This is a genomic window from Tissierella praeacuta DSM 18095 (assembly GCF_900128955.1).
In the GTDB taxonomy this organism is placed as follows: Bacteria; Bacillota; Clostridia; order Tissierellales; family Tissierellaceae; genus Tissierella; species Tissierella praeacuta.
The window spans coordinates 1-57,671 of sequence record NZ_FQTY01000001.1; the positions used below are offsets into that span (position 1 = coordinate 1).

General features: G+C 28.1%; 61 protein-coding genes (1 of these 61 running past the window's edge). 52 read left to right on the plus strand and 9 right to left on the minus strand.

Annotated features, from left to right (window positions below):
- From BUB33_RS00005 to BUB33_RS00095, 19 genes are all read left to right on the plus strand, one after another.
- On the plus strand, positions 1-258 hold a 258-nt coding region (locus tag BUB33_RS00005; protein WP_084725007.1), incomplete at its 5' end, for a hypothetical protein.
- A gap of 165 nt (positions 259-423) precedes the next feature.
- Positions 424-1,173 (plus strand): peptidylprolyl isomerase, encoded by a 750-nt coding sequence (locus BUB33_RS00010; protein ID WP_072971324.1) that lies wholly within the window; start codon positions 424-426, stop codon positions 1,171-1,173.
- Between the two features lie 154 nt (positions 1,174-1,327).
- Positions 1,328-2,308, plus strand: coding sequence for an RnfABCDGE type electron transport complex subunit D (locus BUB33_RS00015; protein WP_234949953.1), 981 nt, complete (start codon positions 1,328-1,330; stop codon positions 2,306-2,308).
- Positions 2,305-2,910: an RnfABCDGE type electron transport complex subunit G gene (locus BUB33_RS00020; protein WP_072971326.1), complete on the plus strand. Its 606-nt coding sequence runs from the start codon at positions 2,305-2,307 to the stop codon at positions 2,908-2,910. Before BUB33_RS00015 ends, BUB33_RS00020 begins: the two co-directional genes overlap by 4 nt.
- 3 nt (positions 2,911-2,913) lie before the next feature.
- Positions 2,914-3,552, plus strand: coding sequence for an NADH:ubiquinone reductase (Na(+)-transporting) subunit D (locus BUB33_RS00025; protein WP_072971328.1), 639 nt, complete (start codon positions 2,914-2,916; stop codon positions 3,550-3,552).
- Positions 3,549-4,139, plus strand: coding sequence for an NADH:ubiquinone reductase (Na(+)-transporting) subunit E (locus BUB33_RS00030; RefSeq protein ID WP_072971330.1), 591 nt, complete (start codon positions 3,549-3,551; stop codon positions 4,137-4,139). The genes BUB33_RS00025 and BUB33_RS00030 overlap by 4 nt, the downstream gene beginning before the upstream one ends.
- A gap of 13 nt (positions 4,140-4,152) precedes the next feature.
- Positions 4,153-5,256: an NADH:ubiquinone reductase (Na(+)-transporting) subunit F gene (locus BUB33_RS00035; RefSeq protein ID WP_072971332.1), complete on the plus strand. Its 1,104-nt coding sequence runs from the start codon at positions 4,153-4,155 to the stop codon at positions 5,254-5,256.
- 107 nt (positions 5,257-5,363) lie between these two features.
- Positions 5,364-6,710 (plus strand): GTP pyrophosphokinase, encoded by a 1,347-nt coding sequence (locus tag BUB33_RS00040; RefSeq protein WP_072971334.1) that lies wholly within the window; start codon positions 5,364-5,366, stop codon positions 6,708-6,710.
- A 74-nt stretch (positions 6,711-6,784) separates the two neighbouring features.
- On the plus strand, positions 6,785-8,545 hold the full coding sequence (locus BUB33_RS00045; RefSeq protein WP_072971343.1) for a DUF4153 domain-containing protein: 1,761 nt from the start codon (positions 6,785-6,787) through the stop codon (positions 8,543-8,545).
- A 77-nt stretch (positions 8,546-8,622) separates the two neighbouring features.
- Positions 8,623-9,099, plus strand: a complete 477-nt coding sequence (gene msrA / locus BUB33_RS00050; RefSeq protein ID WP_072971350.1) for a peptide-methionine (S)-S-oxide reductase MsrA — start codon at positions 8,623-8,625, stop codon at positions 9,097-9,099.
- 46 nt (positions 9,100-9,145) lie between these two features.
- The gene (locus BUB33_RS00055) at positions 9,146-10,021 is read left to right on the plus strand and encodes a radical SAM/SPASM domain-containing protein (protein WP_072972830.1); all 876 of its coding nucleotides are present in this window, start codon (positions 9,146-9,148) and stop codon (positions 10,019-10,021) included.
- A 113-nt stretch (positions 10,022-10,134) separates the two neighbouring features.
- Positions 10,135-12,456, plus strand: coding sequence for an anaerobic ribonucleoside triphosphate reductase (locus tag BUB33_RS00060; RefSeq protein WP_072971353.1), 2,322 nt, complete (start codon positions 10,135-10,137; stop codon positions 12,454-12,456).
- An 11-nt stretch (positions 12,457-12,467) separates the two neighbouring features.
- Positions 12,468-12,938, plus strand: coding sequence for an anaerobic ribonucleoside-triphosphate reductase activating protein (gene nrdG, locus BUB33_RS00065; protein ID WP_072971356.1), 471 nt, complete (start codon positions 12,468-12,470; stop codon positions 12,936-12,938).
- A 73-nt stretch (positions 12,939-13,011) separates the two neighbouring features.
- Entirely contained in the window at positions 13,012-13,509 is a 498-nt protein-coding gene (locus tag BUB33_RS00070; protein WP_072971359.1) for a GAF domain-containing protein, read from the plus strand.
- Between the two features lie 114 nt (positions 13,510-13,623).
- Complete coding sequence (locus tag BUB33_RS00075) at positions 13,624-15,087, plus strand: aminoacyl-histidine dipeptidase (protein ID WP_200778078.1); 1,464 nt, start codon at positions 13,624-13,626, stop codon at positions 15,085-15,087.
- 88 nt (positions 15,088-15,175) lie between these two features.
- On the plus strand, positions 15,176-15,580 hold the full coding sequence (locus BUB33_RS00080) for a DUF1292 domain-containing protein (RefSeq protein WP_072971365.1): 405 nt from the start codon (positions 15,176-15,178) through the stop codon (positions 15,578-15,580).
- A gap of 64 nt (positions 15,581-15,644) precedes the next feature.
- The gene (locus tag BUB33_RS00085; protein WP_072971368.1) at positions 15,645-16,466 is read left to right on the plus strand and encodes a Cof-type HAD-IIB family hydrolase; all 822 of its coding nucleotides are present in this window, start codon (positions 15,645-15,647) and stop codon (positions 16,464-16,466) included.
- Positions 16,467-16,481: 15 nt separating this feature from the next.
- Positions 16,482-17,435, plus strand: coding sequence for a tRNA modification radical SAM protein MnmL/YtqA (gene mnmL / locus BUB33_RS00090; protein ID WP_234949954.1), 954 nt, complete (start codon positions 16,482-16,484; stop codon positions 17,433-17,435).
- Positions 17,436-17,516: 81 nt separating this feature from the next.
- A complete protein-coding gene (locus BUB33_RS00095; RefSeq protein WP_072971372.1) occupies positions 17,517-17,951 on the plus strand; it encodes a hypothetical protein in 435 nt (144 codons plus the stop codon).
- A gap of 52 nt (positions 17,952-18,003) precedes the next feature.
- On the opposite strand, the gene BUB33_RS00100 is transcribed toward BUB33_RS00095, so the two are convergent.
- Positions 18,004-18,171, minus strand: coding sequence for a DUF1540 domain-containing protein (locus BUB33_RS00100; RefSeq protein ID WP_072971376.1), 168 nt, complete (start codon positions 18,169-18,171; stop codon positions 18,004-18,006).
- Positions 18,172-18,299: 128 nt separating this feature from the next.
- On the opposite strand from BUB33_RS00100, the gene BUB33_RS00105 reads away from it, so the two are divergent.
- On the plus strand, positions 18,300-19,034 hold the full coding sequence (locus BUB33_RS00105; RefSeq protein ID WP_072971380.1) for a pseudouridine synthase: 735 nt from the start codon (positions 18,300-18,302) through the stop codon (positions 19,032-19,034).
- A 26-nt stretch (positions 19,035-19,060) separates the two neighbouring features.
- Positions 19,061-19,621 (plus strand): DUF6648 family protein, encoded by a 561-nt coding sequence (locus BUB33_RS00110; RefSeq protein WP_312667154.1) that lies wholly within the window; start codon positions 19,061-19,063, stop codon positions 19,619-19,621.
- A 28-nt stretch (positions 19,622-19,649) separates the two neighbouring features.
- Here BUB33_RS00110 and BUB33_RS00115 read toward each other — a convergent pair whose 3' ends face one another.
- Positions 19,650-20,201 (minus strand): MltG/YceG/YrrL family protein, encoded by a 552-nt coding sequence (locus tag BUB33_RS00115; RefSeq protein WP_072971386.1) that lies wholly within the window; start codon positions 20,199-20,201, stop codon positions 19,650-19,652.
- Between the two features lie 102 nt (positions 20,202-20,303).
- Between BUB33_RS00115 and BUB33_RS00120 the strand changes: the two genes are divergently transcribed.
- The 6 genes from BUB33_RS00120 to BUB33_RS00145 all read left to right on the plus strand — a co-directional run bounded on the left by BUB33_RS00120 (position 20,304) and on the right by BUB33_RS00145 (position 27,246).
- The gene (locus BUB33_RS00120; protein ID WP_072971389.1) at positions 20,304-21,272 is read left to right on the plus strand and encodes an RluA family pseudouridine synthase; all 969 of its coding nucleotides are present in this window, start codon (positions 20,304-20,306) and stop codon (positions 21,270-21,272) included.
- Between the two features lie 17 nt (positions 21,273-21,289).
- A complete protein-coding gene (locus BUB33_RS00125) occupies positions 21,290-22,954 on the plus strand; it encodes a nucleoside kinase (RefSeq protein WP_200778079.1) in 1,665 nt (554 codons plus the stop codon).
- A 14-nt stretch (positions 22,955-22,968) separates the two neighbouring features.
- The gene (gene glsA, locus BUB33_RS00130) at positions 22,969-23,883 is read left to right on the plus strand and encodes a glutaminase A (RefSeq protein WP_072971392.1); all 915 of its coding nucleotides are present in this window, start codon (positions 22,969-22,971) and stop codon (positions 23,881-23,883) included.
- 94 nt (positions 23,884-23,977) lie between these two features.
- Positions 23,978-25,192, plus strand: a complete 1,215-nt coding sequence (gene nagZ, locus BUB33_RS00135; protein WP_072971395.1) for a beta-N-acetylhexosaminidase — start codon at positions 23,978-23,980, stop codon at positions 25,190-25,192.
- 29 nt (positions 25,193-25,221) lie between these two features.
- Positions 25,222-25,425 carry a hypothetical protein gene (locus BUB33_RS00140; RefSeq protein ID WP_072971398.1) on the plus strand — a complete coding sequence of 68 codons (204 nt, stop codon included), beginning with the start codon at positions 25,222-25,224 and terminating at the stop codon, positions 25,423-25,425.
- A gap of 12 nt (positions 25,426-25,437) precedes the next feature.
- Entirely contained in the window at positions 25,438-27,246 is a 1,809-nt protein-coding gene (locus BUB33_RS00145; protein ID WP_072971401.1) for a hypothetical protein, read from the plus strand.
- Positions 27,247-27,249: 3 nt separating this feature from the next.
- Here the strand turns inward: BUB33_RS00145 and BUB33_RS00150 are convergent, their stop codons facing one another.
- A complete protein-coding gene (locus BUB33_RS00150; RefSeq protein ID WP_072971405.1) occupies positions 27,250-28,392 on the minus strand; it encodes an MFS transporter in 1,143 nt (380 codons plus the stop codon).
- Positions 28,393-28,516: 124 nt separating this feature from the next.
- Here BUB33_RS00150 and BUB33_RS00155 point away from each other — a divergent pair, with 124 nt between their 5' ends.
- The 7 genes from BUB33_RS00155 to BUB33_RS00185 all read left to right on the plus strand — a co-directional run bounded on the left by BUB33_RS00155 (position 28,517) and on the right by BUB33_RS00185 (position 35,633).
- Positions 28,517-30,247 (plus strand): ABC transporter ATP-binding protein, encoded by a 1,731-nt coding sequence (locus BUB33_RS00155; protein WP_072971408.1) that lies wholly within the window; start codon positions 28,517-28,519, stop codon positions 30,245-30,247.
- Between the two features lie 59 nt (positions 30,248-30,306).
- Positions 30,307-30,624 carry a hypothetical protein gene (locus BUB33_RS00160; RefSeq protein WP_072971411.1) on the plus strand — a complete coding sequence of 106 codons (318 nt, stop codon included), beginning with the start codon at positions 30,307-30,309 and terminating at the stop codon, positions 30,622-30,624.
- A 181-nt stretch (positions 30,625-30,805) separates the two neighbouring features.
- Positions 30,806-31,654 (plus strand): polysaccharide deacetylase family protein, encoded by an 849-nt coding sequence (locus BUB33_RS00165; RefSeq protein ID WP_072971414.1) that lies wholly within the window; start codon positions 30,806-30,808, stop codon positions 31,652-31,654.
- Between the two features lie 19 nt (positions 31,655-31,673).
- A complete protein-coding gene (locus BUB33_RS00170) occupies positions 31,674-32,369 on the plus strand; it encodes a response regulator transcription factor (protein ID WP_072971417.1) in 696 nt (231 codons plus the stop codon).
- A gap of 45 nt (positions 32,370-32,414) precedes the next feature.
- The gene (locus tag BUB33_RS00175) at positions 32,415-33,815 is read left to right on the plus strand and encodes a sensor histidine kinase (protein ID WP_072971421.1); all 1,401 of its coding nucleotides are present in this window, start codon (positions 32,415-32,417) and stop codon (positions 33,813-33,815) included.
- Positions 33,812-35,317, plus strand: coding sequence for a hypothetical protein (locus tag BUB33_RS00180; RefSeq protein ID WP_072971424.1), 1,506 nt, complete (start codon positions 33,812-33,814; stop codon positions 35,315-35,317). Before BUB33_RS00175 ends, BUB33_RS00180 begins: the two co-directional genes overlap by 4 nt.
- 19 nt (positions 35,318-35,336) lie before the next feature.
- Positions 35,337-35,633: a hypothetical protein gene (locus BUB33_RS00185; RefSeq protein WP_072971427.1), complete on the plus strand. Its 297-nt coding sequence runs from the start codon at positions 35,337-35,339 to the stop codon at positions 35,631-35,633.
- Between the two features lies 1 nt (position 35,634).
- On the opposite strand, the gene BUB33_RS00190 is transcribed toward BUB33_RS00185, so the two are convergent.
- From BUB33_RS00190 to BUB33_RS00205, 4 genes are read right to left on the minus strand one after another with little or no spacing between them, the layout of a single operon-like run.
- Positions 35,635-36,198 carry a glycerol-3-phosphate responsive antiterminator gene (locus BUB33_RS00190; protein ID WP_072971428.1) on the minus strand — a complete coding sequence of 188 codons (564 nt, stop codon included), beginning with the start codon at positions 36,196-36,198 and terminating at the stop codon, positions 35,635-35,637.
- Between the two features lie 27 nt (positions 36,199-36,225).
- Positions 36,226-36,471 (minus strand): GIY-YIG nuclease family protein, encoded by a 246-nt coding sequence (locus BUB33_RS00195; RefSeq protein WP_072971431.1) that lies wholly within the window; start codon positions 36,469-36,471, stop codon positions 36,226-36,228.
- A gap of 10 nt (positions 36,472-36,481) precedes the next feature.
- Positions 36,482-37,099 (minus strand): regulatory protein RecX, encoded by a 618-nt coding sequence (locus BUB33_RS00200; RefSeq protein WP_072971434.1) that lies wholly within the window; start codon positions 37,097-37,099, stop codon positions 36,482-36,484.
- 11 nt (positions 37,100-37,110) lie between these two features.
- On the minus strand, positions 37,111-37,512 hold the full coding sequence (locus BUB33_RS00205; RefSeq protein WP_072971437.1) for a PspC domain-containing protein: 402 nt from the start codon (positions 37,510-37,512) through the stop codon (positions 37,111-37,113).
- Between the two features lie 138 nt (positions 37,513-37,650).
- Between BUB33_RS00205 and BUB33_RS00210 the strand changes: the two genes are divergently transcribed.
- The 5 genes from BUB33_RS00210 to BUB33_RS00230 all read left to right on the plus strand — a co-directional run bounded on the left by BUB33_RS00210 (position 37,651) and on the right by BUB33_RS00230 (position 43,239).
- Positions 37,651-38,079: an FHA domain-containing protein gene (locus BUB33_RS00210; RefSeq protein ID WP_072971440.1), complete on the plus strand. Its 429-nt coding sequence runs from the start codon at positions 37,651-37,653 to the stop codon at positions 38,077-38,079.
- 12 nt (positions 38,080-38,091) lie between these two features.
- Positions 38,092-39,339 carry an FtsW/RodA/SpoVE family cell cycle protein gene (locus BUB33_RS00215; RefSeq protein ID WP_072971442.1) on the plus strand — a complete coding sequence of 416 codons (1,248 nt, stop codon included), beginning with the start codon at positions 38,092-38,094 and terminating at the stop codon, positions 39,337-39,339.
- Entirely contained in the window at positions 39,323-40,729 is a 1,407-nt protein-coding gene (locus tag BUB33_RS00220; RefSeq protein WP_072971445.1) for a peptidoglycan D,D-transpeptidase FtsI family protein, read from the plus strand. The genes BUB33_RS00215 and BUB33_RS00220 overlap by 17 nt, the downstream gene beginning before the upstream one ends.
- Positions 40,730-40,743: 14 nt before the next feature.
- Positions 40,744-42,546 (plus strand): oligoendopeptidase F, encoded by a 1,803-nt coding sequence (gene pepF, locus BUB33_RS00225; protein ID WP_072971448.1) that lies wholly within the window; start codon positions 40,744-40,746, stop codon positions 42,544-42,546.
- A gap of 177 nt (positions 42,547-42,723) precedes the next feature.
- A complete protein-coding gene (locus BUB33_RS00230) occupies positions 42,724-43,239 on the plus strand; it encodes a hypothetical protein (RefSeq protein ID WP_072971451.1) in 516 nt (171 codons plus the stop codon).
- A 106-nt stretch (positions 43,240-43,345) separates the two neighbouring features.
- Here BUB33_RS00230 and BUB33_RS00235 read toward each other — a convergent pair whose 3' ends face one another.
- Positions 43,346-44,149, minus strand: a complete 804-nt coding sequence (locus BUB33_RS00235; RefSeq protein WP_072972839.1) for an NAD(+)/NADH kinase — start codon at positions 44,147-44,149, stop codon at positions 43,346-43,348.
- Positions 44,150-44,261: 112 nt separating this feature from the next.
- On the opposite strand from BUB33_RS00235, the gene BUB33_RS00240 reads away from it, so the two are divergent.
- Positions 44,262-45,164: an RluA family pseudouridine synthase gene (locus BUB33_RS00240; RefSeq protein ID WP_072971455.1), complete on the plus strand. Its 903-nt coding sequence runs from the start codon at positions 44,262-44,264 to the stop codon at positions 45,162-45,164.
- Positions 45,165-45,169: 5 nt separating this feature from the next.
- Here the strand turns inward: BUB33_RS00240 and BUB33_RS00245 are convergent, their stop codons facing one another.
- Positions 45,170-45,817 carry a hypothetical protein gene (locus tag BUB33_RS00245; protein ID WP_072971458.1) on the minus strand — a complete coding sequence of 216 codons (648 nt, stop codon included), beginning with the start codon at positions 45,815-45,817 and terminating at the stop codon, positions 45,170-45,172.
- Positions 45,818-45,951: 134 nt separating this feature from the next.
- Here BUB33_RS00245 and BUB33_RS00250 point away from each other — a divergent pair, with 134 nt between their 5' ends.
- From BUB33_RS00250 to BUB33_RS00305, 12 genes are all read left to right on the plus strand, one after another.
- Positions 45,952-46,236, plus strand: a complete 285-nt coding sequence (locus BUB33_RS00250) for a hypothetical protein (RefSeq protein ID WP_072971462.1) — start codon at positions 45,952-45,954, stop codon at positions 46,234-46,236.
- 187 nt (positions 46,237-46,423) lie between these two features.
- Complete coding sequence (locus BUB33_RS00255) at positions 46,424-47,023, plus strand: HutD family protein (RefSeq protein WP_072971465.1); 600 nt, start codon at positions 46,424-46,426, stop codon at positions 47,021-47,023.
- Between the two features lie 97 nt (positions 47,024-47,120).
- Positions 47,121-48,305 (plus strand): NAD(P)/FAD-dependent oxidoreductase, encoded by a 1,185-nt coding sequence (locus BUB33_RS00260; RefSeq protein WP_072971468.1) that lies wholly within the window; start codon positions 47,121-47,123, stop codon positions 48,303-48,305.
- 34 nt (positions 48,306-48,339) lie between these two features.
- On the plus strand, positions 48,340-49,971 hold the full coding sequence (locus BUB33_RS00265) for an MBL fold metallo-hydrolase RNA specificity domain-containing protein (RefSeq protein WP_072971472.1): 1,632 nt from the start codon (positions 48,340-48,342) through the stop codon (positions 49,969-49,971).
- Between the two features lie 28 nt (positions 49,972-49,999).
- Complete coding sequence (locus tag BUB33_RS00270; protein ID WP_072971475.1) at positions 50,000-50,992, plus strand: lipoate--protein ligase; 993 nt, start codon at positions 50,000-50,002, stop codon at positions 50,990-50,992.
- Positions 50,993-51,143: 151 nt separating this feature from the next.
- Positions 51,144-52,124 carry a D-cysteine desulfhydrase family protein gene (locus tag BUB33_RS00275; RefSeq protein WP_072971478.1) on the plus strand — a complete coding sequence of 327 codons (981 nt, stop codon included), beginning with the start codon at positions 51,144-51,146 and terminating at the stop codon, positions 52,122-52,124.
- A 38-nt stretch (positions 52,125-52,162) separates the two neighbouring features.
- Positions 52,163-52,669, plus strand: a complete 507-nt coding sequence (locus BUB33_RS00280; protein WP_072971481.1) for a GNAT family N-acetyltransferase — start codon at positions 52,163-52,165, stop codon at positions 52,667-52,669.
- Between the two features lie 167 nt (positions 52,670-52,836).
- Positions 52,837-54,000 carry a baeRF6 domain-containing protein gene (locus BUB33_RS00285; protein WP_072971484.1) on the plus strand — a complete coding sequence of 388 codons (1,164 nt, stop codon included), beginning with the start codon at positions 52,837-52,839 and terminating at the stop codon, positions 53,998-54,000.
- 324 nt (positions 54,001-54,324) lie between these two features.
- Positions 54,325-55,227 carry a phosphate ABC transporter substrate-binding protein gene (locus BUB33_RS00290; protein WP_072971487.1) on the plus strand — a complete coding sequence of 301 codons (903 nt, stop codon included), beginning with the start codon at positions 54,325-54,327 and terminating at the stop codon, positions 55,225-55,227.
- Between the two features lie 41 nt (positions 55,228-55,268).
- Positions 55,269-56,129: a phosphate ABC transporter permease subunit PstC gene (pstC, locus tag BUB33_RS00295; RefSeq protein ID WP_072971490.1), complete on the plus strand. Its 861-nt coding sequence runs from the start codon at positions 55,269-55,271 to the stop codon at positions 56,127-56,129.
- A gap of 18 nt (positions 56,130-56,147) precedes the next feature.
- A complete protein-coding gene (locus BUB33_RS00300) occupies positions 56,148-56,978 on the plus strand; it encodes a PstA family ABC transporter permease (protein ID WP_072971493.1) in 831 nt (276 codons plus the stop codon).
- Positions 56,979-57,671, plus strand: partial view of a phosphate ABC transporter ATP-binding protein gene (locus tag BUB33_RS00305; protein ID WP_072971496.1) — the 5' portion only. 51 nt of this gene lie beyond the right edge of the window; 693 of the gene's 744 nt are visible here — the first part of the coding sequence; the start codon lies at positions 56,979-56,981; the stop codon falls past the right edge of the window.

A 57,671-nucleotide genomic window follows, 5' to 3' on the forward strand; every position in this document is an offset into this window, starting at 1 on the left:
ATGAAAACAATTGATGAATGGCTCAGAAGAAGAATTCGAATGATAACATGGAAAAGTTGGAAGAAGGTCAAGACGAAATTTGTTAACCTTAAGAAACTGGGAGTAGCAAGAGAAAAGGCATGGGAATGGGCAAATACAAGAAAAGGCTACTGGCATACGGCCAATAGCTGGATTCTTGCAACAACCCTAACCAATGCTAGGTTTGAAAAACAAGGTTATTTAAGTTTTCTTAAATATTACCTTGAAGTTAAAGTGTAAACTATGAAACCGCCGTATACCGAACGGTACGTACGGTGGTGAGGGAGGTCGGTAAATAAATTAATTATTTACCTCCTACCCGATTTATTGACAATAGAAAACCTATATGGTAACTTAGTAAGGATTGTGAATTATGTTTTAAAATTTTAAAAAAGGAGAATACATATGAGTGAAAAAAGAGTGCTTGCAGTAGTTAATGGTAAAGAAATAACTGAGGATACTGTACTTAAGTTTCTTAATGATTTGGGACCTCAAATGGCAATGCAGTTTCAATCGCCAGAAGGTATTAAAAGAGTAGTAGATGAATTGGTAAATCAAGAATTAATATATTTAAACGCTTTAGAAAATGAATTAGATAAGGAAGAAGGTTTTACTAAGGAATTAGAAAGACTGAAAGAAGGCTTGCTTAAACAATATGCCTTAAATAATATTTTATCTGAAGTAACAGTGACAGAAGGTGAAATATTAGAGTTTTATAATAAAAACAAGGAAAATTTTAAGAAGCCAGAAACTGTAATTGCTAGTCATATTTTGGTGGATAATGAAGATAAAGCTAAAGATATTATAAATGAAATAAATAATGGACTTTCTTTTGAAGAAGCTGCACAAAGCTATTCATCCTGTCCTTCTAAGGAACGAGGAGGAAATTTAGGCGAATTTACTAAAGGACAAATGGTTCCAGAGTTTGAAACAGCTGCTTTTAATATGGAAGTAGATACTATTTCAGAACCAGTAAAAACTCAATTTGGGTATCATATAATTAAACTATTAGCTAAAAATAAAGAATCCTTAAGTACATTTGATGAAATTAAAAAAGAGATAACTCAGCAAGTACTTGGAATGAAGCAACAACAAGTTTATTTGGATAAAACTAATCAATTAAAACAAAAATATGAAGTAGTAAATAATATGTAAGAATGAGAGGTATTATACCTCTCTTTTTTTAAACTAATAACTTTAATAAGTTTATTGTTACATTTAATTACTTAACTTACAAATGTTATTTTAGGAGAAAATTGGGAATATATCAATATAGTAGATTAATTTATCAATATATGGGGGTGTTATTTTGAGTTTGGAAAATTTTTCAAAGCATTTTATTAAGCAAAAGATGATGCGAACAGTTATTATTTCTTTAATACCAATAGTATTTGCATCTATCTATTTTTTTGGATGGAGGACACTAATACTTTTGGGAATTGTTACAATGGCAGGGGTAGCAACAGAATGGAGTTTTGAAAAAAATTACAATAAGAAGGTGTCAGAGGCAATATTTGTTAGTTGTATTTTATATACTATGACATTGCCTCCCACTACTCCCTATTGGATAGCAGTGGTGGGGATTATATTTGGCATTTTATTTGGTAAGGAGGTATTTGGAGGATTTGGAAAAAATGTATTTAATCCAGCCTTAGTTGCTAGAGCATTTGTATATGTATGTTTTCCTACACCATTAACTATAGAGTGGTCAAAGGCTTCCTTGAAATTTCCAGGTGGATTTAGTAATTATATAACAGAAGGAGTCGAGACCGTATCTCAAGCAACACCTATGCTTTTATTTAGAGATACTGGTAAAATGACATCTTTAATAGATTTACTTATAGGAAATGTATCTGGCTCTATAGGAGAGACTTCTGCTATTTTAATAATATTGGCAGGAATTTATCTAATTTATAAGAAGGTTGCTTCATGGCAGATAATGTCTGGTGTGTTAATTGGATTTACTGGATTAAGTGGCATTCTATATCTATTGGGAAATAGCCAAATTCCAAATCCTATCTTTGGTGTTTTAGCAGGTGGATTATTATTTGGTACTGTATTTATGGCAACAGACCCAATATCTGCTCCAAAAACTAAAGAGGGAAAATGGATTTATGGTATTCTTATAGGTGTAGTTACGGTAATTATTAGAGGATATGCTTTATTCGCTGGAGGCATGATGTTTGCCATACTTATTGGAAATACATTTGCACCCATAATAGATGAGGGAGTTAACTCCTATAAGCGATATAAAAAGGATAAGGCTAAAGAAAAAGAGGTGGCAATATGAAAAAATCTTTTAGTTTTCCAATAGTTTTTATGGTTATACTCACTGCTTTTTTCACTTTTATATTAGCTTTTTTAAACTACAGTACTGCTGATAGAATTGCTTTTAATCAAGAAATAGAATTAAGTAAGAAACTTCTATATATTTTTGATATTCAGCCATTATCTGAAAATCCTAATGATATTAATCAAGCTTTTATGGATAATATAGATAATATAGGATCAGAGGATGAACCAATGTATATATATTATGGAGAAAACAAAGAAGTCTTAGGATATGCTGTGCCTATAAGCGGTTCTGGTCTTTGGGGAAGCATAGAGGGGTATGTTGGTGTTTCATCAGATTATTCAACAATTCTTGGATTGGACTTTACCTCTCATAGTGAAACACCAGGACTAGGTGGTAGAATATCAGAAGATTGGTACAAAGAGCAATTTAGAGGAATTGATATAACGGAATCACAAAATGGAAATTATATTATATACAGACCATCAGCAGGAGGAAATATAGATGCTATAGCAGGTGCAACATTAACATCAAAATCTGTAAGCAAATTATTAAATGAAGATCTTGATAAATTTATTAAAGAAAGAAAGGGGGAATAGAAAGTGGCAGGAGATAGCCCTAAAAAAATATTCAAAATGGGACTTTGGGAAGATAATCCTGTATTAGTTCAAATAATAGGTATATGTTCCGCATTGGCCGTAACTAATCTTATGTTAAATTCATTAATTATGGGAGTAGGACTAATCTTTGTTACTGCATTATCATCTTTCACTGTATCTTTGATTAGAACTTTTACTCCTAAGCATATTAGAATGATGGTACAAGTACTTATAATAGCAGCATATGTAATCATAGTAGATATTTTTCTAAAGGCATATATGCCTGAAATGAGTAAGGCATTAGGACCTTATGTAGGCTTGATTATTACAAACTGTATAATAATGGGCAGAGCAGAAGCCTATGCCCAAAAAAATCCACCTATACCTTCATTTTTAGATGGGGTGGCATCAGGCTTAGGTTATACATTAGTTCTTCTAATAATAGCATTTTTTAGAGAACTATTAGGATTTGGAACGATTTTTGGTATTCAGGTTTTGGGAGACTGGTGGACACCTTGGACTATTATGATAATGCCGCCAGCAGCTTTTTTTATTCTAGCAGTTATTATTTGGGTAGCTAAAAATGTGAGAGAAAAAGAAAAGAGAGAAGATAAAAAGAAAGGTCAGGTGGTTAGCCAATGATAGAACTTAATCCTTTCGTTATATTTTTTGCGGCAATATTTACAAATAATATGATATTTAGTAATTTTCTAGGCATGTGTTCATTTATAGCCGTTTCAAGAGAAATACCTACTTCTCTTGGATTGGGGCAGGCCGTTACATTTGTTTTAGCTTGTACAACTATAATAAATTATCTTATATATCATTATGTTCTACTGCCACTACATTTAGAGTATTTAAGGTTTATAGTTTTTATTATAAGTATAGCCGCTTTTGTACAACTTTTAGAGATGATTGTTGAAAGATATCTTCCTAATCTATATTATGCACTTGGAATATTTTTACCATTAATAACTGTTAATTGTGCTATTTTAGGAGTTTCATTATTTATGATAATTCGTAACTATAATCTTCTTCAATCTATTGGTTTTAGTATTGGTTCAGGAATAGGATGGACACTAGCTATAGTTGCTTTGGCTGGTATTAGACAGAAAATGAAGAAAGCATCTGTACCTAAGGGGCTTGAAGGACCAGGGATAACACTGATTATCACTGGGTTAATGGCATTAGCATTTATAGGTTTTTCAGGCATAGTCCAAATTCAATAATGGGGGAAAAAATATGAATGAGATAATAATAACCACAGCAACTGTTACGGGCATTTCGGCCATATTTGCATTTTTACTTACTCTTGCGGATAAAACTATAGGAAATTATGGAGAAGTAAAATTAACTATAAACAATGATAAGGAATATATAGTTAATGGAGGTTCTTCTCTTTTATCCACTTTAATTGAAGAAAAGATTTTTATCCCCTCTGCTTGTGGGGGGAAGGGAACTTGTGGGTATTGTAAAGTAAAAGTTATTGATGGTGGAGGTCCTGTGTTGCCAACTGAAACTCCTTTTTTAACAGAAGATGAGTTGAAAGACAATATTAGACTCTCTTGTCAATGTAAAGTAAAAGAGAATATTAAAATTCAGATACCAGAAGAACTATTTAATGTAAAAGAATATATTGCAACAGTGGAAGAAATAGAAGATATGACTTCAGTAATCAAAAGATTGAGAATTAGATTACCAGAAGGAGAGGAAATTAAATTTAAACCAGGTCAGTTTATTCAGTTTAAAGCACCTATTTATGATGGGAATGATGAAGAAGTTTATAGAGCTTATTCTATAGCATCTTCTCCTTCAGATAAGGGATATATTGAATTATTCATAGGATATGTACCTGGTGGTAAATGTACTACCTATGTACATAAACATTTGAAAGTAGGAGATACTGTCCAAATTAATGGACCCTATGGAGATTTTTATTTTCACGATGATAATGATAGGGAAGTTATACTAGTTGCAGCTGGAACAGGAATAGCTCCTATACTTTCTATACTTAAGCATATGAAAGAGTATAATATAAATAGAAAAGCAAGGTTTTATTTTGGGGCAAAAACTCCAGATGATTTATTTTTATTAGACTATTTTAAGGAGTTAGAGGAAACTCTTTTTGATTTTAAATTTATTCCTACTTTATCAAGGGTGAGTGAGGAACATAATTGGACTGGAGAAAAAGGCAGGGTAAATAATACTATAGAAAGACATCTTGAGAGTCCTGAAAATAAAGAAGCTTATCTTTGTGGAAATCCACCAATGATAGACTCTATGGTAAAAGCCCTTGTAAATAAAGGCTTGCCAGAAGAATTAATATATTTCGATAAATTTGATTAAGAGAAATCCATTAGGTTTCTCTTTTTTTGTGGACTAATATTATATATTTTATGATATAATTAAATATGTATATAAATTATATACAAAAAATCCTAGGGGGATAGATAATGAAACTCGAATTATTCGACTTTATAGATGAAACCTTAGAGCTTATAGAAGAAAGAAAGGAAAGCATAGAAAATGTAGCAAATTCTTTAGAAAAATTTTTCACTGACAGTTTTTTTATAAAGGATCATTTTTTAAATGTTAATTATAGAATTAAATCTCCAGAAAGTCTAAGAGAAAAAATATTGCGTCATAATTTCTACATAAAATATAAGACTCCAGAGAATTTATTAAATAATCTATCAGATTTAATAGGTTTTAGAATTGAATGTAGATTTATTGAAGATGAAGAAAAAATTTATAAAGATATTATGAAATTATTTGAGATAAAATGCGAAAATGGCTTTTATACTAATCATCTTAATTCAAATATTTTATTACAATTAGATGAGAAACAACCACAGAAGCAAAAAAACGGATTTGAAATATATAAAATTGATGGTAAGTATTGTAAAGATGGAAATTGTATTAACTTTGAGTTGCAGATAAAATCTTTAGTAAATGTTTTTTGGGGAGAAATAGACCATAGGGTATTATATAAAAACTTTAACTATATGCTAACTGAAGATTTTTTTAGAGATATTATGTCTTCTATAAAAGACAATTTATCTATGATTGACAGACAACTAATGCTTGTATATAATCATTTAAATGGAATGGATGCAAGCAATTCTTTAAACAAAAAAGTTCAGTTACAAGCTTTATTGTCAAAGATTATTCATGATATCTATATAGTCAAAATAAGACAAGAAATAGGATTTGTTGTGGATTTTAAAAAGTCTACAGATGTAATTGTAAACTATATTTTTATGAAGGGTGGACCTGAAGAATCAGAAAACTATAGTGTGAATTTCCTTAGAATATTAAATAGATTAAATGAAATAGGTAAGAACGATATATCCTTTAACAGATATATAAATTTTGAAAGAGAGATTTTTTTCAATGATGACTTTACAAGAAAAATTGGTAGTAGAATTCTTGAGATAATAAATAAAGACTTTAGATGGAATTTATTTTTTAGAATAATATTTGAAATAGAAGAAGGTAACAATGCAGAAGACTTTGAAGGCTTTATGATATTTATTAGATATAGATTTTATGAGAATTTAATGCTTAAATTGGAAAATAAAGATATGGAAGAATATGAAAAAGATGAAATAATTAATTATGTAATGGAGGATATTGCTACTGCATTTTCAAAAGAGATTGATATTGATTTTTTAAGTGATTGCAGTATTAAGTCTTTAAATTATAATATAGGGAATCTCTTTGATAAAATAGATTCTTTTATGGATTGGAAAGAAAATAAAGAAAAAATATCAGAGGCAATATTAAATCATGATTTTTAAAGTATTTGAAAAAATCAAATACTTTTTTTCTTATTGGGTAAAAATATATTGTAAGGTAGAAAGGAGCTGAAAAGATGAAATTTTTTAGTAAAGTAAAAACCACGTTGTTAAGTATAAGAGAAAGTATTAAAAGATTTCCTATAACTGTAACTATGTCTACAATTTTGGCTATTTTGTTAATTTATATGAATGAAACACATTTAACTAGAGAGAGTCGAGAAATATTGGAAAAAATAAACCTAATAATAGGGCTTAGTATTCCTTTATCATTATGTATTGGATTATTAGTAGAGAAGTTTCTTTGGAAAAACAAATCAATTGAGATATTGTTATATGGTATTGGAATTGGATTTTTAGTATTATATTACTTTAATTTTATAAATGATTATAAAATGGTGCCTATGTCTAGATACTTAGGAACTATGATGTTTTTTTTATTGTCTTCTTTATATATACAGAGGATTGGAAAGAATAATAAGTATGAGTATTACTTAATGGATATATGGTCTAGTTTTACTTTAACATTTGTATATTCATTTGTTTTATATTTTGGTGTAGCAGCAATACTTTTTACTATAGAGAAGCTATTCGATGTAAATATTCATGGTGAAATTTATTATTATATGTTTTTAATAGTATCTTTAGTATTTGCAGTGTCCTTATTTTTATCTAAATTTCCATCTATGGAAGAAGAATATGATGAAGTAGAGTATACTAAGGCATTGAAGATACTTTTAATATATATAGTAATTCCTTTAATAACTATATATACAGTAATACTATATGTTTATTTTGGAAAGATACTTATAACAAGGGAATGGCCTAGAGGATTAGTGTCACATTTAGTATTATGGTACTCAACATTGGCCGTAGGAGTAATATTTTTAATAACTCCAATATTAGAAAATAGTAAAGTAGCAAAATTATTTAAGGATTTATTTCCTAAAATAATACTTCCAGTAATTTTTATGATGTTTATGTCTATTTATCAAAGAATATCTCAATATGGAATAACTGAAAATAGATATTATATAGTGACCCTTGGACTGTGGGTATTGGGAATAATGTTATATTTTTCATTTAAAAAACCTTTGAAAAATATTATTATACCTATAAGTTTATCTTTAATTATATTAAATTCAGTATATGGGCCTCTAAGTAGTTTTGTTATTTCAAAGTTTAGTCAAAATAAAAGATTTGAAAATATATTAGTTAGAAATAATATGTTAAGTAATGGTCAAATAGTTAAAAATAGTGAAATATCTTTAGATGATAAAAGGGAAATAAGCAATATAATAAGCTATTTTGATTCAAATCACGGGTTAAAGGATATAAAAGCATTGCCAAAGGATTTTGATTTAGATAGGATGGAGGACGTACTTGGATTTGAATATAAACCTTATTATTTATATGAGAAAGATAGATATTTCTACTATAGTGTAAATAACACAGAAGATGCTATTGATATAAAAGGATATGATCATTATGTACGGATGAACTCATGGAATGAAAATAAAATAGAAGTTTCTGGGCTTGATTTACAATATAATAGATTAGGAAATTCTTTGATTGTTTCTAAAGAAGATAATATTATATTTGAGCAGGATATGCTTCAGTTTGTAAATGATATATACCAAAAACAAAAAAATAAATTACAAAACGAAAATAAAAATTATATGAGTTATAAGGATATGGCATATGAAATTGTTTTTAGTGGTATTGAGGAGAATATAAATTTTAAATTTATATTTACTGATGTAAGTGGAAGGATAGAAGATGATAATAATTTAGTTATTCAAAGTATAGATTTTATTCTATTAATTGGGAATAAATAATAATATGAGTATGAATTTTATTTTATGATAAATAGTAGTATAATATCTATTTGGAATACTAGCAAAGGAGGCTTACCATGAAAGAAATATATTTAGCAGGCGGATGCTTTTGGGGAGTACAGGAATATATGTCAAGAATAAATGGAGTAGTAGAGACAAAGGTGGGCTATGCAAATGGAGTTACAAGTAACCCAAGTTATAAAGAAGTATGTATGGGTACTACTGGTCATGCAGAAACTACTTATGTAAAATATGATGAGAGTATTATTTCCCTTGAAGAACTGTTAAATAAATTTTGGAAAATAATAGATCCAACCATGTTAAATAGGCAGGGACCAGATATAGGAAATCAATATAGAACAGGAATTTATTATATAGATGATAAGGATTTGGAATTTATAAATAAAACCTTAGAGGAGCAGAAAACTAAACATACTAAACCCATAGCAACAGAGATTAAAAAATTAAAATCTTTTTATGATGCAGAAGAATATCATCAAGATTATTTAAAGAAAAATCCAGGTGGTTATTGTCATATAGATTTAAGTAAATGAATTGAATCCCTTAGGGGATTCTTTTAATGTATATGGAGTTGATAGAATGAAAAGATTTAAAAAAATATATATAGAGATAACAAATATATGTAATCTTCAATGCAGTTTTTGCCCAAGGACTAAAAGGGAGAAAAGATTTATCACTACTTCTGAATTTTCTCGTGTACTAGATGAAATAAAAGAATTTACTGATTATATTTATTTTCATGTAAAAGGAGAGCCGCTTTTACATCCAAATATAGAGGAGTTATTGAATATATCACATAATAAGGGATTTAAGGTAAATATAACCACCAATGGGACTTTAATCTCTAAGGTACAAGAAAAACTAATTGGTAGTCCATCTCTTAGACAAATTAATATTTCGTTACATAGCTTTGATGGGAATGATGAGATGGATAATAAAGAAGATTATCTAAACAATATATTTGAATTTATTAATTTAGCAAAGAAAAACAAATTCTTAATAATTTCATTAAGACTTTGGAATTTAACAGATGATAATTTGATTAATAAAAAAACACAAAAAAATAAAGAGATTCTAAGAAGAATTGAAGAAGAATTTAAACTTGAATTTCAAATTGAAGATATAATAAATCCTCATAGAGGGATTAAATTAGATGATAGAATATATTTAAATCATGATAAGGAATTTATATGGCCAGATTTAAGAAATCAAGATTTTGGTGACAAGGGATACTGTCATGGATTAAGAGACCATATAGGAATTTTAGTCGATGGTACTGTAATACCTTGTTGCTTAGACGGAGAAGGGAATATAGTTTTAGGTAATATATATCAAACAAAGCTAAGTAAAATTTTATCTAGTAATAGAGCAAAAAATATTTATGATGGATTTTCAAAAAGAATTGTTATAGAAGAAATGTGTAAGAAATGTGGATTTAGAACACGTTTCAATTAATTAATAAAGTTAAAAAAATATAATTATTTTGTAAAAGGTTGACACAACATATAGTGGTTTGCTAAAATAATATAGCAATATATAGTATTGATATAAGAAAAGGGGGAATTAGAGTGATTACTAAAATAAAAAAAAGAGATGGTAGAGAGGTACCGTTTAATATTGAAAAGATTTCTAATGCAATTTTTAAGGCAGCCCAAGCTGCTGGAGGACATGATTATAACACATCTATGGCTTTAGCAGAGAAAGTAGTAAATGTTGTAGATGATAAATTTCAAGGAAAGATACCCGATGTAGAAGATATACAAGATATTGTTGAAAAGGTTCTTATTGAATCAGGTCATGCTAAGACTGCTAAGGAATACATATTATATAGAGCTGAAAGAAATAGAGTAAGAGAAATGAATACTAGGCTTATGAAGGTATTTGAAGACCTTACATTTAAGGACGCTAAGGATGTAGATATAAAAAGAGAAAATGCAAATATAGACGGAGATACAGCCATGGGTACAATGCTTAAATATGGTTCTGAATCTGCCAAACAATTCTATGATTTATTTGTCTTAAATCCAAATCATTCAAAGGCTCATAAATCAGGAGATATTCATATACATGATTTAGACTTTCTTACATTAACTACTACTTGTTGTCAAATTGACATAGTTAAATTATTTGAGAATGGCTTTTGTACTGGACATGGTTTTTTAAGGGAACCTAAGGACATACAATCCTATTCAGCATTAGCATGTATTGCTATACAATCAAATCAGAATGATCAACATGGAGGACAATCCATACCTAATTTTGATTATGGAATGGCTTTGGGAGTTAAAAAGACTTATATTAAACAATATAGGCAAAATTTAAGAAAAGCCATTGAATTATTAGTAGAGGATGTGGATTTAGATGATAATTTAGATAATGTATTTAAAGTTTTAGAAGAATATAAGTTATTTCCTACATTAGATAATAATGAGAAATATAGAGAAAAAGAAGCTGAATATTTAAAAGAGTTATTAAATGACACTGAAGTTGTAGAGAAGATACAGAATTTTGCTGAAAGAAATAGCTATAAGGATACAGATAAAAGAACCTTTCAAGCTATGGAAGCATTAATTCATAATTTAAATACTATGCACTCTAGAGCAGGTGCACAAATTCCATTTAGTTCAATTAATTATGGTACAGATACATCTATTGAAGGTAGAATGGTAATTAAAAACTTGCTACTAACCACTGAACAAGGTTTAGGAAATGGAGAAACACCAATATTTCCAATACAAATTTTCAAAGTAAAAGAAGGGGTTAACTATAATAAAGAAGATGTAAATTATGATTTATTTAAATTAGCATGTAAAGTAAGCTCTAAAAGGTTATTTCCTAATTTTTCATTTATAGATGCACCTTTTAATCTTAAATATTATAAAAAAGGGAAACCTGAAACAGAAGTAGCTTATATGGGGTGTAGAACTAGAGTAGTGGGAAATGTCTATGATCCATCTAGGGAAATCGTAAATGGCAGAGGAAACCTAAGTTTCACTACTATAAATCTTCCAAGATTAGGTATTCAAAATCAGGGGAATATAAAAGGGTTTTATAAACAATTAGATGAAACTATAGATTTAGTTATAGAGCAATTAATAGAAAGATTTGAAATACAAGCAAGTAAAAAAGTAAGTAACTTTCCTTTCCTTATGGGACAGGGAGTTTGGATGGATTCAGAAAAATTGTCTAAAGACGATAGTATAAGAGAAGTATTGAAACATGGTACATTATCCATCGGTTTTATAGGTCTAGCAGAATGTTTAAAAGCTTTAGTGGGGAGTCACCATGGTGAGAGTAAGGAATCTCAGGAACTTGGAATAGCCATAGTTAAACATATGAGAGATAGAATGGATGATATTAGCAAACAATATAAGATGAATTTTACTTTAATTGGTACTCCAGCTGAAGGTACTGCAGGACGATTTGTTAAGATTGATAGGGAAATATTTGGCGATATAGAGGGTGTAACTACAAAAGAGTACTATACAAATAGTTTCCATATTCCAGTTTATTATAAGATTAAAGCAATAGATAAGATAAATTTAGAAGCACCATATCATGAATTGACCAATGCTGGACATATAACTTATGTAGAGTTAGATGGGGATCCATCTTATAATTTAGACGCCTTTGAAAAGATAGTTAGGGCTATGAAAGAAGCTGGTATTGGATATGGTTCAATTAATCATCCAATAGATAGAGATCCAGTATGTGGCTATACAGGAATAATAGGAGATATATGTCCACAATGCGGAAGAGAAGAAGGAAATATTAAATTTGAAAGAATTCGCCGTATAACAGGATATTTAGTAGGTACTCTTGATAGATTTAATGATGCTAAAAAAGCTGAAGAAAGAGATAGAGTAAAACATTTTTCCTGTAGTAAGTAAGGAGAAGAAAAATGAGTAAAATAAGAATAGCAGGAATAGAAGAAGAGTCTATTGTAGATGGGCCAGGTATTAGGTTAGTAGTATTTACTCAGGGATGTAATCATAATTGTATTGGATGCCATAATCCTGAAACTCATTCCTTTTACGGGGGTAAATTAGTAGACATAGATAATATAATTAATATGATAATAGAAAATCCTTTATTAGATGGAATTACTCTCAGTGGGGGAGAACCTTTTGAGCAGGCAATAGAATGTAGTATTTTAGCTAAAAGAGTTAGAAATATGGGATTAAATGTAGTTACCTATACAGGATATACCTTTGAAGAAATACTTAGAAATGATAATTTTAGAGAATTGCTATTGCAAACTGATATATTAATAGATGGTAAGTTCGATATATCTAAAAAATCCATGATGCTACAATTTCGAGGGTCAACAAATCAAAGGATAATAGATGTAAAAAAATACTTAGGTCTATAATAAAATTATTTTCATTGTTAAAGTATAATATATTTGATAATATATGGTAAAGGAGTATTCTAAGAGGTGAAATATGTTTAAGTTAGATATTATTAAAGATATGAATCAGGAACAAAGATTAAAATATATGTTAGTTCTTATTAAAGGTCAAATTAGTTCGGAGAAAGATGATCTAGCCAATATATCAAATGTGACAGGTATAATAATGTCTTGTGTTGATAGATTGAATTGGGCAGGGTTTTATATATTAAGAGATAAGGAATTAGTATTAGGACCATTTCAAGGGTTACCAGCTTGTAATAGGATTTCCATATGCAAGGGAGTATGTGGGAAGGCAGTAGAATCTAGAAATGTTCAGTTAGTTCCAGATGTTCATTTATTTCCAGGGCATATTGCTTGTGACTCTAATTCGAATTCAGAACTTGTCATCCCTATAATAAAAGATAATAAAGTTTATGGGGTATTAGATTTAGATAGCCCTATAAAAAATAGATTTACAAAGTTGGAAGAAGAATATTTTATTAAACTTGTTGAAATATTAAATGAAAAGATTAATTGGGATAATATATAAATTTTATTAATAAAGTACTATAATTAAAGTTTAAAGACTATTAATGTTGGCAAAAATTATAATATTGTATTCAAATAGGAATAATATAAAAAACAAATAATAATTACAGAGAGGATGATAAATTTGAGAGTCTTAGAAGGTCTTAAGCCAGAGAGGGTAATGTATTATTTCGAAGAAATATCTAAAATACCTCGTTGCTCCTATGATGAACAAAGAATAAGTAATTATTTAGTCAATTTAGGTAAAAACTTAGGATTAGAAGTTATTCAAGATGAAGCATTAAATGTAATTATAAAAAAACCAGCATATAAAGGATATGAAAATAGTCCTATTGTAATACTGCAAGGACATATGGATATGGTTGGTGAAAAGACTAATGACTCAAATCATAATTTTTCAAAAGATCCCATTAAGATGGAGATAGACGGAGATTATATTATTGCAAGGGAAACGACTCTTGGTGCTGATAATGGTATTGCAGTAGCTATGGCTCTAGCTATACTAGAATCAAAAGATATACCTCATCCAACATTAGAAGTACTTATTACATCAAATGAAGAATCAGGTATGAGTGGAGCAGAAGCATTGTCACCATCTAACATAGAAGGTAAAATTTTAATAAATATTGACTCTGAAGAAGAAGGGAAAATACTTGTAAGCTGTGCAGGTGGAGAGAGAAATATAATAACTATTCCAATAGAATGGAAAGAGTTGTCTGAAAAAAAGGAATTATACGAGTTAATAGTTACTGGATTAAAAGGTGGACACTCAGGCATGGAAATTAATAAATCCAGAGGAAATGCTAATAAAATAATGGGAAGGATATTAAATACACTAAATAGAAATGTAGATATAGATTTATGTTATATAGAAGGTGGTTCTAAATCCAATGCTATTCCTAGATATGCAAAAATTATTGTGGGGATTCCAAGGAGTGATATAGAAGAAACTAAAGGTATAATTTCAAATATAGAGAAAGATTTAAAATTTGAATTAAATTCTTCTGATAAGGATATTAAATTAGGAATTAATAAAATACAAAACAATAGATATAGGGCTTTTTCTAAAGATACTAAAGAGAAGATAATTGCTTCTTTAATGCTTTTACCTAATGGAGTTCATTCTATGAGTATGGACATAGAAGGATTAGTAGAGAGTTCTAATAATGTAGGCGTTATAAAGACTGTTGAAGATGAGATAGCCATTGAAATATCCATTAGGTCATCAGTAGGAACATTAAAATCATATATTTCAAATCAAATAAGGTTACTAGCAGAAATTATGGAAATAAAATGGGAAAGACTTTCTTCATATCCTGCTTGGGAATATAGTAAAGAATCTTATATAAGGGATATATTTAAAGAAACATATAAAGACATATATGGTAAAGATATAGATATTACGGCTATTCATGCCGGTCTTGAATGTGGGTTATTTAAAGAAAAATTTGGAGATATGGACATGGTATCCTTTGGACCAAATATGTATGGCGTACATGCACCTGGAGAAAAACTTAGTATTTCTTCTACTGAAAGGACATATGAATTGTTATTAAAAGTATTAGAAAGAATTAAATAAATTTTCTAAAATATATATGTACTTCTATAGTTAAATAAGGTATCATTAGCATATAATTAATTAAATATAATTGCAAAGGAGAATAAAAATGGATAATAAAAAAGATGAAACTTTTGAATACAATGACGAGCATTGTGGTGGATGCGGATGTGGCTGCGACTGTAGTGATGACCATGAATATGAAAATTTTGAATTTGAGGATATGGATGGAAATGATATAATTTATCTAACATTAGATGATGATACTGAGTTAGAGTGTAATGTTTTAGGTATATTTGAGGTTGAAAATATTGAGTATATTGCATTACTTCCTATGGGAGAAGAGGAAGTGCTACTTTATAAATATGTTGAACTTGAAGATGAAGAATTTGATTTATTACCTATAGAGAATGAAGAAGAATTTACAACTGTATCAGAAGCATTTGAAGCTCTATTTTTGGATGAAGAAGATTTTGTAGAGTATGAAAACTATGATGAATTAGACGAGGAATAATTATATAGGAGCACTTTGCCATTTTGGTAAAGTGCTTTTTGCAAACTGTAGGAGGGCAGGAAAATTGTATAAACTAATAGCAATTGATTTAGATGGAACATTGTTAGATGATAATAAAGCAATACCACAAGAAAACTTAGATATTATAAATCAATTAATTAAAAGAAATTATGAAATAGTTATTGCTACAGGACGAAGATATTGGTCCGCCAAGGAACTGACTAAGGAAATAGATGGTCACATGACAATCTTAGCTAACAATGGGAATATAGTTAGGAATTCAGATAATGATAAGGTAATATTTTCTAAGTACCTAAATATGAAGGATTTTCGTACTATTATTAAAGAGGGGAGAAGGAGGAATTTAAGCCCAATTATTCATGTAGATGGGTATGAAGATGGTATTGATATGATAGTCGAATTTTCTGGAGATTATCAGGATTATTTAGAAAAGGATAATAGATTTAAAAAGGTGAATGATTGTCTAAAAATATCAGATAATAGAATATTAGCAGTGGTTTATGGAAATTGTAAAGAAATAATTTATCCTTTTTATGAGGATATAAAGAATAAATATCCTAATATTTATAATATTCATATAATGGAGAATATCAAATTTGCAGAAACTATGCTAGAAATAATGAACCCTCTTGGAAGTAAATGGATTAGTTTGTTAGAGTATGCTAGTACATTAAATATTAAAGCTGAAGAAATAATCGCGATTGGTGATGACAATAATGATTTAGAAATGATAAAAAATGCTGGTATTGGTATTGCTATGAAAAATGCTAGTTCTTTAGTGAAATCTTCAGCAAAAATAATTTCAGATAGAGATAATAATGAAGCAGGTGTTGCTTTTCAGTTAAAAAGGGTATTAAATATTTAAGAAAGGAGGAAGAAGTTGAATCAAATAACAGTATATAATACTTACTCCAAATACTTAAATGATAAATATGGGGAAAAGGTATATAAGCTACCTATAAATCTTCCCTTAACTTGTCCAAATAGAGATGGAACTGTTGGTAAGGGAGGATGTATATTCTGTGGAGAAGAGGGGGGCTCTTTTGAAAACCTAGAATCTTCTCTATCTATAAGGGAGCAATTAGAAATAAATAAAGAGTATATTGGAGCAAGGTATAAGGCAAAGAAATTTATAGCGTATTTTCAAAATTTTACAAACACTTATTTACCTTTTGAAAAATTTAAACATTGCATAGAAGAAGCTTTAATAGATAATATAGTTGGTATATCTATATCAACTAGACCTGACTGCATCAATGATAAATATCTACAATATTTATCTAAGATAAAAGAAGAGTATAATATAGAGATAACTATAGAGTTAGGACTTCAAACGGTAAATTATTATACTTTAAAGAAGATTAATAGAGGACATACATTAGCAGAATATATAGATGCTGCATTAAGAATTAAAAAATATAAGTTAAGAAACTGTACTCATATAATCTTAAATCTTCCTTGGGATAAAGATATAGATGTAATTGAAAATGCAAAAATAGTATCATCTCTAGGTATAGAAGAAATAAAACTTCATGCCTTATATATAGTAAATGGAACTACTTTAGGAAAACTTTATAAAAAAGGGGAAATATCTTTAATATCTAAGGAAGAGTATATGGAAAGGGTAATTTTGTTTTTGGAATATTTGGATCCAAATATTATAATACAAAGAGTTATAGGCAGGGCTCCTGAGAAAAACTCATTATTTACTAATTGGAATGAGTCTTGGTGGAAGATTAGGGATGAGATAGTATCAATTATGGAGATAAGGCACTCTAAACAAGGTATTAAGTTTGATTATCTAAATGGAAAAGGAATAAAAAAATTCGAATAATCTTATAAAATAAAAGAGGAAATTCAAGATTTATGTCGAATATATAATTATAAAATAAAAGAAAGGTAGAGGTGGTTAGTCATGGTTAAGTTAATTTTAGGTGAAAAAGGTTCAGGTAAGACAAAATGGTTAATTGACAATGCTAACAAAGATATGAAAGAGGGAAATGGGAATATTGCTTTTATTGATGTGGATGACAACCATATATTTACTTTAAATTATAATGTAAGACTAATAAATGCCATGGAGTTCAATATATTAAACATTGAATCATTCTATGGCTTTTTGTGTGGGTTAATTGGTATGGATTATGATGTGGAAAAGATATATGTAGATAGTATATATAAGGTAATTAATTTAGATATACTAAGTTTAGAGAAACTTGTAGAGAATTTAAATATAATAAGTGAAAAATTTGAAATAGAATTTTTTATAAATATAGACTATACTATGGAACAAATACCGGAAAGTCTAAAGGAATATTGTATAGAGTTAGAAGTTGAATATGCAATATAAGACAGGAGGCAGAAATCTTTATGATTTCTGCCTTTTTAGATAATTATTTTCACTATCTCATACTATTTGGTTTAAATGTACCACAATCTGTTTCTTCAGATGAAGATGCATTTCTCGGCTGTATTTCTATTTTACCAGCTGTACAAAGATCTCCATTTTTATAGTAATGGCAAGTGTTTACTACACATTTTACTCCTTGGGTAATATTTTCATCATGCATGATAAAATCTCCTTTCAAAATAATTTTCAATATTAGTTTTACTAATTTCTGAATTATTATACCTATAATAGTTTAAATAAAAGAGAAAATGAGGTAGAATAATTATATTACATGAGAAAGGTGATAAAATGGTAAAAAAAGAAAGACTTGATAAGATACTTGCTAATATGGGATATGGTAGTAGAAAAAATGTAAAAAAATTTATAAAAGATGGTAAAGTAAAAGTAAATAATGTTATTATTTTAAATAATGAATTTAAGGTAAATCCATATGAAGATGAGATTTTTTTTAATAATGAAGAAGTATTATATAGAGAATATATATATATTATGTTAAATAAACCTCAAGGAATTGTATCATCTACAGATGATCCAAAAACTAGAACTGTAATAGATTTACTCGATGAAGAATATTTAATTTACAAACCATTTCCCGTAGGAAGATTAGATAAGGATACAGAGGGATTACTGATGTTAAGTAATGATGGAAAGTTAGCACATGAACTGCTATCTCCTAAAAAAGGAATAAATAAAACATACTATGTAGAAGTAGATGGATTTGTAGAGGATAAATATATTGAAGTATTTAAAGATGGTATAATTTTAGAAGATGGATATAAAACTTTACCTGCAAGTTTAGAAATAATAAATGCAAATATAATATCTAAAGTACATTTAACTATTCAAGAGGGGAAATTTCATCAAGTTAAGAGAATGTTTGAAAGTATTGGAATGAAAGTTTTATTTTTAAAAAGAATTTCTATGGGACCTTTAGCTTTAGATGAATCATTAAATCCTGGAGAATATAGAGAATTAAAAGAAGACGAAATAGAATTATTAAAAGTTCATGTAAATATGTTATAATATAATTAAAATTAAAATTAGATAGGGTGTGTAGTTTGAATTTTTATAATAAAAGGGGAAGTTTTGAAAGTTTCTTTGATAATAGGTCTTCCATAATAATTGAGTTTGAAAATGGAAATATAACTAAAAAACAATTTTTAGAATATAATTATGATTTAGTAATGAAGATGAATTTAAAACCATTTTTAAGGATAGATAGTTATGAGATGGGAATGTATAATTATCAATATTACAATGTATTAGCAAAATACTTTAATATGTTAGCAAAAGAAGTAAAAAATACTAGAAAACATCAGAAGTATTATAATTATTATCTAAATAAGGGTAATAATTATTATCATGAAAAGGATAAAGCAGCTCTAAATTTACTTAAATATTTGGAATTTAAAGGAGTAGAAGCATATTATATTAATGTCAATTCTAAGCTTTTAAATGATAAACTTTATGAGATTGTACTTCTTGATTATAAGGAGGCAATATTTCATTCCAAGGCTATTTGGTTATTGGATATACTCAAAAAAGAAGGAGTATTTCTAGAAGAAAAAAAGATATCTTTAATAGATGAATATATTAATGAAACTTACTAAATAAAAATAGAGTCTTTTTGAAGAGACTCTATTTTTTGCCTGCAATTAATTTAACTATTTCTTCTACAGAACTACCTGCTTTAATCTCATAATCTCCAGATTTAAGCTTAGTATCTAATTTTAGCTCTTGAGCTTTTTGAACAAATTCAATTTTATTAGCAAGACCATTTGATTCCAAAATACTCCCAATTTTAGAAGGGAGGGAACCAGATGGAATTGTAATTTTAATAACCTTATCACCTATAGATTCATTTGCATTATTATTTGAATTTTCTGGTGTAGTTTCAGTTTCTTGTGTTTCACTAATGTCATCCTTATTATTTAAATTGTTATTTTTGGATTCATCAGTAGGTTTCTTAGTAGTTTGTTCTTGACTATTATTTATTGTAGAAGAATCATTATCCTTATTATCTTCAATAATAATATCAGTTTTAGGTGGCATATCTAATGCATCTTTGGCAAATAGAAGGTCAAGTCTCCAACCTATTACTAAGACTACAATACCTACTATTCCAACCATTATTATGTAGTCTACAGAATCATAGAGAAAGTCTTTTATTCCTTCAAAAAAATTCTTCATGGTTTCACCTCTCTAAATAACTTTTGTAAAAGTTTAGGTTTTAATTAATTAATAGTGTATAATATAATTATAACATAAGATTTTAGAAAAGGTGATAAAACTTTGAGAGAAATAATAATAGATAAAAACGAAAATGAACAAAGGTTAGATAGATTTTTAAAGAAATATTTAAAAGAAGCACCCCAAGGCTTCGTATATAAAATGATTAGAAAAAAGAATATAAAGGTAAATGACGCTAAGGCACATCCAGAAACTACCATTTACGAAGGAGATAGAATTCAACTTTATCTTTCAGATGAAACTATAGATAAGTTTATTGCGAAAAAAGAAGAAATAAAATCAAAACTTGTACCTAATATTATATATGAAGATGCTAATATTATACTCATAAATAAACCAGTAGGGATACTATCTCATGGTGCGTCTAAGGAGTTTGAAGAAAATATAGTAGATAGTATGATTTCGTATTTAATTGAGAAGGGTGAGTTTATACCTAGAGTTCAGACAACATTTACTCCTTCCATATGTAATAGATTAGATAGAAATACTTCTGGAATAATAATTGGAGCTAAAAATTATCAAGCATTAAAAGAAATAAATGAAGCAATTAAAAATAGTAAAATAAGAAGATTTTATAAAACCATAGTTAAAGGCAGTGTAAGAAAAGAATTCACTGTAGAAGGATATCTATTAAAGAATGAAGACAAAAACAAAGTAACAATACATGAAGAAAATTTAGAGGGTTCAAAAAAAATCATAACAGTTGTAAAACCGCTTAAAAGTAAGAATGGGTATTCTTTACTTGAAATTGAGTTAATTACAGGAAGAACACATCAAATAAGAGGACATTTATCCTCCTTAGGATATCCAGTCATTGGAGATCGAAAATATGGAAGTAAGGAAATAAATAAAACATTTTATGAAGAATATTCATTAGATAATCAATGGCTTCATGGTTATAAAATAGAGTTCAATGGTTTATGTGATGAACTTAAATATCTAAATGGTAAAAGTTTTACTGGGGACTTAATGGGGCAAGCTGCAAAAATAGAAAGAAAATTATTTGGTTAATTTTGGAGGTGTTTAGTGTGGCTAATAAGATTAAGCTAAATGTAGATGGAGAGGGAGAAATATTAGTAGAAAAAGGTATGGTTTTAAAAGATGTATCTAAATTAGTATTTGAAGAAGATTATAAAAAATATTTAGGTGCTAAAATAAATAATGAAGTTTTCAATCTAAGTAAATCAGTAGAAGAAAATACAGATATAAGTTTTTTAGACATTGGTGATGTGGATGGATATAGAATATATACTAGAACTATATCTGCTGTTTTTATAATTGCATGTGGAGAATTATTTCCAGAAAGAACTGTGAGAATAGAGCATTTTTTAGGAGAAGGACTTTATGCAACTTTTGAAAAAGGATATTCCATAACTTTTAGAGAAGTTGAGAAAATACAGGAAAAAATGGAGGAAATAGTTAAAGAGGATTTTCCTATAGTTCGTGAAAAAGTGCCTAAAGAAAAGGCAATGGCACTCTTTAAGCAATATAATTATTATGACAAGATAAGACTTTTTAATACTTTAGATAGAGAAGAGATAGATGTATATAGTATAGGAGGTCATATAGATACATATCATGGCTTCTTAGCTCCATCCACAGGATACGTAGATACTTTTAAACTTAAATATTATTATCCAGGAGTTCTAATTATGTTTCCCAGTATGAATTCTAATTATCAATTACCGGAGTTTAGAGAGTTAAAGAAATTATCTAAGGTATTTAAGGAAGCAAATGATTGGGGCGATATATTAGATTTAGCATATGTAGGCTCCTTAAATGAGAAAATCATAGATGGGGGTATAGCAGAAGTAATTAGGATATCTGAAGCATTCCATGAAAAAAAGATTGCAAATATTGCTGATAAAATTTGTGAAGATGAGGATATTCACTTGATTTTAATAGCTGGGCCTTCATCCTCTGGAAAAACTACATTTTCAAAACGATTAGCAGTTCAATTAAAAGTAAATGGGAAAAGACCAATATCAATTTCAGTAGATGATTATTTTGTTGATAGGGAAAAAACTCCGCTAAATGAAGATGGAACCTATGATTTTGAGTCTATTGATGCAATAGACTTAGAGAGATTAAATAAAGACTTAGTAAGCTTATTGGAAGGAAAAGAAATTGAATTACCTAAGTTCAATTTTATTACAGGTAAGAGTGAAAAATCTGGGAAAATAGTAAAGGTAGATAAAGATCATCCAATAATAGTTGAAGGGATTCATAGTCTAAATCCTAAGATGACCAATTATATTCCTGAAAAGAATAAATATAAAATATATATATCAGCATTAACACAACTTAATATAGATGCTCATAATCGAATTCCAACGACAGATACAAGACTTATTAGAAGAATTGTAAGGGATATTAAATATAGAGGGAATGATGCTACACGTACTTTAGAAATGTGGGCTGGAGTAAGAAAAGGAGAAGAAAAAAATATATTTCCTTTCCAAGAAGAAGCAGATATAATGTTTGATTCTGCCTTAGTATATGAATTATCAGTTCTAAAAAAACATATAAAACCATTGTTAGAAGAAATAGATAGCAGTAGTATTTATTATGGCGAAGCAAAGAAATTACTTAAATTCTTAGAATATTTTAAGGATATTGAAGATGAAGGTATAATACCGCCAAATTCGATTTTGAGAGAATTTATAGGAAAAACTTATTTTGATATTCATTAAGCAAGGGGGAAAAAATGGAGGCGTTATTATCTAAAATTATTGAAGAAAATAGATATTTAATATCTAAGGGGAAAGTTGCAGACTATATACCGGCACTATCAAAGGTAAATCCTAATAATATAGGAATTTGTCTAATGGATACAGATGGAAATATTTATAAGGCAGGAGATTATAACGTAAAGTTTACTATCCAAAGTATATCTAAAATTATGAGTCTAATGCTATCTTTAATAGATAATGGTGAAGAGAGTGTATTTAAAAAAATAGATTATGAACCGACAGAGGAACCATTTAATACATTATTTAAATTAGATTTTCCCCATACTGTAAAACCTTCTAATCCCATGATAAACTCAGGTGCCATAGTTACTACCTCTTTAATTAAAGGTAAAGGACAAGAGAAATTCAGTAGGTTATTAGAATTTATTAAGATGGTAACAAAAAATCCAAATATATCTTATAATGAAGAAGTATATTTATCAGAAAAGGAAACGGGACATAAAAATAGGGCAATGGCTTATTTAATGAGAGCTAGAGGATTTATAACAGGGGATGTAGAAGAAATATTAGACGTATATTTTAAGCAATGTTCCATAGAGGTAACTACATTAGATATTGCTAAAATAGGATTGTTTATAGCCAATAGATGCAAATTGATAAATCAGGATACTCAAATATCTGGTGATAGGGTTGCATCAATAGTTACAGCTATTATGGCAACTTGTGGAATGTATAATTTTAGTGGAGAATATGCTGCAACAGTGGGAATACCATCAAAAAGTGGAGTAGGTGGAGGCATATTGGGTACAATACCATATAAAATGGGTATAGGCATATTTAGTCCAGCATTAGACCAATATGGTAATTCTATTGTAGGATATGGAATTATGAAAGATTTATCCAGAGAATTAAATTTGAATATATTTTAAATTGGAGGGAGAAATCCCTCCATTAATTTTATATTTATTGTAAATAAGGTAAAACTATAATAAAATTAATATAACATAAGAAAAAGGTGATTAAATGAAGTTATATCTAAGAATTTTTATATTATTAGTAATTACTATTTTCATTGTAGGATGCAATAATAAACAGTTAGATATGGAAAAACCTAATATTGAAGAAAATAAACAACCAACAGATAGCATAAAAGATAAGATTAGAGCCATGTCATTAGAAGAAAAAATAGGACAATTGATGATTATTGGTTTTGATGGAATTGATGTTAATGAAGAAATTAGAAGCTTTATAGAAGAATTGAAAGTTGGAGGATTTATATTATTTTCAAGAAATATAGTAGATGAAAATCAGACTTTAACACTTCTTAATAAAATTAAGGAAGAAAATTCTAATAATGATGTACCTTTATTTTTATCTATAGATGAGGAAGGCGGAAGAGTTAGTAGATTACCTAAATCATTTGTAAAACTTCCTGAGGCTATGAAAGTAGGGAATAGAAATGATAAAAATATTTCATATGAATTTGGTAATATACTAGGGAGGAGAGTAAGTTCACTAGGATTCAATATAAACTTTGCACCAGTATTAGATATAAATTCTAACTCTCAAAATCCAGTAATAGGAAATAGAGCATTTGGAATCACTATAGACCAAGTAGTAGACAATGGATTAGAAGTATTACTAGGGATGAGAGAGATGGGCATAATACCAGCAGTAAAACATTTCCCAGGACATGGAGATACAAATATAGATTCCCATATTAAATTGCCTAAAGTAAATAAAACTTTGAATGAGTTAAAAGCATTTGAATTAGTTCCATTTATGGAAGCTATTAGTAAAGATATAGAAATAATAATGGTGGCACATATACTTTATCCTAATATAGATGATAATAATCCTGCAACTATGTCCTCAAAATTTATTCAAGATGTTCTAAGAGAAGATTTAGGATATGATGGAGTTGTTATATCTGATGATATGACTATGGGTGCAATTGTTGAAAATTATACCTTGGAGGAAGCAGCCTTATCCTTTATTAAGTCAGGCGGTGATATAGCTTTAATTTGCCATGGTAAAGATAATCCCAAAAAGGTATTTGAGAGAATAAAAGAAGCAGTGGATATTGGAGATTTAAAAGAGAAGGATATAGATGATAAAGTCTATAGAATCCTGAAACTTAAGAAAAAATATGATTTAGAAGATAAGATAATTACTACAATAGATTTAGAAACATTAAATAAAGATACTAAGGAGTTAATTAATCATATTAAGAGATAGTATTTAATTAAATTGTAGGGGATGATACATTGATAATTGGAATATATTCTATATTTATAGGAGTATTTGCTTATATACAAGAAAACTATAATATAGATATTGTAGATGAAGAAAGAAACTCTATCAACAAAAAATATATACAGAAAGATAAAAATTATAGATATAATGCCTTAGACAATGTTTTTTTCTTATCATTAGGAATGTTTAGAATTTTGAGTGGAATTATATATTAAGGTGGATTTATTATGATGAAAAGAATAATAAAATTAATGATATTGGCTTTAATAATATTAAGCCCTAACAATATATTGGCTGAAAATATAAACTCTATTATAGTAATAGTTGATGAGCTGCCAATAAAAACAGTGGAAGAATTATCAATTGATAAATGTAATCTAGGCTTTGTAAATTTAAAATCCAGACCTCCATATTCAGAAGAAGGACTATATTTATCTATAAATACTGGTAAGAAACTGAGTTTGAAAGATGTTGGTAAAAAAGATAAAAAAACAAACTATTTAGGAGATGTCTTAAAAAAAGAAAAAGTTTCTTATATGGGAGATGGTAAAGCTCATTTTTTAGTTAGAAATAAAGAAGGAAATGTTAATTATAGTGAAGATTTTATAATATACAATTATAGATGGTTAATAGAAAAAACAGATATTTTATTAAAAAAGTCTGATGTATTAGTGTTAGAATATGAAATTCAGCATGATAAAAACAGATTAGATATTTTAAATAAATATTTAAATAATTATAGAGATGAACAGATAATTGTTTTACCAAAAGCTGTTGCCATGGAAGATAATTATTTACTAAATAGATATCTTGTTCCAGTTCTTTATCTTAATGGAGAAAATAGTGGATTATTAACTAGTTTATCTACTAAAAGAGAAGGGTTTATTGCTTTAGAAGATATTTCATATCAAATTAAAGAAACATATGGGCATGGAAAGAAGACTGATATAGGAAAGCCATTTAAATTGATAGAAGCAGATAATCCTAAAAAAGAATTTGAAAATATATATAAAAAAAATATGAATCTATTAATTATTGCATATTTATTTCATGGATTAACTTATTTCTCTCAGGTGTTACTTGGAATATGGATTTTGAAGTTTAATAAATTGGATAAAGGGATATATATTATATATGCTTTTACCTTGGTAAATATTTTTACATCTTTAATATTAGGTTTGTTTGAATTGCAAAAAAACTTTTTACCATATTTAATTATTCATATATTAATATCTTATTTAATTACAAGATTTATTATAGAAAGACAAATAGATTTAACTAAAATTCTGAGTATATTAACATATAGTATAATCGTTCTAGGTATATGTTTATATCCCAATATGATTTACAATTCTTATATAGGATTTAATAATCTAGTTTATGGAGCTAGATATTATGGAATGAACAATGGGATTATGGGAATTTTATTAGTTACTTCCATATTAAGTTTTTTTAGTATTACTGAATCAATAAATAATGTATTCATGAAAAGACTTATTGGATTATCTATTTTTATTATAAATATGCTAGTATTATCAACATATTTTGGAGCTAACACTGGTGGATTTATAACATCTATTATATTATTTGGAATTATGGTTTGTATTTTATTTTTCTCTGGTAAAAATAATTTTAGAAAATTAATTTTATTCTTTTTAATAGGTATATCTATATTTGCTTTAAACATAATGATTGATAATATTACAGGAGAAAATACTCATGCCCTTGGATTTTTTTATAGACTAAAGGAAAATGGTATATATGAATTAGTTTCTATGGCATCTTTTAAAGCTAAGGAACTTTTTAAATTAACAATATTGCCACCATTCTCTATAGTCTTGATTTTCCAAATAATTATACTTAAAAATATAAAGAAAACTATAATAAATAATGAAATTCTAAAAAAAGAAGCAATGATAATTATCATCACTTCTTTAATAGGCTTTATATTAAATGATACAGGAATCATAACACTTATTTATATGATTAATTATTTGATATTAAGAATAATTAGTGATAATAAAATTGTAGAGTAGGGGCTATTCTTTTATATGAAGTTTAGATATAATGACAACCGCTAAGGCTGACGAAAAACTAGCTATTCCTATGATAAACTTAAAACCTCCAAAATTATAAATGACAGGGGCAACTAAGCTATAAAATGTTATTGTTATAGCATTCATAGTATAGAATAAACTCATAAAAGTTCCTCTTTTTTCAGGGAAAATTTCTGAACATAATGCTTGGTAAGAAGTCCAACCGCCATCTAATCCAAAGGAAAATATGGTTGTAAATCCTAGTACAAAAAACAAAGAATGAAAATAAGGGATTGGAGCTATGGCCAATACCATGATAGCAAACAATATTTTAGATATTTTAAATTTCCCAAGTTTATCTGAAGAAATTGCAGAAAAAAGGATTCCAGATATTGTACCAATGGCAATAATGGTATAGGAAATTCCAATATTTACTTGGGAAACGTTGAAATTATTTGATAAATATATACTCAGATAATTTAATATTAAAGATGGTGCAGTAAGTAATAAGAATACAGTAACTAATACTTTTTTAGCAGTTGAATTTTTTAAAAGAGATAAGAATTCATTTTTATCTACACTTACATCAGGTGATTTCTTAGTTTCTGGTAAATAACTTAATAAAATTAATGATAATATTCCTACAACAGCTAAGGGCATATATATCACCATAAGATTATTATATTTACTTACTAAATAGGTAGCGTAAATAGGACTAACTAGAATAGCAATACCAAAGGCTGTTCTAAGTAAACCAGAGGCTTTTCCACGATTCTCATAGGAGATAAACTCAGATATGTATGATAGATTTGTACCACTTATGGAAAAATAAGCGAAGCCAATGAATATCCTAGCAAAGGCAAAAACATAGGGAGATTTTGCAAAACCACCAACAATAGATCCAAATATAAATAAAATCAGGGATATAGATAGACTTTTTTTCTTACCTTGCTTATCAGCAAATACGCCTAGATAAGGAACTAAAAAGCCAATAGCTGAGTATCCTAGATTAAATAATATTACCATACCTTCTTTTATGGAGAAGTGATTAGCAAGAAAGGGTGCTAAAGGACCGACTATGCCCATTTCCATAGCTATTATCAATTGAATTAAGAATGTAGTTAAAAACATTAATATACTGTTCATTTTACGCCTCCAATCGTTAATTGTTAATGAGTATATATTATAATACAATTGAAAAAAAAGCAAAGCTATTATATAATATTCGTGACTCGAAATATTTTGTTATATAGTTAAGGGGAGTGATTTTTTGATTAAGAGATTTGCATCATATTATAAACCTTATAAAAAATTATTTTTTACGGATATGTTTTTCGCACTTCTTATATCCATATCTGATCTTGTCTTTCCACTTTTTACTAGGAAAATGATAAACGAAATAATACCAGAAGGTAGAATGGATCTTTTAGTAAGATGGACTATTGTAATGATTTTTTTATTTATTCTTAGATATGCAAGTAATTATTTTGTATTATATTGGGGTCATATATTAGGTGTGAAAATTGAGCATGATATGAGAAGAGATATATTTTCTCATTTACAATCTTTACCTTTTAGCTATTATGACAATACTAAGACAGGCCATATAATGTCTAGAATAGTAAATGATTTGAGAGATATAACAGAACTTGCTCATCATGGACCAGAGGATTTGTTTATATCTTTAGTAATGTTATTAGGTTCTTTTGTAGTATTAATTAGAATTGAATGGAGGCTTACTTTAATTCTATTTACATTTATTCCTATTGCAATATGGTTTATTATGTCAAAAAGAAATAGGATGTCAAATTCCTTTAGGGAAGTAAGGAAAAAAATTGCAAATGTAAATTCACAACTTGAAAATAGTATTTCAGGAATTAGAGTAGCAAAATCATTTACTAATGAAGAGTATGAAATCGAAAAATTTAATGAGGGAAATCTTAAATTTAGCAATGCTAGGAAAGGCTCATACAAAGTTATGGCTGAATTTTTAGCAGGAATTGGAGTTATGTCAAGTATACTTAATTTATTGGTAATAAGTCTTGGAGGTTATTTTGTATATAGAGGCATAATTAACTTTGGTGATTTGTTTTCCTTCACTCTTTATGTTAACTTTTTTATGCAGCCAATCAGAAGGTTATCTGAATTTTCTCAACAACTTCAAGATGGTATGACGGGATTTGAAAGATTCGTTGAGATTATGAATATAGAATCTGATATTATAGATAAAGAAAATGCAGTAGAATTAGATGAAGTAAAGGGAAATATTAAATTTAATAATGTATCTTTTAGCTACAATAATGGTAAGAACACAGTGCTTTCTAATTTGAATCTTTCTATTGAAGCAGGAAAGACTGTAGCTTTAGTTGGACCTTCAGGTGCAGGAAAGACTACACTATGTCATCTTATTCCACGCTTCTATGAAATAGAAGAAGGAGAAATTTTAATAGATAATATAGATATTAGAGATATTAAAATTAAAAGCTTGAGAAAGAAAATAGGATTAGTTCAACAAGAGGTGTTTTTATTTACTGGTACAATTAGGGATAATATAATATATGGAAATCCAGAGGCAAATGATGATGAAATAATTGAGGCAGCTAAAAAAGCAAGAATACATGATTTCATATTATCTTTACCAGATGGATATAATACTTATATAGGTGAGAAAGGAGTAAAATTATCTGGAGGACAAAAGCAGAGAATTTCAATTGCTAGATTGTTTCTAAAAAATCCTCCAATTTTAATACTAGATGAAGCTACTTCAGCACTTGATAATGAAACTGAAATAATGATACAAAAATCTTTGGAAGATTTATCTAAGGGAAGAACCACATTAGTAATAGCCCATAGATTATCAACAATAAAGAATGCTGATGAAATTCTAGTATTAACTTCTGATGGAATTGCAGAAAGTGGAAATCATGAAGAATTATTAAAAGAAGATAATTTATATGCTAAGCTATATAAATCTCAATTTAAGGATTTATTGGAAGAATAGTATCAAAAGCATCTCCCATATCATATTATATTAAAGGAATATAAAGGGGAGGTGTTTTTATGTATTATGATTATCCTGAACTATATTACAGAATCTATCCTAAGGTTATATCAGCAGTAAATGAACATTTAGATGAGAATTATTCTATGGAGAATATTACTAAAGAGCAAATGGAAAAGATGGTTGATGACATATATATAAAAATGGTACATGAATGTCCAGAAATACATGAAGATCCATATGAAAGAAGGTATAGAGGCAGAGTCAGAGGTGAGCAAAGGGTATTTTATGGAAGAAGTAGGATTATTAGAGATTTAATAACAATATTATTGATTTCAGAAATATTTAGAAGAAATCAAAGTTTTTATCCACTATAATAAATAGGCTGAAAGCAGCCTATTTTAGTTTGAATATTGTTTTTTGGGAAATATATATATAAGAATATAAAATGTAAAAGCTTTGTAACTATTTATTAATTTATTTGTAACCAATAGAATTAATATTTATAATATGCTAGAATTAAATAGAGCATAGTCAATATATAGAGAGGTGACATAAATGAAAAGAAAAAAAATTTTTTTAGCAGCTATTATATTGTTTTTAATTGGTGGTACATCAGCAAGATTCTTTTTTAATTCTACAAATACAGTTGTGGCTGTAAGCGTAGTAGATACCTTAGATATAATGGGGGAAAAAAACCCTATTAATAGAGCATTATATCAAGAAATCAGACAAATTAAAGAAGAACGATTTAAAGCTGAAATGGAAGCTAAAAGAATGGAAGAAGAAAAACTTGCAGAAGAAAAAGTTAAAAATGGGAAAATAGCTTATTTAACCTTTGATGATGGACCTTCTAAACAATCAACACCTGCAATATTAGACATATTATCTGAATATGATATTAAGGCTACTTTTTTTGTTTTAGGAAGAATGGCTAAACTTAATCCAGATATGATAAAGAGAATTAATGAAGAAGGTCATTCAATTGGTCATCATTCTTATAGTCATAATTATGGTTATATCTATAAAAATACCAATAATTTTTTAGGAGAACTGAAGTTAACAGAAAAGGTGCTTAAAGATACTTTAGGAGAAGATTTTGAAACAAAGTTATTAAGATTTCCAGGTGGTTCTTTTGAAAAGCATAAGCAAAAGTTTTTAAAGGTGACAGGAGATTTAGGATATAAAAATTATAATTGGAATGCATTAAATGGTGATGCAGAAGGCGTAAATATACCAAAAAATAAATTAGTAAATAGATTAAAGTCCACAGCTAAAGGAAAGAAAGAAATTATTGTATTAATGCACGATACTGATGCTAAGAAAACAACAGTGGAAGCCTTGCCTGAAATAATAGATTATCTTATAAAAGAAGGATATGAATTTAGGGCATTGGATCAATACTAAGATTGGGATGTGATTTTTAGTGGATAAATCAATTCTTGTGGTAGAAGATGAATCTTCTATAAGGAAGTTTGTAAAAATAAATTTAGAGAGAAATGGTTTTAAGGTACTTGAAGCTGAAAGTGGAGAAGAAGGAATAGCAATAGCAAGAAAAGAAAAAATAGATATGGTAATTCTGGATATTATGCTACCAGGAATTGATGGATTTCAAGTATGTAAAGTTTTACGAGAAGAATTTCCAAATTTAGGAATAATAATGTTAACGGCTAAATCTCAAGATGTAGACAAGATAATGGGTTTAGAATATGGAACGGATGATTATATGACTAAACCGTTTAATCCAACGGAGTTAGTCTTGAGAGTGAAATCTTTAGCAAGGAGGATAGAGTCATCTGATGATATAAGGGAAAGCACTATATTAGTATCTAAACCTTTTGAAATAGATACTTATTCTCGTAAATTTTATAAAGAAAATTGTGAAATAGAGCTTACTCCTACGGAATATGCCATAGCAAAACTTTTTCTTCAAAATCCTGGGAGAGCTTTTAAAAGAGATGAAATTTTAAACCTAGTGTGGGGATATGACTTTGTAGGGGATTCTAAAATTGTAGATGTGAATATTAGAAGACTTAGGGCTAAAATAGAAAATGACTCTAGTAACCCTAGTTTTATAGAAACAGTTTGGGGAATTGGATATAGATGGAAAAATGCAGACTAGAAAATTTATTGATTAGATATAGCATAGAGAGTAGAGGAAATATAAATGAAAAAAAGTATAAAAATTAGATTGGTTAAAAACTTTATGCTAATAATTATTATCACTGTAGTTATTTTAGAGATTGTTCTCATAAACGGTGTAAAGGACTATTATTATAAAAATATTGAGGATATACTTACTAATCAAATAGAATTTTCTATAGATTATTACTTAAGATATTTTTCATCTGATACATTAGAAGATACTATTATAGACGATGTAGATGCATTTTGGCAACATACAACGGCACAGGTTCAGATACTTAATTTTGATGGTGAGTTATTAATGGATTCATTAGGGGTTGCAAATGATAATTCTAATTTGTATCCAGATATAAAAAATGCAGTAAACGGACAAAAAGGTGTTTGGGTAGGAAATGTAAATTATTACAGTAGTCCAGTAATGTCTGTTTCTATCCCCATAAAGGATAGAGATAAAATTATAGGACTTATTAGATTTATTACTTCTCTTAAAGGAACTAATGATATGATAAAATCTATTTCCTTTTTATTATTGGGAATGGGGCTTATAGTTATATTTATTTCTGGCATAGTAAGTATTTTTCTTGCAGATTCTATTGTAAGACCTCTTAAAGAAGTGACACAGATAGCAGAAAAAATGGCTGATGGACAACTTAAGGTGAGAAGTAATATTCAGTTACAAGATGAGATTGGCAAATTATCAGATACGTTAAATTATATGGCTGAAGAATTAATTAAGAAAGAACAGATAAAAAATGACTTTATATCTTCTATATCTCACGAGCTTCGTACTCCACTTACATCTATAAAAGGATGGGCAATTACACTAAGATCTGAAGATTTTGGTGGAAATGAAATCGTATTAGATGGACTTGAAATAATTGAAAAAGAAAGTGATAGACTTAGTAATATGGTTGAAGATCTTCTAGATTTTTCTAGATTTGTTTCTGGAAGAATAAAGCTAGAAAATGATGAGTTTCAAATAAAAGATACAATTGAGATGATTGGAAAACAATTAACTCCTAGAGCTATAAATAATAGAATTGAATTTATTATAAATATAGATCAAAATCTAGGATATATGCTTGGAGATGAAAATAGAATAAAACAAGTACTTATCAATCTCTTAGATAATGCATTTAAATTTACATCAGAAGACGGTAAAGTCATTTTAAATGCATATAAAGAGGATGATAATCTGGTATTAGAAGTAAAGGATACAGGAATTGGCATATCTGAAGAGGATTTACCTAAGATAAAGGAGAAGTTTTATAAAGGCAAAAATAGTAAATCCCATAGTGGGATTGGGTTATCTATTTGCGATGAAATCGTTAAACTTCATAATGGAATTATGGAAATAACATCAAATATTAATGAGGGAACAAAGGTAACTATAAAGCTGCCACTAAGGGAGGCTTTTAAATGAAAAAAGTATATTTGATTATATCTACCATAGCTTTAGTTGTTTTTTTAAGTTCTTGTAGTGTTAATAAATTTGAAATAAAGGACAGGATAAAGACTCCAAAAAATAATTTGCCACCTATAGAAGGGAAATGGACTATGGATAAGTTTATTGATAGTCCTTATAAAAAAGGAGAAGTAGAGAATTCTGAAAATTTAATGGGAAAAGAAGCTTTATTTCATAAATCTGCTATAGTAATAGGTGAGAATTATGCTATAGAACCAACCTATAGATTGAAGAATGTAAAGCTTGCTGATTATTTATTATATAAATATAAAATAGAGCCTAAGGAACTGGGTATTTCAGATGATAATGCTCAAATAATAACCATATATAGTAATGATCAATATTTTCATGAATTTATTAAATATAATAATAGTGAAATGATTACGTTTATTGATGATAGATTTTATTTTTTAAAAAAGAGTGTTGACCAAATAAGTAAGGAAGAAATTGATAGATATATAAATATTGAAGAGAGTATCATGAGAATTTCAAATACTGAGGAAGTTGATACTTTACGATCGGGTATTCTTTTAGGAATAAAATCTCATTTTTATGATGAAACTAATCAGCTTGCTAACTGGGAATATAAGACCATTTGGATTAGAGCAAATAATCGTAGTATCGCTTCTATATATGAAATGGATAATCTATTAGTGCCAAGAAAAAAAGGATTTTGGTTAGTAAATGTAGAAAGAGAAAATATAGATAACTCTTTAAATGATAAAATTAAAGCAATACAAAAAGGGGATATTAAAGAAGAATTTCTTGATAATAGAGAAGCCTACTCATTTGGAACTTTTTTGGAATCAAAGGCAAAGACTTTATATCCATCTATACTTAAGAATATTTTATACATTGGTAATGATTATATCTCTACGGAATTAATTGATTTATCAAATGGGAAAAGAAACTTAAAAGTTTATCCAATTGATCACTTAGAAGATGAAAGACCTATTAAAATTTCAGATATAATTGGTCAAGAGGGATTGAGTGTATTTAAAGAAGGTGCTCAAAATGCAATTAAAACAAATTCAAATATACTACTGGATGAGGAAAGTTTTGGATTAGCCCGAAGAAATGGATACTGGATTATGAAGGGTAGAATAAATTATAAAAGTGATGACGAGGAATATTATAAGGATTATAATATAAAAACAATCCCTCCTAAAGAATTAGTTAATTACGATAAGTTGACTATACCTTGGAGCATTGTAAAGTCAAAAGTGCCTGAAGCTATAGATGCTTTTACATCACCTAATGAAGATATAATAATAATCGTGACTAGAAGAAATTTATTATTATATTCAATTAATAACAATGAAATATCTCAAAATGAAATAGGTAGAATTAAAATGGATAATTCAGAAACTGTTGTTATGGCAGAATGGGCTACTGGTAGATATACCATGTTATGGGAAGAAGAATTTTTGAAAAATGAAACAGAAGTAATAAAATATTAAGCAAAAATGGGGGATGGGAATGAATGAGTTCATAGTTCATTTGGAATTTGCAAAAATATTAGGGATATTTATATTTAGTACCATAATGATTACTTCTGTAATGTATTTTATTTTCAAAAAAAATAGATTTATAAAATATATTCCGGGATTTATTTTAATGATTATTGGAGTATATAATTTATTTTATATAGGCAATGATAGTTCTAATTTAGATAGAGTTAATAGATTGCTAATTATTATGGTTACAATGGTTTCTGGATTTATTGGACTATCTACAGGACTTATTATTGGAATATTTAAAAAGGGTAAGGAATAATTTAAATGTCCCAAAGAATTTTATTAGATGTGGCTATTCCTATGGCACCAGCATCTAAACTAGAGTTTAAATCATATTTATCCGTAATTAAGCCACTGGCAATTACGGATATTTTTGTTTCGTCAATAATATTTTTTATTATTTTAGGCATTATGCCAGGGAGTAATTCAATAGCATTGGGACGTACTTGTTTTATAGAAGATATGCCATTGTTAAGAGAATATGAATTAGAAATAAATAATCTTTGTATAGTGAATACACCCATATCTTTACTTAATTTTACTAAATGGCTTTTTTCTGTTATTATTCCATCTGGAGAAATATTCTTAATTATATATTCTAAGCCCAAAGTATCCTTGGAAAAACCATCAATAGAATCAATATATATATATATGCCTTTATTTTTTAACCTTATTTTATTTGTTATTTCTTTTAAATAGAATATATTTCCTGTAGTAAGAAATATAATTTCACAAGGAGACTTTAAGGCATCATCTAATCTATTTAAGTCTTGAACAGTTGCAATTATAGGATTTCGTAGGATTCTATCAAAAAAGTGAACCATTATCTCACCTCTAGAACTTTCTATTATTTAATCATGAACTTTTATAAGTTTTAGTTTTTGTTTCCTAGAGAATTGCTTTATTGCATACTCTCTTTTTTGTGCATCTATTTTATTATTAAACTTTTCAAAATATACTAGCTGTACTGGCAATCTAGAACGAGTATATTTTGAAGCTTTACCTGAATTATGCATAGATATTCTTTTATTTAAATTTATAGTCCAACCTGTATAAAGAGTATTGTCATTACACTGTAAAATATATACATAACACAAACTTAATCACCTAATCTTTCAAAATATCCTTAACTACTTTAGAGATAATATCATAGGAATATCCTTTTCTTTGCAGAAAACCAGAAAGTTTTCTATATATACTATTGTAATCATCATTTTTATAAGATTTTAGTTTTTTTAATGCTATTTCCATTGCTATTTCATATTGTTCCTCATAGTCAACAATAAGAAGCTCATCTATTATATCCTTAGATATTCCTTTTAGTATCAATTCATATCTTATTCTTTTTGGACCAAGTTTATTTAGATTTGTCTTATCTTTAATAAAAGATTGGGCAAAATCCTTATCATCTAAATACCTATTTTCTCTACAGTAATTCATAGCATATTCTATATGTGAATCTTCAAAACCTTTACGTTTGAGAGCAGTATATATCTCATTTTCTGATCTTTGCCTATAGGATAGTAAATTTAATGCATGATTTAAAACTTTGTTTCGTTCCTCAGCCTCTAAGACTTCTTTAATAAATGCATCATTTACTTCCATGCCAATTTCTAACTTATATTTATATCTTAATTCTTCGTCAATTCCTATGGAGAATATATTATCCACATAAATATTAACTCTGTTTTTATTTCTTTGTGGTTCAATGCTGGTAATTTTCATAATAACTCCTTTTATTTATCTCTTTGATTAATCAATATATATATACCCAATAAAATTAATAATATTGGCCAAAACTTCCTTAGATTTGCTAGTGGGAAGGTGAACCAAGGAAAGATTACCCTAGCTAACATAAAACTTCCCCAAATTATTAATCCACCACCTATGAACAAAGGGGTGTTGTTGCGAAGTTTCTCATTACGTACACTGTAATCATCACTATAAATAATTCCATCATCTTCAGGTATAACTAAACCACAAATTAGATAAACTAACACTGTAGTACCAAAAGATGGTAATCCAATTAATATCCAAGCAATGCGGACTACAGTAGGGTCAATATTAAAATATTCTCCTATACCACCACAAATACCAGAAAATACTCTATTGTTTTTAGAACGTTTTATTTTGTTCAAACTAACACCTCATTTCTTGTATAATATTTTATCAGATTTTTGTTATTGTTTAAATAGGAGTTATAAAAATTTAAACTAATTCACAATTCATAAAGTTTATGATAACATAAGTAAATAAAGAGAGTTTTGGAGGTAGCTATGTATAATATATTAGCTTTATTATTCAAATATATATTTATTGTAATTATATATCTATTTATTTTCAGTATTATTAGACTTATTTATCTAGACATAAGAGGAATTGAGGGAATAGGTTCAGATGCTAATGTATATTTAAAACTTATTAATAGAAAAGATTCATTGCCATTTAAAATAAAGGAATATTACTTTATTAAAGAAGTTATTTCTTTAGGAAGACATGGAGATAATACTATTGTGGTAAAGGATCCCTTTGTTTCCAAAAGGCATTTTCAAATAATAGAAGATGAAGGAGATTACTATTTGGAAGATTTGAATAGTGCTAATGGAACATATTTAAATGGAGATAGGATATTTGATGTAGTGAGATTAAATGATGGAGATATTATTAGGGTAGGGCAAATAGAATTTTTATTTGTAGATAGATGATAGGAGAATATTATGTTTAAAAGAGTAATTAAGGGAAAATCCCCAAGAAATTTATTATTTATTTTTGAAATTTTGGCTTTGCTTTTATTATTAATTTATCAAGGAGAAAAAATTGATAAATTAACTTTGGGAACGGGATTAGGATTGGTATTAGTAATATACTTATCTAATTATTTACTAACTAAAGTTTCAACTGGAGATAATTATATATTTTTAATTGTTACTATGCTAATATCCATAGGTATTATAATGATATATAGAATTGACGAGGGACTAGGTATTAAACAGCTAATATGGTTGTCCGCTGGTATATTTATATTTTTTATAACTTATTTTATTTTAAAATATGTAAGAGGATGGGGAAATTGGATTTATCTCTATATAGCTGGAGCTTATATTCTCTTTTTTATAACTTTTATATTTGGAAGTAGAAAAAAGGGAGCTATAAACTGGGTAAGTCTAGGGAAAATTGCTTTTCAACCAGCTGAAATCACTAAGCTTTTACTTGTTTTTATATTAGCAGCTTATTATTCCAATATTTCAAAATGGAAGGAAAGAAAGTATTCATCGTATTATTTAATGGGAATAGTATATTCCTTTATTACATTATTGTTTTTACAAAGAGACTTAGGTACGTCCTTAGTTTTTTATGCCATATTTATTGCAATACAATTTATTTATGAAGAAGACAGAAAATTAGTATTATATAATATTGGTTTTTTTGCCATTGGAGGTATATTGGGGTACACATTATTTGACCATGTTAAAATTAGGTTTCAAGCCTGGTTGAACCCTTGGAAATATATAGAAAGACAGGGATATCAAATAACCCAGTCTTTATTTGCCATTGCTGAAGGTGGATTTTTTGGTAGTGGTTTGGGACTTGGATATCCAGATTTTATTCCTGTTGTATATACAGATTTTATTTTTTCAGCCATTTGTGAAGAAATGGGAATATTTACTGGGATAGGTATAATAATGTTGTTTATGATTTTAGTATATAGAGGTTTTAAAATTGGAATATCACAGGAAAATCAATTTTATAAAATACTTGCTTTAGGTATCAGTACTTTATTTGGTATACAATCTTTCATTATATTAGGTGGGGTGCTTAAGATGATACCATTAACAGGATTAACTTTACCTTTTGTAAGCTATGGAGGCAGTTCAATAGTGTCTAGTTTTATTGCCCTTGGAGTATTGCAAGTATGTTCTGAGGAAATAGAAGTAAAGGAGTATGCTGATGAACAAGGAGAATAAAAGAATAGTTGTTGTTTTAATAGGACTTTGTCTAATGTTTATATCCTTAATAGTATATATTAGTTATTTTCAAATTTTTGAAGCAGAAGCAATAAAAAATAACAGCTATAATAAAAGATTATGGATTAATGAAGAATCAATATTAAGAGGCTCTATATATGATAGAAATGGAAAAACATTAGCCTATAGTGAAAAAATAGATGATACTTATAAAAGATATTATATATATGGTAGGTTATATAGTCATATAATAGGATATAGTTACAGAGAATATGGCAAGTCAGGTTTAGAGCTTCAATACAATAATACATTATTAAATATAAATGAAAATGCTGCAATAAATGAAATAAAGAATATTGTAGCACCAACAACTGAAGGAAATTCCATTAAGCTGACTATAGATCATGAACTCCAAGCTAAAGCAAGAACATTATTAAAGGGTAAGAAGGGTTCTATTGTGGCTATGAATCCTAGTACAGGAGAGATATATGCAATGGTTAGTCTTCCAGACTTTGATGTTGCAAATTTGAAGGCAGATTGGAAGGCAATAACAGAAAGCCCTGATAGTCCACTTATTAATAGAGCTACACAAGGGCTATATCCACCAGGCTCTACATTTAAACTTATAACTACTATTGCTGTTCTAAACACAGCAAATTTAGAAGAATATTATAATTGCACAGGTAGTACAAATATTAATGGTTATGTATTTAAAGATTATCAAGGAAAAGCACATGGAAATATAGATTTAAGACAAGCATTAATTAAATCATGTAACACCTATTTTGCTACAAAATCCATTGAAATAGGGAAAGATAGAATAGGGAATACAGCAGAAAGATTTATGATAAATAATAATATTCCCTTTGATTTACCCATTAAAAGTTCACAGTTTCCTTTTAAAGAAAACTTAGATAAAACAGATATAGCTGCTGCAGCAATAGGGCAGGGGAAAGTATTAGTTACACCATTAAATATGGCTTTAATAGTATCTGGAATAGCAAATGAAGGACAGATAGTAAAACCTATTCTAGTTAAAGAGATTATATCTAAAAATAATAAGATTTTAAAAAAGAATACTACTGAAGTTTTATCCCAAGGAACTGATTCTATTACAGCTAATAAACTTAAAGATATGATGGTAGATGTAGTAAAATCAGGAACAGGGAAGAATGCAAGAATAAAAAATATAAAAGTAGCTGGAAAAACTGGTACTGCTGAGAATTCCTCAGGTAAGTCTCATGCGTGGTTTGTCGGCTTTGCACCAGCAGATGAACCCAAAATTGCAATTGCAGTGATATTAGAGGAGGAAGGGTCAACTGGAGGGAAATCTGCAGCACCTATAGCTAGGGACATTATGATTCATGCAATAAATAATATCAAAGATTAAAAGGAGGTAATTGGATGGAAAGTAATAAAGAAATACTTGAGAGAAAAGATATTAAAAAAGAACATCAGTGGGATTTGGAGTCTATGTTTATTAATTTTAATGAATGGGAGAAATCTTATAATAAAGCTAAGGAGATGGCTAGAGATTTTATCTTATATAAAGGTGGAGTAGTCTCCAGTGCTGAAAATTTTTATAATGTACTTAGAGATAAAGATGATTTATATAGAATAACAGAACATTTATATTCATATGCTCATATGAAATTAGATGAAGATACTAGAGAAGGAAAATCTCAAGAACTATCAGACAAGGGTCTAGGTTTGTATGTAGAAGTAGAAGAAAAAACTTCATTTTTAGTGCCTGAGATATTAACTTTAGAGCCTAATACATTAGATAGGTATTTTCAGGAAAAGCCTGAATTGAAGGTATATAAACAATATATTGAAGATATAATGAGACAAAAAGAACATATACTTTCTTCTAGAGAAGAATCTATATTGGCTCAAATGGGAGAAGTGGGAAATTCACCACAGAAGATATTCTCAATGCTAAATAATGCTGATTTGAAGTTCCCGACTATTAAGGATGAAGATGGCAAAGATGTGGAAATCACTCATGGTAATTTTATTCCACTTATGGAATCAAAGAATAGAGATGTAAGAAAAAAAGCTTTTGAAGCACTATATAATACTTATAAAGGATTCAAAAATACATTTGCAGCTTCACTAAATGGAGATTTAAAAAATAATATATTTAATTCAAATGTAAGAAAATATAAATCAAGTAGAGAAGCATCCTTAAATCAAAATAATATATCTTTATCTGTATATGATAATTTAATCAATTCAATTCATAATAATCTAGGCAGCATGTATAAGTATATGGAAATCAGAAAGAGAGCTTTAGGAGTAGAAGAACTTCATATGTATGACTTATATACTCCAATAGTTAAAGATGTAGATTTGAAGATACCATATGAAGAAGGAGTAGAAATAGTAAAAAGAGCATTAACTTCCCTTGGTGAAGAGTATATGGCAGTAGTAGAAGAAGGATTTAGTTCAAGGTGGATAGATATATATGAAAATAGGGGCAAAAGATCTGGTGCATATTCAGGAGGTTCCTATGATTCCAAACCATTTATACTATTAAATTATCATGACACATTGGATAATGTGTTTACAGTGGCTCATGAATTAGGACATTCAATCCATAGTTATTTTACAAGAAAGACACAGCCTTTCGTTTATGGAAATTATTCTATATTTGTAGCAGAAGTTGCCTCAACAGCAAATGAAGCTTTACTTATGGACTACATGTTAAAGAATGTTAAAGATAAAAATGAGAGATTATATTTATTAAATCATTATTTAGAAAGCTTTAGGACTACAGTATTTAGACAAACTATGTTTGCAGAGTTTGAGAAAATAATAAATGAATATCTTGAAAGTGGCGGAGCTATAACTGCAGATTATCTATGTGAAACCTACAAGGATATTAATAAATTGTATTATGGACCAAATATGGTAGTGGATGACGAAATAGGAATGGAATGGGCAAGAATACCTCACTTTTACTATAATTATTATGTATTTCAGTATGCAACAGGCTATTCTGCAGCAGTGGCATTATCTGAAAAAATATTACAAGAAGGAAAACCAGCAGTAGATAGATATATAAACTTTTTAAAGAGTGGAAGTTCAGATTATCCCTTAAATGTATTAAAAACAGCAGGAGTAGATATGACAACAGAAGAACCAGTAAATAATGCAATGAAATTATTTAGTAAGCTAGTTGATGAAATGGATAAGTTAATATAGTTACAAAAGATAAGGGGGAAGCCAATGTTCACTGTACAAGCAAGACTAGATTCTATTTCAATTATATATTCATATATTAGTCTTATAATATCACTAGCTATAATAGGTTTAGGTATATATTTGTTTAAAAAGATAATTAAAATTATTAATAACCTATTTTAAATAGGAGATGATAGTATGAATAAGAAAAAGATTGTATTATTCTGTGCTTTGATAATAATTTTTATAGTTGTTTTTATTATAAAGACAAAAAGTAATATTTATAAATATTATGATAATAGAGGCATAGAAAAGATGGATATTAAAAATATTATTGATGAAACAATGGGTTTGGGAACATTAAGTATAAAATTAACAGAGCTATTAGAAAAATATGATATTCAAGATGAGTATTCATTAGTTGAGAAAATTGTAATGGATAAGTTTGCCAATAAATCAGTTGAGGTCGAGATGGACATAAAGCCTAAAGATATGCCAAGTATGTATGGTGTAATATTTGAAGAAAACTATGTTGTGGATTTAATAAAAAGACATAGTGGCAATAAAACGAGTAAAGAAGACTATAAATTTAATCTTGAGTATTTAAAAGATAATTATGAGGAACTATTAAAATTTGAAAATATTAAAGATAGAAATCACATTAAAAATAATTATATAGATGAATATATTGAAATCTATAGCCACTATGAGTAAGTTTAATAGAAATGAATCTTGTAAAGGGAAATAAAGTTTATAGAATTCACTACTAGTTTATACGAGTGAGTAGTGAATTCTATTTGTATTTGTTAGGAAAAGTTTTCTATAAAAATTTACTCTTAAGATTATTCCAATACATATTCTTATCAAAGTTTAATTTTTTAATAGTTTTATCGGAAATTTTTAAATCAATATTTGTAATATTATTATATTTAAACTCAACTCCATCATTTATAACTAAAATTGAATTTTCATATCTAAGTTCTGGTCTGATAGATATAATTATATCTCCAGGTATTACTGCACTATTTGGTAGAGATCTATAAGCTTTTGAACTAATAGGGGATAATGGGGTGAGTTGCAAGGTTTTCAAGGATGGGTAGATTATACTGCCACCACTAGAAAAGTTATAGGCAGTACTACCTACAGGTGTTGATATAATAACTCCATCACCACTAAAGCGTTCTAAATGATTGCCATCTATAAATATTTCTAAATGAACAACTTTTGATTTAAGTCCCTTAATAACTATTTCATTAACACCAGTTAGAAAAAAAGTCTTGTTTTTAGTACATATATTTGCACTTACTAATGAAATTTCTTCTACGATATAATCCTTTTCTATATATTTATCAATAAACTCATCTATGTTTTCCGGTAATATTTCTTGAAAAAAACCTAAATGTCCAGTATTTATTCCTACAAATGGTATATTTGGAAACTTATTACGATGTATTGCACGTAGAAAAGCTCCATCACCACCTACACATATATTAAGCTCTGCATTATTGCTATAATTTTCTGGAATATAAAATCCTTTATGTTTAAGTTTTTCTGATAAAAGTTTAGATGTTTTCTTTGATTCAAAGTTATAATTTGAAATAATATTTATTATTCTGTTATCCATAAGTTTCACAAATTGACCCCCTAAATGGTTTTAGCCTTTAAAATTAAATAAAATTTGATATAATTAGTTTACCAATATTATATAATAAACATAAGGAAAATTGGAGGGAAATATGAATTTATTTGAAGAAAGTGAAAATATTGTTGTTTTTGAAGTCCAAGAGGATAGATTAGATTTGGAAGATTTTCTTTCCAGTAAGGATATATCAGGAAGATTGTTTAGAAAACTATATAAGGCAAAGCAGATATATGTGGATGGTAAATTTAAGCGAAAAGGCTTAACTCTCGAAAAAGGAGCAGTAGTTTCTATTTATATGGAAGATGAAAGTGAAAACACAAAGCCAGAGAAAATGGATATAAATATTGTCTATGAAGATTTTGATTTTTTAATTTTAAACAAACAGCCAAATATAGTTGTACATCCAACAAAATCCCATCAAGAAAATACTTTATCCAATGGAATATCTTATTATTTTAAGGAAAAAGGTATAAAAAAGAAAATAAGATTTGTCAATAGATTAGATATGGATACTACTGGAATATTAATAGTGGCAAAAAATCCTTTTGCCCATCAGCAAATGGCTTTACAGTTTGAGTCCCATAAGGTAGAAAAGAAATACCAGGCAATAGTAGATGGTATTGTAGAAAAGGATGAAAATTATATTAATCTACCAATTGGCAGGGAAGAAGATAAGAGTATTAGAAAAACAGTAACAGAGGAAGGTCAAGATGCTCTAACTAAATATACTGTTATTGAAAGATATAAAGATGCAACTTTACTTGATGTACAAATATTTACAGGAAGGTCTCATCAAATCAGAGTTCATTTAGACCATATAGGTCATCCTATAATTGGAGATAGTCTCTATAATAAAGAGAGTCCTTATATAAATAGGCAGGCTCTCCATTCATATTATTTAAAAGTAAAGCATCCTAGAACGAAAGAAGATATAGAATTTATTGCTCCATTACCTAAGGATATGGAAAATCTAATAAACCATCTAAAGAATAAGTAAAATACTTATTCTTTAGATGGTTTTTCTATTATCTCTATTTTTTTATTCTCTTCCTTATTTTCTTGCTTTGGTGAATTTAGAATTTTCATTATTTCCATCATCTTGCCCATTTCTTTAAATTTATCTTTGTTTTTTAGATCATCACCATCCATTAAAGGTGTGAGTATATTCATTAACTGAGTAGGATCATTTAATCCATCTTGACTATTTATTACAGAAGTTAATACTGAAAACATTTTTTTATACGTATCCATATTTATAATTAAATCCATAATCATTCCAACATTTTTAGTTTCTGATCTAGAAGCTTCTTTTTGTAGTACATGTATTATTTTATTTAGCCTATCTTTATTACTATCTACAATTGTAGCTTCCTTAATATATTGATATTCTTCATTTTTCATGAATTCAATTAATTCATTTATCTTCATAATACGTTCAGTAAATAATATTGATTTATTTATCAAAGGTATGTACTGTTCAGGGAAATATGTCCCAATTTTTTTTGCCATTCTAATTTTTTCTAAAGTATATTTAGTATCAATCTCCATAGTGTTTACAAAATTTTCTAAGGTGTTTAACCCTGTTAGCTTGTTGCCTTGATTTTTTCCAGCTATTAAAAGAACTATAAATATTAAAATATTATTATCCAAAACCAGCCCCCCTTGACTATAGAATAGATATAATACTCATTATATGCAGAGCTAGATTAATAGTTGCAATATCTTTTAGTAATATATTTATTCTATATTTCATAAATTATGATATAAGAAAGGGAGGGATTAAAATGGAAGATAAAAAAATGAAGAATATTATTGATAAGCTTGAGGGATATACTCCTAGTGATGAAGAAATTTCAATAATTGAAAATCTTGCAGATAAGTATATGGATAAGTCAGAGGAGGATATATTTGTAGAGATTATAAAGGTAAAATCTGATATGGAAGATAAGATAAGCGATGAGCAATATGCTTCAATATTAGAAAAACTAGACACTATTCGACCTATGTTAAATGAAGAGCAAAATATTAAGTTAAATAAAGTGATAGAATTGCTAAATAAAGATAAGTAAGATGAGAAGGGTTAATTACCCTTCTTTTTGTTGATAGAATATAATATAAAACTTAAGTTTGTAGAAATTATTAATGAAAAAATTAATACAAATAGATAAATTAATGTTAATATATAAATATGGTATATTTTAAAATAAAGATTATAAACTGTGATTTTGATAAAATTAAAAAATGGAAGTGAATAATATGGAAGTTGTTAAAAAATTAATTAAAGAAAATGATTATATAACAACAGAATGGTCGGGTGGAAAGACTACACAATTATTTATATATCCAGAAGATTCAAATTACGATGCTCGTAATTTTAAATTTAGATTAAGCTCTGCTACTGTAGAATTGGGGGAATCAGAGTTCACTAAATTAGAAGGAATACATAGATTTATTACACCACTTAATGGAGAACTTAAATTAACACATAATCATAAAGACTATATTAATTTAAAACCTTTTCAGATATATGAATTTGATGGAGGTATAAATACTACAAGTTATGGAATAGTAAAAGATTTTAATTTAATGCTAGGAAATGGAGTGAAAGGAGAACTTGAAAGTATTTATATAGATAGAGAATATTCTTTAATAAAAGAAAATCAATCTAATTTTAATGAAATTTTTTACTTTATATATGCTTATAATAATATTGTATATATTAGTTTTAATAAAGAGATAAATATTATTAAACCTTTTGAAATTTTTTTGATTAAATTGAATGGAAATTTAGATTTAAACTTGAATATAAATTCTCAAAATCCTTCGGATATTTTATTAGCAAGAATATATATATAAATTCTACACAAAAGCCTTCATAAAAATGAAGGCTTTTGTGTAGAATTTCTCAAAGTGGGTAATAATTAGAAAGAGTGATTTTAGGAGGAGATACAATATGGATAAGGCAAAATATTTAATTATAGGTAATGGAATAGCTGGACTTGCAGCTGCTAGGGAAATAAGAGCTCATGATGAAAATGGTACTATTATAATGATAAGTAGTGAATCAACTCTTACTTATTATAGAGTAAAATTAACGGAATATATGTCTAAAGAATTTACTGATGAAGAACTATTAGTCAGTAAAGAAAACTGGTATCAGGATAAAAATATAAAGGTTATTCTTAGAAAACTTGTTGAGGATATTGATATTACAAATAATAAGGTGAGACTTGATGATGGACAAGAAATAAGTTATGAAAAGTTACTAATAGCAACGGGAAGCCGTCCATTCATTCCTCCTATTAATGGGAAATATAAAGAGGGATTATTTGCTTTGAGGACTTTAAAGGATTTACATTATATAAAAGAATATTTGAAATCTTGTAATGATGTTTCATTAATTGGAGGAGGACTTTTAGGACTTGAAGCGGCATGGGCATTAAAAGAATTAGACAAAAAAGTAAATATAATAGAGTTTGCACCATATCTGTTACCTAGACAATTAGATAAAGAAATATCAGATAAACTAGAAAAGAAACTTTCCGAGCATGGATTTAAAATTTATCTTTCATCACAAGCAGAAGAGATATTAGGTGATGGTGCAGTCACTGGTATAAGATTAAATGGGAAAAGGAAGCTTGAGTCTGAAGCTGTTTTAGTATCTTCTGGAATCAGACCAAATTTAGATTTAGTTAGGAATACGGAAATAGAATATAATAGAGGTATAATAGTTGATAAACATTTAAAAACCAATATAGATAATATATATGCTGCAGGAGATGTAGTTGAAATAGATGGAATGGTATTAGGACTTTGGACTGCTGGAAATGAGCAAGGTAAGATAGCAGGAGCAAACATGGCTGGTAAAGAATTAGAATACAATCAACCTAAGATATTTACAACCTTAAAGATAGGCAATATAGAACTTTTTTCTGCAGGGATTATAGATGATTTTGATAGGGTACATGAATACAAAGATGACGAAAGAGATATTCATTATAAGCTATTTACTCGAGATAATAAAATAGTTGGAGCAATTCTTTTTGGAGATTTAAAAGAAATGAATACCATTAGAAATGCAGTAATATCAAATACAAGTATAGATGAATATATTAAAAAGGATAGCAGGTTTAAATAATTGATAATAGAAATATATTATTGGGGGTAAGGTTATGGATATTAAATTTTATGGTGCGGCAAAAATGGTTACTGGTTCTAACTATCTTGTGAAAACTGAAAAATATAATATAATTATAGACTGTGGAATGTTTCAGGGAAATGAAGAAATAGAAAGGTTAAACTATAATAACTTTCCTTATGATCCCAAGGAAATAGATTTTCTTATATTGACACATGCACATATAGATCATAGTGGTAGAATTCCTAAATTAGTAAAGGAAGGTTTTACAGGTAGAATAATAACTACAAATGCTACCTATGATTTATGTAAAATTATGTTAAAGGATAGTGCTAAGATACAGGAATCAGATGTGGAATGGGAAAATAGGAAAAGACAAAGGGCTGGGAAACCACCTATAGAACCCCTATATACTATGGACAATGCAGAAAGTAGTTTGAAATATTTTGAACCATATTTTATAGACCAAAAGATAAAAATAAATGATAATATCCAAATTAGATTTAAGGATGCAGGGCATATTTTAGGCTCAGCTATAGTGGAACTATGGGTTAAAGAAGGAAGTGAAGAAGTAAAATTAGTTTTCTCAGGAGATTTAGGTATGCCAGGTAGACCTATTATTAACAATCCAGACTATATAGATGAAGCAGATTATCTTATTATTGAATCTACCTATGGTAATACTATACATGAAAGTTTCGAAGAAAGTACTGAGAAATTAATAGATATAATTAATAAAACTGTAATACGAGGAGGAACTGTACTTATTCCCTCCTTTGCAGTAGGAAGAACTCAAGAGCTTATTTATCAGCTAAATAAATATTATGAATATAATCCATCTATAGAGGAGCATATGAGGATTCCAATTTATATAGATAGTCCAATGGCAGTAGAGGCTACAGAAGCATTTAAGAAAAACTCTAGTAGTTTTAATGAAGAAGCAAGAACTCTTGTATTAAAAGGAGATAACCCCTTTGAATTTGATAATTTAAGATATATAAAAAGTCAAGAAGAATCAATGGCATTAAATAAATATACATTTCCAAAAGTGATAATATCTTCAAGTGGAATGGCTACAGCTGGTAGAATAAGACATCATTTAAAGCATAATTTATGGGATAAGAGAAATAGTTTAGTTTTTGTTGGATATCAAGCTGAGGGAACTTTGGGGAGAATACTTTTGGACGGCAAAAAACAGGTAAAAATACTTGGAGAAGAAATTAATGTAGGAGCAGAAATTTATGATATAGAAGGGTTTTCTGGACATGCTGACCAAAATGTATTACTTGATTGGATAAATAAGTTTAAGAAAAAACCTAAGAAGATATTCGTTGTTCATGGTGAAGAAGAATCTGCCACTGCACTTTCAACTCTTATCGAACATCTATACAAAATAGAGACTATAATCCCTAATATAGGAAATAGTTTTAATATTGATGGTGATGAGGTTGAATTAACAAGAAGTATAGAGATATTACCAGATGTTGTAAGGAGAGATATTGAAAATGAATTTAGAATAGCATATAATCAATTTGAAGCATTAATAGATAAATCTAGCCAAATGATTGATAATAAAATTTTGATTCAAAGATATGATGAAATTAAAAATCAATTAATTGATATACAGCATAGATTAATGGACTTAAATATTATGATTGGAAGATGAAAAAACCTTTATATATTAGGAGGAGAATATGAAATATTTAGTAAATGACTCAAATGACCCAAGATATAATTTAGCTTTTGAAGAGTATTGTTTTAAAAGCCTAGATCTTAAAGATGATTATGTAATACTTTGGATAAATGGTCCAGCAATAATAGTAGGTAAAAATCAAAATACTATTGAAGAAGTAAACCAAGACTTTGTAGATGAAAGAGGTATAAAGGTTGTAAGGAGAATTACTGGTGGAGGTGCAGTATATCATGACCTAGGGAATCTTAACTTTAGTATTATATCTATGTCAACAGGTGCGGAGAAAATTGATTTTAAAAAATATAATATTCCAATAGTTAAATCTCTAGAAAAGCTTGGTATTAATTGTGAATTATCTGGTAGAAATGATATTACTATAGATGGGAAGAAGTTTTCAGGTATAGCTCAATCAGTATGGAAGAAGAGGGTTTTAAATCATGGCACATTATTATTTGATACTGAATTAGATATATTGTCAAATGCTCTAAGAGTAAAACAAGATAAAATTGAATCTAAGGGAGTAAAATCAGTGAAGAGTAGGGTAACTAACATAAAACCCTATATAAATAAGGATATAAATATTTATGAGTTTAGAGATATTTTATTAAAAAGTATATTTGGAATGGAAGGCTTAGAACCTGAGGAGCATAGATTATCTAAGGAAGATTTAGATAATATTCAAAAATTATTTAAAGAAAAATATTCTACTTGGGAATGGAATTATGGGGAATCTCCAAAATCACATTATCAAAATTATAGAAGATTTAATTTTGGAAGTATAGATATTAGATTTAATTTAGTAAATGGATTGATTTCAGATATTAAGATTTATGGAGATTTTTTTGGTACAGAAGATGTAAAATTGCTTCAGGAAAAATTAAATGGGATAAAATATGAAAAGACAGAAGTATTAAAGGCTATAGAAAGCGAACCTTTAGAAAAATATTTTGGTAATATATCCAAAAAGGAATTTATGGATCTAATGTTTCAATAGCAAATAATCTTAATTTTAGCAACTAAAGTTCAAAATTATATAGAACTTTAGCTGCTAGTTTTTTTATCTTTAAAAGAAACTATTGGTTGAGTAATGATTTAGATATATAATGTAATTAAAATGAATAGTCTAAATATAAGGGGGAAAACTTATGAAATTACCAAAAAGAATTGGTTTTGCAAATCTACCAACTAGAATTGAAAAATTAGACAGAATAAGCCAAGAGCTAGGAACACAAATTTATATAAAAAGAGATGATCAAACAGGTAGTGAAATATCAGGAAATAAGGTAAGAAAGTTAGAGTTTGCAGTACAGGAGGCTCTAGATAATGGTTGCGATTATTTAATTACCTGCGGAGGCATTCAATCAAATCATGCTAGAGCAACAGCGGCAGTAGCAGCAAAGCTTGGTATGGGTGCTTATCTTGTACTTAGAGGAAAAGAAGATTCAGAAGTAGAGGGGAATTATTTTTTAGATAAGATGCTAGGAGCAAAAATTAAGTTTATTACTCCTGAAGAATATAAAAATAGTAGAATGGATATTATGGAAGAAATTAAAAAAGGGTTAGATAAAGAAGGACATAAGGCATATATACTCCCAGAGGGTGCATCTAATGGAATTGGTTCGTTTGGATATTATAAAGCCATGGAAGAGATATTGGAGCAAGAAAAAGAACTTAATATTAAATTTGATGCAATAGTTACTGCCGTTGGTTCAGGAGGAACTTATGCAGGATTATATTATGGAAATTATATAAATAATAATGATGCAATAATTTATGGAGTAAATGTATGTGATAATGCTGAATATTTTACAAATACTATATTGGAGTTATTTAAGGAAATATATAAATATACAGGTGAAGAAGTTTTAGTGGGGAAAGAAGATATAAAGATTCTAGATGGATATGTGGGAAGAGGGTATGCTTTGAGTGAGCCTCAAGAAATAGAATTTATTCAGAATTTTGCTAAAAAGGAAGGGGTAATTTTAGACCCAGTATATACTGGTAAGGCAATGTATGGATTAGTGGAAGAAATTAAAAAAGGAACATTTAATAAACATAAAAACATATTATTTATTCATACTGGTGGTATATTTGGTTGGAATAGCTTTGCCAGGAGTTTAGTATAAGACTAAATCATATTATAATAAATGGAGGCTAAATCAAAATGAAAACACTAATACCAACAAAAAATGAATATTTTAAAATCAGGTTTGCAGAAGAAAAAGATGTAAAACTTATTTTGGATTTTATTAAAGAATTAGCAGATTATGAAAAGTTATTACATGAAGTAGTTGCAACTGAAGAAATACTTATGGATTCATTATTTGTTAGAAAATCTGCAGAGGTTATTATCGGAGAGCATGATGGTAAACCAGTAGGTTTCGCTTTGTTTTTTCATAACTTTTCTACTTTTTTAGGTAGACCAGGAATTTACTTAGAGGATTTATATGTAAGACCTGAAATGAGAGGAAAAGGATATGGCAAAATACTTTTATCCTTTTTAGCAAAATTAGCTATAGAAAGAAATTGTGGGAGATTTGAGTGGTGGTGTATAGATTGGAATGAGCCTTCTATTAATTTTTATAAGAGTATAGGTGCAGTTCCTATGGATGAATGGACAGTATATCGTGTACATAATCAAGCACTTATTGATTTAGCAAACGAATTTTAAAAATAAAAAAACCAAAAATTTCCAGATGCCATTTGAGCATCTGGAAATTTTTCAATATATAGTCTATTAAGCTAAATAAATAGCTACATATGTAAATTATATAGTGGGCAAATTAATAAAGATAATAGTTTATTAGAGTATAAAATAATTTTTCAAAGGAGGCAAAAATGGATATACTAACTAGAAAAAAATTTGAAGAATTAATAAATTCAGAGGAAGAATGGTGTATATCAATCTATATGCCTACCTGTCGTATGGGAGCAGATATTAAACAAAATCCAATACGATATAAACAGTGCATTAGAGAAGCAGAAGATAAACTATTTAATATGGGTCTAAGTAAATCAGAAGTTGAAAAAATCTTACAATCAGCTAGTAATTTAATTGATGAAACAACATTTTGGCAAAATCAAACAGAAGGTCTAGTAGTATTTATAACTCCAGACAAACTAAATTATTATCACCTTCCATTTGAAGTGAAGGATCAAGTAGTAATCTCAGATAAATTTTACACTAAACCACTACTTCCTTTATTTACGACAGATGGTAAATTTTATATATTAGCATTAAGTAAAAACGAAGTAAGATTATTTAAAGCTTCCAGACAAATGGTTAAAGAAATAATAATGGAAGATGCACCTAGAAGTGTTGAAGATATGAAAGTAGATGATGATCCAAGAACTAAATTGCAAATTCGTACTGCAAATCCAATAAGTAGCTCTTCACTTTCATATAATACAGCAAGTCAAGGGCAGGCTGTAGAAAATGACTTTGATAAAAATGAATTAGCTAGATATTTTCGTGCAATTGATGAATCTTTAAATAAATTGCATAAAGGAGAAGAAATACCTTTAGTACTTGCTGGAGTAGAATATTTAATTCCTATATATAAAGAAATTAGTAAATATCCAAATATAGTAGAGGAATTTATTAAAGGAAATCCTGAAATATTATATGGGGATGATTTACAAAAGATGGCGTGGGAGATTATGGAGCCTAAATTTTTAAAAATACAAGAATTGGCAGAAGCTAAATACAATCAATTCTCAGGTCAGAAAAATGGATTATATTCTAACTCATTAATAAAAATTTTATCTCAAGCTTATAATGGTCAAATTGAAACATTATTTATTGCCGATGGAATTCATCAATGGGGTAGATTTAATCCAAATAATAGTAAGGTAGTTTTTGACGAAGAACAAAATATAGGAAATGAAGATTTAATAGACCGTGCAGCTACTCTTACTGTATCTAGAGGTGGTATAGTATATGTAGTAGAGCCAGATAAAGTACCAGATGGTGGGACTGTTGCAGCTGTATTAAGATATTAGGATAACAACACAATCAGAATGAAATTTTTATTCGGATTGTGTTGTTATATTAATTCGTTGAATAATTAAATTTTGATATTGTTGTTTTAGTTGATTTATTGACTATAAGTTGGGAAACCCTTACATAAAATATTTTTGATAAATTAAATATAATTATTATACTAATGGAAAAATAATCATTTAATAACTTAAATTGAAAAAAGATTATTAATATTTTCTATACATATGTATCTTATTATAGATGAAATTAATTGGACATACCTAAGTATTGAATATAGACTATATTATGTACTTTGTTAATATTAATACATATAGGAGGTCAGTATGAAAAAAAGAATTAGTTTATTATTAATTGCATTAGTTTTAGTTACATCTTTATTTGGATGTAGGAATAATGAAGATACTTCAACAACTGTAGAAAATGAATTTAAAGCTCAAATGACTTTTAATGGTTCATCTACTTTAGCACCTGTAATATCTGCAATTGCAACAGATTTTATTGAAGCAAATACTACTTGGGATAAGGTAGATGCTAGTTTTCCAGATAAGAATATATCCATCTATGTATCAGCAGGTGGCTCTGGTGCTGGTGTTAAGTCAGTAATAGAAGGAACTAGTGATTTTGGTATGTTAGCTAGGGGAGTAAAGGACGAAGAGAAAGAAAAGATAGGTGATATGAAAGAATTTGTTTTAGGAATAGATGCCTTAACTATTTCTATAAATCCAGAAAACCCATTAGTAAAACTGAAAGATAGTTTAAGCACTGAAGAAATTATGAAAATATTTTCTGGAGAATATAAATATTGGGATGATTTAGATGATAGTCTTGAACATAAGGAGATAGTAGTTGTTATTAGAGATTTAGGTGGTGGAGCCCACGAAGTATTTCAAAAGAGTATAATGGGAGATGTACAAGTAAGAGAAGATGCAATTCAATCTCCTTCAATGGGTGCCTTAGTTACAAAGATAATCGAAAATAAAGATGCAATAGGTTATGCTTCCTTTGGTATGGTAAATCAAAACGTAGGAAAGCTTATACCATTAAAAGTTGATGGAATAGAGCCAACAGAAGAAAATATAGTAAATGGATCATATAAGGTATCAAGACCTCTTATTGTAGTTAAAAGAGGAGAATTGACATCTGAGCAAAAGGCATTTATGGATTTTGTTTTGTCAGATAAAGGTTCAGAGATTATTGCAAAAATGGGATTTGTACCAACAAACTAAAATTAGGGGCCTTAGCCCCTTATTTTTTTGAGGTGATTATAGTGAAAGACCTAGAAAATAGAATTTTCAAATCAATAGTTTGTTTTCTTACAGTATTATCATTATTGATACTTTCTTTCATAATATTATTTATTTTAAGAGAAAGCATTGTGTTTTTTAAAGAGGTTTCTATAATAAAATTTATTTTTGGTAATAAGTGGAATCCCCTGAATTTTCCAAATAAATTATCAATATACCCTACTATACTAGGAACTATATATGTATCATTAATAGGAATTGCTATTGCATTGCCTATAGGAGTAGGGAACGCTATTGTTTTATCAAATTATACTAATAATAAATTTAAAAAAATAGTTAGAGTTATAGTAGATATACTAGCTGGTATACCTTCTGTTATTCATGGATTTATTGGATTGCTTGTGCTTGTAAAATTCTTTGAGACAAAATTTTTATTAGCTACTGGAGAATCCGTATTAGCAGGTGGTATAATTCTTTCTATTATGATGTTACCATTTATCATTTCCACATGTGAGGAGTCTATGGAAAAGATTTATAATGAAAACTCTACATACTCAAATGCATTAGGGGTTTCTAAATCCTATATGATTAGAAAAATAGTTTTGCCTAATAGTAAAAGAAGCATATTAGCTTCTGGAGTATTAGCATTAGGTAGAGGGATGGGGGAAACTATGGCCGTAATGATGGTAATAGGTAATGCACCAATAATGCCTAAATTGTTGGGAAAATGTCAAACAATTCCTTCCCTAATTGCACTTGAGATGGGAATGGCAGAAGTAGGCAGTCTTCATTATCATGCGCTTTATGCTTCAGGCTTTGTACTCATGATGATTTTGCTTATTATCAATGTTATTCTATACATAATAAAAAGAAAAATAATATAACTAAAGGTTGAGATATTTATGAAGGAAAAAATTAAAGATAATATATTTAAACTGTGGATTATAATGAGCACCATTATAGTAGTAGGAGTTACTATATTTATTCTAGGATATATATTTAAAAAAGGAATGGGTTCTATTGATTTAGAATTTATTTTTAACAATCCAAAAGGCATACCATTAGGAGCAGAGGGAGGAGTATTTCCAGCTATTGTTGGCAGTCTATTATTAATGTTATTATCTTGCTTTTTTGCATCTTTTTTAGCCATAGCCACAGCTATTTATACAATTTTTTATTGTAGAAATAAATACATAGGTGATATAATTCATTTAATAATACAATGTATGGCTGGTATTCCATCTATTATTTTAGGAATGTTTGGTTATACATTATTAATTTTGTATTTTAAAATTGATAGATCTCTATTAACGGCAAGTATAACATTGGGAATTATGATATTTCCATATATCGAGGTTAGGATTGAAAAGATAATGAATGAGATAAACTCTAATATTATCAGTACATCATATGCTTTAGGAGTATCAAAATTTTATACCATATTTAAATTGATATTACCAATATGTAGAGAAGACATTATTTCAGCCATTCTCTTAGGGGGAGGATTTGCTATGGGAGCTACTGCACCAATAATATTAACAGGGGCTGTAATATTTGCTCCAATACCTAAATCCATACTTTCTCCTGTCATGGCACTTCCCTTTCACCTTTATATATTAACGGGGGAAGGAATATCGTTGGAGAAAGCATATGGTACTGCTGCAATACTTATTATACTATTACTTATAATTAATGTTTTATCTTTGATTTTAAATAGAAAGGAACATAGGTAAATGGAATTAATAAAGGTGAATGATTTAAAGGTTAGTTATGATAATAAATTGATATTAAAGGATTTGTCTATGTCCTTTATGAAAAATAAAATAACTGCAATTATTGGACCTTCAGGTTGTGGTAAATCTACATTTCTTATGGCTCTAAATCTGATGTTAGAGGAACAAGGCGGTAGCTATAGTGGAGAAATTTTATTTAAAGATAAAGATATCAGAGAATATAATAAAGATAATATAAGGAAAATGATAGGTATGGTATTTCAAAAGCCTACACCATTTCCTTTGTCTATATATAAAAATATGATTTATGCACCTGTATATTATGGAATAAAAGATAAAAAGGAACTACAAAACATAGTAGAATATAATCTAAGAAGAGTAGGACTTTTTGAAGAAATAAATAATGAATTAAATATGTCAGCTATGAAGTTATCAGGAGGACAACAGCAAAGACTTTCCATAGCAAGAGCATTAACTGTGGAACCAGAAGTATTACTTTTGGATGAACCATGTTCATCGTTAGATATAAAAAACACTGCTATTATAGAGGAAATGTTACTGAAACTTTCTAAGGAATATACTATAATAATAGTGACTCACAATTTGTCTCAGGCTAGAAGAATATCCGATTATACAGCATTTATTTTAAATGGTGAACTAATAGAATATGGGAAAACTGAGGAAATGTTTTCT

Excerpts from the sequence above, each read along its gene's own strand:
- BUB33_RS00010 (WP_072971324.1), top strand. The coding sequence starts at position 424 with ATGAGTGAAAAAAGAGTGCTTGCAGTAGTTAATGGTAAAGAAATAACT.
- BUB33_RS00020 (WP_072971326.1), top strand. The coding sequence starts at position 2,305 with ATGAAAAAATCTTTTAGTTTTCCAATAGTTTTTATGGTTATACTCACT.
- BUB33_RS00030 (WP_072971330.1), top strand. The coding sequence starts at position 3,549 with ATGATAGAACTTAATCCTTTCGTTATATTTTTTGCGGCAATATTTACA.
- BUB33_RS00035 (WP_072971332.1), top strand. The coding sequence starts at position 4,153 with ATGAATGAGATAATAATAACCACAGCAACTGTTACGGGCATTTCGGCC.
- BUB33_RS00040 (WP_072971334.1), top strand. The coding sequence starts at position 5,364 with ATGAAACTCGAATTATTCGACTTTATAGATGAAACCTTAGAGCTTATA.
- BUB33_RS00045 (WP_072971343.1), top strand. The coding sequence starts at position 6,785 with ATGAAATTTTTTAGTAAAGTAAAAACCACGTTGTTAAGTATAAGAGAA.
- msrA (WP_072971350.1), top strand. The coding sequence starts at position 8,623 with ATGAAAGAAATATATTTAGCAGGCGGATGCTTTTGGGGAGTACAGGAA.
- BUB33_RS00055 (WP_072972830.1), top strand. The coding sequence starts at position 9,146 with ATGAAAAGATTTAAAAAAATATATATAGAGATAACAAATATATGTAAT.
- nrdG (WP_072971356.1), top strand. The coding sequence starts at position 12,468 with ATGAGTAAAATAAGAATAGCAGGAATAGAAGAAGAGTCTATTGTAGAT.
- BUB33_RS00070 (WP_072971359.1), top strand. The coding sequence starts at position 13,012 with ATGTTTAAGTTAGATATTATTAAAGATATGAATCAGGAACAAAGATTA.
- BUB33_RS00075 (WP_200778078.1), top strand. The coding sequence starts at position 13,624 with ATGATAAATTTGAGAGTCTTAGAAGGTCTTAAGCCAGAGAGGGTAATG.
- BUB33_RS00080 (WP_072971365.1), top strand. The coding sequence starts at position 15,176 with ATGGATAATAAAAAAGATGAAACTTTTGAATACAATGACGAGCATTGT.
- BUB33_RS00095 (WP_072971372.1), top strand. The coding sequence starts at position 17,517 with ATGGTTAAGTTAATTTTAGGTGAAAAAGGTTCAGGTAAGACAAAATGG.
- BUB33_RS00100 (WP_072971376.1), bottom strand. The coding sequence starts at position 18,171 with ATGCATGATGAAAATATTACCCAAGGAGTAAAATGTGTAGTAAACACT.
- BUB33_RS00105 (WP_072971380.1), top strand. The coding sequence starts at position 18,300 with ATGGTAAAAAAAGAAAGACTTGATAAGATACTTGCTAATATGGGATAT.
- BUB33_RS00115 (WP_072971386.1), bottom strand. The coding sequence starts at position 20,201 with ATGAAGAATTTTTTTGAAGGAATAAAAGACTTTCTCTATGATTCTGTA.
- glsA (WP_072971392.1), top strand. The coding sequence starts at position 22,969 with ATGGAGGCGTTATTATCTAAAATTATTGAAGAAAATAGATATTTAATA.
- nagZ (WP_072971395.1), top strand. The coding sequence starts at position 23,978 with ATGAAGTTATATCTAAGAATTTTTATATTATTAGTAATTACTATTTTC.
- BUB33_RS00145 (WP_072971401.1), top strand. The coding sequence starts at position 25,438 with ATGATGAAAAGAATAATAAAATTAATGATATTGGCTTTAATAATATTA.
- BUB33_RS00150 (WP_072971405.1), bottom strand. The coding sequence starts at position 28,392 with ATGAACAGTATATTAATGTTTTTAACTACATTCTTAATTCAATTGATA.
- BUB33_RS00160 (WP_072971411.1), top strand. The coding sequence starts at position 30,307 with ATGTATTATGATTATCCTGAACTATATTACAGAATCTATCCTAAGGTT.
- BUB33_RS00165 (WP_072971414.1), top strand. The coding sequence starts at position 30,806 with ATGAAAAGAAAAAAAATTTTTTTAGCAGCTATTATATTGTTTTTAATT.
- BUB33_RS00175 (WP_072971421.1), top strand. The coding sequence starts at position 32,415 with ATGAAAAAAAGTATAAAAATTAGATTGGTTAAAAACTTTATGCTAATA.
- BUB33_RS00180 (WP_072971424.1), top strand. The coding sequence starts at position 33,812 with ATGAAAAAAGTATATTTGATTATATCTACCATAGCTTTAGTTGTTTTT.
- BUB33_RS00185 (WP_072971427.1), top strand. The coding sequence starts at position 35,337 with ATGAATGAGTTCATAGTTCATTTGGAATTTGCAAAAATATTAGGGATA.
- BUB33_RS00190 (WP_072971428.1), bottom strand. The coding sequence starts at position 36,198 with ATGGTTCACTTTTTTGATAGAATCCTACGAAATCCTATAATTGCAACT.
- BUB33_RS00200 (WP_072971434.1), bottom strand. The coding sequence starts at position 37,099 with ATGAAAATTACCAGCATTGAACCACAAAGAAATAAAAACAGAGTTAAT.
- BUB33_RS00210 (WP_072971440.1), top strand. The coding sequence starts at position 37,651 with ATGTATAATATATTAGCTTTATTATTCAAATATATATTTATTGTAATT.
- BUB33_RS00215 (WP_072971442.1), top strand. The coding sequence starts at position 38,092 with ATGTTTAAAAGAGTAATTAAGGGAAAATCCCCAAGAAATTTATTATTT.
- BUB33_RS00220 (WP_072971445.1), top strand. The coding sequence starts at position 39,323 with ATGAACAAGGAGAATAAAAGAATAGTTGTTGTTTTAATAGGACTTTGT.
- pepF (WP_072971448.1), top strand. The coding sequence starts at position 40,744 with ATGGAAAGTAATAAAGAAATACTTGAGAGAAAAGATATTAAAAAAGAA.
- BUB33_RS00230 (WP_072971451.1), top strand. The coding sequence starts at position 42,724 with ATGAATAAGAAAAAGATTGTATTATTCTGTGCTTTGATAATAATTTTT.
- BUB33_RS00235 (WP_072972839.1), bottom strand. The coding sequence starts at position 44,149 with ATGGATAACAGAATAATAAATATTATTTCAAATTATAACTTTGAATCA.
- BUB33_RS00240 (WP_072971455.1), top strand. The coding sequence starts at position 44,262 with ATGAATTTATTTGAAGAAAGTGAAAATATTGTTGTTTTTGAAGTCCAA.
- BUB33_RS00250 (WP_072971462.1), top strand. The coding sequence starts at position 45,952 with ATGGAAGATAAAAAAATGAAGAATATTATTGATAAGCTTGAGGGATAT.
- BUB33_RS00255 (WP_072971465.1), top strand. The coding sequence starts at position 46,424 with ATGGAAGTTGTTAAAAAATTAATTAAAGAAAATGATTATATAACAACA.
- BUB33_RS00260 (WP_072971468.1), top strand. The coding sequence starts at position 47,121 with ATGGATAAGGCAAAATATTTAATTATAGGTAATGGAATAGCTGGACTT.
- BUB33_RS00265 (WP_072971472.1), top strand. The coding sequence starts at position 48,340 with ATGGATATTAAATTTTATGGTGCGGCAAAAATGGTTACTGGTTCTAAC.
- BUB33_RS00270 (WP_072971475.1), top strand. The coding sequence starts at position 50,000 with ATGAAATATTTAGTAAATGACTCAAATGACCCAAGATATAATTTAGCT.
- BUB33_RS00275 (WP_072971478.1), top strand. The coding sequence starts at position 51,144 with ATGAAATTACCAAAAAGAATTGGTTTTGCAAATCTACCAACTAGAATT.
- BUB33_RS00280 (WP_072971481.1), top strand. The coding sequence starts at position 52,163 with ATGAAAACACTAATACCAACAAAAAATGAATATTTTAAAATCAGGTTT.
- BUB33_RS00285 (WP_072971484.1), top strand. The coding sequence starts at position 52,837 with ATGGATATACTAACTAGAAAAAAATTTGAAGAATTAATAAATTCAGAG.
- BUB33_RS00290 (WP_072971487.1), top strand. The coding sequence starts at position 54,325 with ATGAAAAAAAGAATTAGTTTATTATTAATTGCATTAGTTTTAGTTACA.
- BUB33_RS00300 (WP_072971493.1), top strand. The coding sequence starts at position 56,148 with ATGAAGGAAAAAATTAAAGATAATATATTTAAACTGTGGATTATAATG.